This window comes from Sporomusa termitida, assembly GCF_007641255.1.
Classification (GTDB): Bacteria; Bacillota; Negativicutes; order Sporomusales; family Sporomusaceae; genus Sporomusa; species Sporomusa termitida.
Window position 1 is genome coordinate 4,313,602 of sequence record NZ_CP036259.1, and the last position, 57,671, is coordinate 4,371,272.

At 51.9% G+C, this 57,671-nt stretch carries 42 protein-coding genes and 1 pseudogene (2 of these 43 only partly in view); 11 read left to right on the forward strand and 32 right to left on the reverse strand.

The genetic code is table 11. From position 1 onward, the window contains the following. The 4 genes in view from SPTER_RS20090 to abc-f are tightly spaced (at most 26 nt apart) and all read right to left on the reverse strand, a layout consistent with a single transcriptional unit that may run on beyond the window. Nucleotides 1-246, reverse strand: partial view of an ornithine--oxo-acid transaminase gene (locus SPTER_RS20090; protein ID WP_342787104.1) — the 5' end (the start) only. Its footprint begins 966 nt before the window's first position; only the first 246 of its 1,212 coding nucleotides appear in the window; the start codon lies at nt 244-246; its stop codon lies beyond the left edge, outside the window. A gap of 20 nt (nt 247-266) precedes the next feature. After that, complete coding sequence (locus SPTER_RS20095; RefSeq protein ID WP_211367340.1) at nt 267-1,943, reverse strand: M20/M25/M40 family metallo-hydrolase; 1,677 nt, start codon at nt 1,941-1,943, stop codon at nt 267-269. 24 nt (nt 1,944-1,967) lie between these two features. Continuing rightward, complete coding sequence (locus SPTER_RS20100; protein WP_170233343.1) at nt 1,968-2,105, reverse strand: arginase family protein; 138 nt, start codon at nt 2,103-2,105, stop codon at nt 1,968-1,970. Nucleotides 2,106-2,131: 26 nt separating this feature from the next. After that, complete coding sequence (abc-f, locus tag SPTER_RS20105) at nt 2,132-3,610, reverse strand: ribosomal protection-like ABC-F family protein (protein ID WP_144352030.1); 1,479 nt, start codon at nt 3,608-3,610, stop codon at nt 2,132-2,134. A gap of 604 nt (nt 3,611-4,214) precedes the next feature. On the opposite strand from abc-f, the gene SPTER_RS20110 reads away from it, so the two are divergent. Beyond that, nucleotides 4,215-6,446, forward strand: a complete 2,232-nt coding sequence (locus tag SPTER_RS20110) for a TonB-dependent receptor (RefSeq protein ID WP_144352031.1) — start codon at nt 4,215-4,217, stop codon at nt 6,444-6,446. A gap of 75 nt (nt 6,447-6,521) precedes the next feature. On the opposite strand, the gene SPTER_RS20115 is transcribed toward SPTER_RS20110, so the two are convergent. From SPTER_RS20115 to SPTER_RS20180, 14 genes are all read right to left on the reverse strand, one after another. Continuing rightward, nucleotides 6,522-7,286 (reverse strand): serine hydrolase, encoded by a 765-nt coding sequence (locus SPTER_RS20115; protein WP_144352032.1) that lies wholly within the window; start codon nt 7,284-7,286, stop codon nt 6,522-6,524. A 456-nt stretch (nt 7,287-7,742) separates the two neighbouring features. Continuing rightward, nucleotides 7,743-8,897: a M20 family metallopeptidase gene (locus SPTER_RS20120; RefSeq protein WP_144352033.1), complete on the reverse strand. Its 1,155-nt coding sequence runs from the start codon at nt 8,895-8,897 to the stop codon at nt 7,743-7,745. Between the two features lie 2 nt (nt 8,898-8,899). Beyond that, the gene (locus SPTER_RS20125) at nt 8,900-9,619 is read right to left on the reverse strand and encodes an ABC transporter ATP-binding protein (RefSeq protein ID WP_144352034.1); all 720 of its coding nucleotides are present in this window, start codon (nt 9,617-9,619) and stop codon (nt 8,900-8,902) included. Then, nucleotides 9,613-10,389 carry an ABC transporter ATP-binding protein gene (locus tag SPTER_RS20130; RefSeq protein ID WP_144352035.1) on the reverse strand — a complete coding sequence of 259 codons (777 nt, stop codon included), beginning with the start codon at nt 10,387-10,389 and terminating at the stop codon, nt 9,613-9,615. Before SPTER_RS20130 ends, SPTER_RS20125 begins: the two co-directional genes overlap by 7 nt. Then, a complete protein-coding gene (locus SPTER_RS20135) occupies nt 10,328-11,545 on the reverse strand; it encodes a branched-chain amino acid ABC transporter permease (protein WP_144352036.1) in 1,218 nt (405 codons plus the stop codon). The genes SPTER_RS20130 and SPTER_RS20135 overlap by 62 nt, the downstream gene beginning before the upstream one ends. A 12-nt stretch (nt 11,546-11,557) precedes the next feature. Continuing rightward, nucleotides 11,558-12,481: a branched-chain amino acid ABC transporter permease gene (locus SPTER_RS20140; protein WP_170233344.1), complete on the reverse strand. Its 924-nt coding sequence runs from the start codon at nt 12,479-12,481 to the stop codon at nt 11,558-11,560. A 28-nt stretch (nt 12,482-12,509) separates the two neighbouring features. After that, nucleotides 12,510-13,676 carry a branched-chain amino acid ABC transporter substrate-binding protein gene (locus SPTER_RS20145; RefSeq protein WP_170233345.1) on the reverse strand — a complete coding sequence of 389 codons (1,167 nt, stop codon included), beginning with the start codon at nt 13,674-13,676 and terminating at the stop codon, nt 12,510-12,512. Between the two features lie 236 nt (nt 13,677-13,912). After that, complete coding sequence (locus SPTER_RS20150; protein WP_144352039.1) at nt 13,913-15,517, reverse strand: PucR family transcriptional regulator; 1,605 nt, start codon at nt 15,515-15,517, stop codon at nt 13,913-13,915. 235 nt (nt 15,518-15,752) lie between these two features. Then, a complete protein-coding gene (locus SPTER_RS20155; protein ID WP_144352040.1) occupies nt 15,753-16,184 on the reverse strand; it encodes an EamA family transporter in 432 nt (143 codons plus the stop codon). A gap of 276 nt (nt 16,185-16,460) precedes the next feature. Beyond that, nucleotides 16,461-17,408 (reverse strand): siderophore ABC transporter substrate-binding protein, encoded by a 948-nt coding sequence (locus SPTER_RS20160; RefSeq protein ID WP_144352041.1) that lies wholly within the window; start codon nt 17,406-17,408, stop codon nt 16,461-16,463. 57 nt (nt 17,409-17,465) lie between these two features. Continuing rightward, nucleotides 17,466-18,224 carry an iron ABC transporter ATP-binding protein gene (locus SPTER_RS20165; RefSeq protein WP_144352042.1) on the reverse strand — a complete coding sequence of 253 codons (759 nt, stop codon included), beginning with the start codon at nt 18,222-18,224 and terminating at the stop codon, nt 17,466-17,468. Next, a complete protein-coding gene (locus SPTER_RS20170; RefSeq protein WP_144352043.1) occupies nt 18,221-19,225 on the reverse strand; it encodes an iron chelate uptake ABC transporter family permease subunit in 1,005 nt (334 codons plus the stop codon). Before SPTER_RS20170 ends, SPTER_RS20165 begins: the two co-directional genes overlap by 4 nt. Then, nucleotides 19,215-20,177 (reverse strand): ABC transporter permease, encoded by a 963-nt coding sequence (locus SPTER_RS20175; protein ID WP_281289464.1) that lies wholly within the window; start codon nt 20,175-20,177, stop codon nt 19,215-19,217. The genes SPTER_RS20170 and SPTER_RS20175 overlap by 11 nt, the downstream gene beginning before the upstream one ends. Before the next feature lie 239 nt (nt 20,178-20,416). Beyond that, nucleotides 20,417-22,468 (reverse strand): TonB-dependent receptor domain-containing protein, encoded by a 2,052-nt coding sequence (locus SPTER_RS20180; protein ID WP_211367341.1) that lies wholly within the window; start codon nt 22,466-22,468, stop codon nt 20,417-20,419. A gap of 523 nt (nt 22,469-22,991) precedes the next feature. Between SPTER_RS20180 and SPTER_RS20185 the strand changes: the two genes are divergently transcribed. Then, on the forward strand, nt 22,992-23,891 hold the full coding sequence (locus SPTER_RS20185) for a LysR family transcriptional regulator (RefSeq protein WP_144352044.1): 900 nt from the start codon (nt 22,992-22,994) through the stop codon (nt 23,889-23,891). Nucleotides 23,892-24,267: 376 nt separating this feature from the next. On the opposite strand, the gene SPTER_RS20190 is transcribed toward SPTER_RS20185, so the two are convergent. After that, the gene (locus tag SPTER_RS20190; protein ID WP_144352045.1) at nt 24,268-25,107 is read right to left on the reverse strand and encodes an AraC family transcriptional regulator; all 840 of its coding nucleotides are present in this window, start codon (nt 25,105-25,107) and stop codon (nt 24,268-24,270) included. 567 nt (nt 25,108-25,674) lie between these two features. On the opposite strand from SPTER_RS20190, the gene SPTER_RS20195 reads away from it, so the two are divergent. The 7 genes from SPTER_RS20195 to SPTER_RS20225 all read left to right on the forward strand — a co-directional run bounded on the left by SPTER_RS20195 (nt 25,675) and on the right by SPTER_RS20225 (nt 34,479). Then, entirely contained in the window at nt 25,675-27,942 is a 2,268-nt protein-coding gene (locus SPTER_RS20195; protein WP_144352046.1) for a TonB-dependent receptor, read from the forward strand. 20 nt (nt 27,943-27,962) lie between these two features. Next, entirely contained in the window at nt 27,963-28,934 is a 972-nt protein-coding gene (locus SPTER_RS20200; RefSeq protein ID WP_144352047.1) for an ABC transporter substrate-binding protein, read from the forward strand. Between the two features lie 93 nt (nt 28,935-29,027). Continuing rightward, on the forward strand, nt 29,028-30,071 hold the full coding sequence (locus tag SPTER_RS20205) for a FecCD family ABC transporter permease (RefSeq protein WP_144352048.1): 1,044 nt from the start codon (nt 29,028-29,030) through the stop codon (nt 30,069-30,071). After that, nucleotides 30,068-31,108 carry a FecCD family ABC transporter permease gene (locus SPTER_RS20210; protein ID WP_246105373.1) on the forward strand — a complete coding sequence of 347 codons (1,041 nt, stop codon included), beginning with the start codon at nt 30,068-30,070 and terminating at the stop codon, nt 31,106-31,108. The genes SPTER_RS20205 and SPTER_RS20210 overlap by 4 nt, the downstream gene beginning before the upstream one ends. A 110-nt stretch (nt 31,109-31,218) precedes the next feature. Beyond that, the gene (locus SPTER_RS20215; RefSeq protein WP_144352049.1) at nt 31,219-31,974 is read left to right on the forward strand and encodes a nucleotide-binding protein; all 756 of its coding nucleotides are present in this window, start codon (nt 31,219-31,221) and stop codon (nt 31,972-31,974) included. Nucleotides 31,975-32,069: 95 nt separating this feature from the next. Further along, on the forward strand, nt 32,070-33,269 hold the full coding sequence (locus tag SPTER_RS20220) for a nitrogenase component 1 (protein ID WP_144352050.1): 1,200 nt from the start codon (nt 32,070-32,072) through the stop codon (nt 33,267-33,269). Beyond that, on the forward strand, nt 33,250-34,479 hold the full coding sequence (locus SPTER_RS20225) for a nitrogenase component 1 (protein ID WP_144352051.1): 1,230 nt from the start codon (nt 33,250-33,252) through the stop codon (nt 34,477-34,479). Before SPTER_RS20220 ends, SPTER_RS20225 begins: the two co-directional genes overlap by 20 nt. A 102-nt stretch (nt 34,480-34,581) precedes the next feature. Here SPTER_RS20225 and SPTER_RS20230 read toward each other — a convergent pair whose 3' ends face one another. From SPTER_RS20230 to SPTER_RS20285, 12 genes and pseudogenes are all read right to left on the reverse strand, one after another. Further along, on the reverse strand, nt 34,582-35,883 hold the full coding sequence (locus SPTER_RS20230) for a PHB depolymerase family esterase (RefSeq protein WP_144352052.1): 1,302 nt from the start codon (nt 35,881-35,883) through the stop codon (nt 34,582-34,584). A 457-nt stretch (nt 35,884-36,340) separates the two neighbouring features. After that, the gene (locus tag SPTER_RS20235; RefSeq protein ID WP_144352053.1) at nt 36,341-37,198 is read right to left on the reverse strand and encodes a thiamine pyrophosphate-dependent enzyme; all 858 of its coding nucleotides are present in this window, start codon (nt 37,196-37,198) and stop codon (nt 36,341-36,343) included. Next, entirely contained in the window at nt 37,195-38,940 is a 1,746-nt protein-coding gene (locus SPTER_RS20240) for a 2-oxoacid:acceptor oxidoreductase subunit alpha (RefSeq protein WP_144352054.1), read from the reverse strand. Before SPTER_RS20240 ends, SPTER_RS20235 begins: the two co-directional genes overlap by 4 nt. Before the next feature lie 254 nt (nt 38,941-39,194). Continuing rightward, complete coding sequence (locus tag SPTER_RS20245) at nt 39,195-39,533, reverse strand: SdpI family protein (RefSeq protein ID WP_170233346.1); 339 nt, start codon at nt 39,531-39,533, stop codon at nt 39,195-39,197. A 91-nt stretch (nt 39,534-39,624) separates the two neighbouring features. Beyond that, on the reverse strand, nt 39,625-41,133 hold the full coding sequence (hutW, locus tag SPTER_RS20250; RefSeq protein ID WP_211367342.1) for a heme anaerobic degradation radical SAM methyltransferase ChuW/HutW: 1,509 nt from the start codon (nt 41,131-41,133) through the stop codon (nt 39,625-39,627). Further along, nucleotides 41,130-41,654 carry a flavodoxin family protein gene (locus SPTER_RS20255; protein ID WP_144352056.1) on the reverse strand — a complete coding sequence of 175 codons (525 nt, stop codon included), beginning with the start codon at nt 41,652-41,654 and terminating at the stop codon, nt 41,130-41,132. Before SPTER_RS20255 ends, hutW begins: the two co-directional genes overlap by 4 nt. A gap of 40 nt (nt 41,655-41,694) precedes the next feature. Then, nucleotides 41,695-42,771, reverse strand: a complete 1,077-nt coding sequence (locus tag SPTER_RS20260) for an ABC transporter substrate-binding protein (RefSeq protein WP_144352057.1) — start codon at nt 42,769-42,771, stop codon at nt 41,695-41,697. Between the two features lie 217 nt (nt 42,772-42,988). Next, nucleotides 42,989-47,779: a TonB-dependent receptor plug domain-containing protein gene (locus tag SPTER_RS20265; RefSeq protein WP_211367344.1), complete on the reverse strand. Its 4,791-nt coding sequence runs from the start codon at nt 47,777-47,779 to the stop codon at nt 42,989-42,991. Nucleotides 47,780-47,866: 87 nt separating this feature from the next. Continuing rightward, complete coding sequence (locus SPTER_RS20270; protein ID WP_144352059.1) at nt 47,867-48,586, reverse strand: energy transducer TonB; 720 nt, start codon at nt 48,584-48,586, stop codon at nt 47,867-47,869. A gap of 4 nt (nt 48,587-48,590) precedes the next feature. Then, the gene (locus SPTER_RS20275; protein WP_144352060.1) at nt 48,591-49,001 is read right to left on the reverse strand and encodes an ExbD/TolR family protein; all 411 of its coding nucleotides are present in this window, start codon (nt 48,999-49,001) and stop codon (nt 48,591-48,593) included. After that, nucleotides 48,998-49,630 (reverse strand): MotA/TolQ/ExbB proton channel family protein, encoded by a 633-nt coding sequence (locus SPTER_RS20280; RefSeq protein WP_170233347.1) that lies wholly within the window; start codon nt 49,628-49,630, stop codon nt 48,998-49,000. Before SPTER_RS20280 ends, SPTER_RS20275 begins: the two co-directional genes overlap by 4 nt. A gap of 315 nt (nt 49,631-49,945) precedes the next feature. Next, a pseudogene (locus SPTER_RS20285) lies at nt 49,946-50,176 on the reverse strand (hypothetical protein); the annotation flags it as partial. 135 nt (nt 50,177-50,311) lie between these two features. Here SPTER_RS20285 and SPTER_RS20290 point away from each other — a divergent pair. Further along, nucleotides 50,312-52,042 (forward strand): IS1634 family transposase, encoded by a 1,731-nt coding sequence (locus SPTER_RS20290; protein WP_144350283.1) that lies wholly within the window; start codon nt 50,312-50,314, stop codon nt 52,040-52,042. A 206-nt stretch (nt 52,043-52,248) separates the two neighbouring features. On the opposite strand, the gene SPTER_RS20295 is transcribed toward SPTER_RS20290, so the two are convergent. Then, complete coding sequence (locus SPTER_RS20295; protein ID WP_246105374.1) at nt 52,249-57,033, reverse strand: TonB-dependent receptor plug domain-containing protein; 4,785 nt, start codon at nt 57,031-57,033, stop codon at nt 52,249-52,251. 523 nt (nt 57,034-57,556) lie between these two features. Here SPTER_RS20295 and SPTER_RS20300 point away from each other — a divergent pair. Next, nucleotides 57,557-57,671: the beginning of a YbaN family protein gene (locus tag SPTER_RS20300; RefSeq protein WP_144352062.1), read on the forward strand. Its footprint extends 245 nt past the window's final position; the window shows 115 of its 360 coding nt (coding positions 1-115); it begins with the start codon at nt 57,557-57,559; its stop codon lies off the right edge, out of view.

A 57,671-nucleotide genomic window follows, 5' to 3' on the forward strand; every position in this document is an offset into this window, starting at 1 on the left:
ATTATGAAAAGCCCGCGAAGTCAGCGTAACCTGATCAGCCTGCGCTTTAAGCGCCCGAATGACGGCGGGATGACGATGCCCCTGGTTCAATGCCGAATAAGAACTCAGCATATCAAGATACCGGTTTCCCTCCGGATCTTCCACCCACACGCCTTCCGCTTTGGTAATCACAATAGGTAAAGGATGATAGTTCTTCGCCCCCAGCTTTTCCGTACGGGCAATAATATTTTCCGATATCGTCATCATGACGCCACCTTTCTTCCGTTTTAACCAAACAGCAGCTTTTCCAGTGTCTTTTCCAAAATAAAGGGCATAGCGTCAAAAGAATAACTACACGACAACCGCTCCGAAAGCTTATGCGCATCCTTGCCATAGGGCCCGATATTGACAACCGGCATGCTGATTTTTTGAATAGCCGCCACCGGCAGCGAATAGCTGCGCTGCCAGGCAGGCATATTGTTTTGCAGGCCGTCCAGGCTGCCTTGCGCCCGCGGCAGACTGCAATAGCTCAAATCCGAAATATAGGGATAAAATTTTCTCATCACAATGTCATAGTTAAACTGATTTCTGGCCGTTTCTACAGCCTCGCCGACCGCCGCCAGCAGTTGCTGCTCCCGTTCTTCAGTCCCTTCCACATAAACATGCGGATAGTACGGCGGCGCAAAGTACACAATGATCTTCGAATTCTGATCCGAATAATTTTTGTGCACTGCCTGCACCACTGCTAAAGAAATCTCACGGTCGTCCCGCCCTAACGCCTGCAGCCCGGCAATTACCTTGCCGATAAGCGCGTCAATACTAGCCCCTTTTTCAGCTTTTACAGCCTGGTACAGTTCTTGAAAAGTCAGCACATTGGCCTGCCAAGGCAGTTCCTGAAACGGTATGCCGGCCAGTTCGCAATATTGCCGGTACTCTCTGGCAAGACGGTCAGCAACCTTTTGAAAGGCCTGCTGCGCTTTCTCTTTGTATTGAGCCAGGACTGCTTCCGGCTGGCTGCGATGGGTGGAATGGTTAAAATATACGGCAACTGCATTGACCGTCTGCACCGAGTATTCCGGTTTCAGGTCCCGGAGCTGCAGGCTGACCGGCGGTAAAGTGACTTCCCCGTCCGCGCTGTCGCACATCCCTGTACACATATCAATCTCATTGACCACGCCGGCGGCCAGTAAATTGGCGTCCAAACCGTTAAAGGCCTCCCCCACGTGTGTTTCCTCACCATAAATATAAAAACACGGCAGCAGCTTTCCTACCGTTCCAAGATAGACATATTTATGAGGATCATTGGGATAACGCCCGGTCATGTAGTCAGTATCTACCGCCGCCACGAATTCCCAGCGCTTGCTTTGGGCCAGACCGGCCAGGTCTTGTACCGCCGACAGCATGCCCGCCGAAGCGCCCTCTTCATCCGGCAGTCCCAGAAACACAAAGTTGCCGGTCAATTTTTCCGCCCGCTGCGCAAATAATTCGATCATCACCATCAGTGCCGCCACACCGGCCTTCATGTCAAAAATTCCCCGCCCGAACAGCCACTCCGCCGATTCAATATCCTCCCGGTTTTCTTTACTGAATTGAATCGATTTCATTTGCGCCTGCAAAAGCTCGGGCTGGCAGGCATACTCTTTCAACTCGCCGTAATCGTCAATCCCGGCGGTGTCCATATGCCCTAACCCCAAAACAGTGCGGACAGGCTGATGCGGCGGTGCTTTGCCGCCTTCTATGACGGCCAGCACACAGTGCCTGCCTAACGCATCACCACGTACCGGCAGCAAGCGCAATTGGCCGGGATGCTCTTTAAAATAGGGCAGCTCGCCCAGCTTGCGGTAGATTTCCCCGGCAATCGCAACTTCCCCCGCCGTCCCCACCGTACTGTTGATTCGGGTCAGTTCCAGCGTGATTGCTTTCATTCTGCTGCCCACCCAGGCTTGGTGCGCAATTTCTCCCATGCCGCAATTTCTCTCTTTCATCTTTTATGCCTGACAAGCCGCATAGTAATTAGCGACAATATAATCGAATACCAGCCTGGCCGCTACCGTGCTCGTCATATCATTGTAATCTGTCAGTGGATTGACTTCCACAATATCAATCATATCCACATACGGCGCCACTTTTTTGACAAAGGAAAAAAGCTTCCTTACAATTCAACAATCTTTGTTGCAATATTTTTGCAAAATTCAGTGTCATGCTCTACAAACAGAATTGTTGGCGCGTAGGCAAGCAGCAATTCTTCGATTTGCAGGCGGGAAACAACATCGATAAAATTAAGCGGTTCATCCCAGATATGCAAATGCGCTTTTTCACACAGGCTTTTTGCAATCAGTACCTTTTTCTTTTGTCCGCCACTAAAAGCAGCCATATCCTTGGCAAATTGTACTCTGGAAAAATCAAGTTTTCTTAAAATAGCCTTAAATAAGCTTTCCTCAATAGCATGCTCTCTGGCATAGTCGGTTAAACTGCCGCTAAGATAAGAAGTATCCTGCGAAACATAGGCTATTTTAAGCTGGCTTGCTTTGCGGAAAGTACCTGTATAGGTGATATCCTCGCCGCATATCAGTTTAATAAGACTCGACTTGCCTGATCCGTTTTTACCGCAGAGAGCCAGTCTGTCCCCCTGCTCAATGGTAAAACTTACGCTTTTACAAGCTGTCTTGTCACCATAGAACACAGCTACATTTTCAAGCTCGATAAATCGGTCGGCATGAAAACCAAGCTGGGAAATTTTTAACCGCTCAGAGCTCTCGATGTTTTTGAGCAGCTTGCCCTTATCCGCAACCGCCGCTTGTTGTCTTGCTTCAATGGCCTTAGAGCGTTTCATCATCTTTTCCGCCTTGTGGCCTATATAACCTCTATCGGGCCTTAAGCCTGAATTCCTTGTACCCATCTTTGTTTTCTCCACTTTATCCGACCAATCAGAGGTACGTTTGGCGGCAGAAGACAAGCGGGCAATATCCTGGCGGAGCTTTTCATTTTCCGCAAGCTCAAAACTGTCCTGCTGCTTTTTGTTTGCCCACCAGGACGAAAAAGTCCCTTTTTGAATTTCAATATTTGTTTTGTTAATGGCAAGGATATGGTCAACGCAGTTATCCAGAAAGGCTCGGTCATGAGATACCAAAATGAAGCCCCGTTTAGATTGGAGATAATCGCTGACAGCTTTTCTCGCCTCCCTGTCAAGGTGGTTCGTCGGCTCGTCAATCAGCAGGAAACTATTCTCTTTAAGAAACAAGGTTGCCAGCAGCACCTTTGTTTGCTCTCCGTTGGCAAGGGTAGCAAAAGGGCGGTATACAACGTCCTCTGCCACCTGCAGCAAGGATAGCTCGCGCATAACCTGCCAGGGAAGGCAGTCCGGATTGATATTCTCAATTACATCAATGGTGTTGTTTTCCGGGTTGGTCACCGGGAAGGGAAAGTATTCGAAGTTTACTTTGGCCGCAATCGTCCCGCTGTACTCATGCTTGCCAAGCAGCAGATTGAGAAATGTAGTTTTGCCTCGGCCATTTCGGCCGGTGAAGCCTAATTTCCAATCTGTATCAATTTGAAAGCTTACGTTTTCAAATATATTATCATAGCTGCCGTCATAGCCAAAGGTCAGTTTTGTAACGCTTATTAACGACATAATTAACTCCTCCTGTATAAAAAATATAGAGCTGCAAGAAAGTTAAATTCTTGCAGCTCATAAATACAGCAAAAGCCAAGCCCAGTCCTTGGACACGACGAGGTATTCTGTGAGTGAAAAGAATTAGTAACTTTCTTGCCTAAGCGCACCAAAATAAGCAGCATTTCTGCCCCTATAATTCGGTTAAGCCGTATACTAGCAAGAAAAATTACATCTCTTCAGCTCCAATCACATTAGTTATCAATACTATAGCATTCTGCTTTACAAAATTCAACAATCAAAACATTCCAACTGGGGATGTTTTGATTGTTTGCAGATAACTTGAACCCCAAAAATGTTTTCAGAAACAAACGCCCTGTGGCCGTGGTATACAGTTATTGTGCTGTCCGGTACCGGTATGTTTGTTCGCCAGAACACCAGATTATTCTTTTGCAGTTTGGGAAATAGTCCAGGCCTGTTTGGGAATATATCCATTTACTCCGGCGCCTGCTCTTGCTATTCTATTGGTTAAGCATTGAGATTAATCCTCAATTAGCCGCTTGCAATCATAACTAACCTACCACGCAAGGACGCAACCTAAGATGTGCGAAAGGAGTCGAACAGTATGAAGAAAAAAATGTCCCGTACCAGAAAGAGACTGCTCTATGCCCTGATTGGCAGCAGCCTCTTTTGGCATGCGCCGATAACTTATGCGGAAGAAACGCCGGAACCGGCTCCGGCGGCTGAACAAACCGCCCGACAGGCTTCGTCCGTTAACACAACGGCCGGACAACGTGAATTTACCCTGGAGGGAGTCGAAGTCACCGCCAGCCGTGAAACACTCCCGCCCGCCTACACCGGCGGCCAGGTGGCCCGTGGCGGCAACGTGGGCGTGCTGGGCAACAAGGATTTCATGGACACGCCCTTCAGCATCACCAGTTTTACCGCCCAGACCATGGAAGACCTGCAGGCCGCCACCCTGTACGACGTGCTCATCACTGATCCGTCCATCCGGTTCACCACCCCGAACGGACATATCAACGAAAACTATACCATCCGCGGCTTCGGCGTTGGTAATGACCATCTTTATTTTAACGGGCTGCAAGGGCTGGCACCGGACAGTCATGCCCCCGTTGAATTTCTGGAACGGGTGGAAGTGCTGAAAGGCCCCAGTTCTTTCCTCTACGGCGGCGCGTCCACCTCGGTGGGCGGCGCCATCAACCTGGTGCCCAAGCGCGCCGGTGAGGAGGACATCACCGCCTTTACCGCCGGCTATACCTCCTCGTCCCAGTTGGGCGGCCATATCGACATTGGGCGCCGCTTCGGCGAAAACAAAAAATGGGGCATTCGCTTCAACGGCGTTTATGGCGACGGCGACACCGAAACCGACGGCCAGTCCAAGGAACGGCTGCTGGGCGCCCTGGGCGTGGATTACCGCCACAACAGATGGCGCCTGTCCCTGGATGCTTACGGCTCGCAGGAAAAATATGACAACGGCTCGGCCTCCAGTTATGAATTATCGAACGGCTACGTACAAGCGCCGGACGGCTCGACCAATGCGTTTAAAGAAACCTGGGGCAGCTCCCGGAATAATGGTGTTCTGTTTAAAAGCGAATATGATGTGCGGAACAATGTAACGGCCTATGCCAGTATCGGGAAGAAAGCAAGCAGGGGAACCGGCTTTATCACCGGCAATCACGTCCGGAAATTCCAGTCTAACGGAGACGGCTCGCTCAATCTCTATAATCAGTACATGTGGTCCGACGTCATCACCTCCGACTTGGGCGTGCGCGGCAGCTACCGGACGGGTGCGGTCGACCATGAGCTTGTTGTCGGCTACAATTCCATGCACCAGGACTTCGGCAGAACCAATAACCCTTCAAGGCTTAACATTGCGACCAACATCTACAACCCGACATCGCTTACTTCCATTTTGGCGGAAATGGGGCCGTCGGTGAGGCCAAATAAAACCGAAGAAACCAACCTGTCCAGCCTGTTTATCGCCGACACGCTTTCCTTTAACGAGGAAAAGGTTCAGTTAACGCTGGGAGTACGGCGGCAAAACGTGAAAACAAAAAAATTCAACACTGCAAGTGTCTTAACATCGAAGTATGATAAGAGTACAACAACTCCGGCAATCGGGGTGGTTGTCAAGCCGTGGGACGCTCCCGTATCCCTGTATGCCAATTATATCGAAGGGCTGAGCCCGGGGTTGAGAGTAGGCGATACCTATCCTGCTGCCTTAAACTATGACGAAGTATTTGCACCATACAAAAGCGAACAATTCGAATTTGGCGTAAAATGGGACCGTGGTACATTTGCCAATACGCTGAGTTTTTATCAGATCGAAAAACCAACTTTGATTAGAATTACGCAAACTGGCGGCTATTCTATGAGCGATGAGGGGGAACAGCGCAGTCGCGGCATTGAATGGAGCGCTTTTGGCGCAATCAACGACAGAACGCGGCTGCTGGGCGGCATCGCCTATACGCGCGCCGAATACACCCGCGAGGTAAGTACGAAAGAAGGCAATACACCGTACGGCGTCCCCAAATATCAAGCCAACCTGGGCGTGGAATGGGATACTCCCTGGAATCCTGATTTAGCCTTAAGCGTCCGGGCAGTGTTTAGCAGTTCACAATATGCCAATTCCACAAATACGGTGGAAATACCAAGCTGGGTGCGTTTTGACATCGGCGCGCGGTACAAAACCGTGATAAATAAGGTCCCGGTCACCTACCGGCTCAGTGTCGAAAATCTGTTTGACAGGAATTACTGGAGCGGCTCCTTTGCCGACGGGTATGTCACGTTAGCCAACTCCCGCACCGTTAAGCTGTCGGCTGCCATGCAGCTATAATCAGTTCTTTCCCCGGGGCCTGATTTACAACCAAGCTAGCCTGTTATGTGACAAACTTATCAGGCTGGCTTGCTGCTATTTTCTCCGCAGGGCGTTATAAAGCTTTGCCGATTGGCTGGCAATAAAATTGCTGGCATAAGTATGATCCGCAGTCGCTGTGAAAAAGCTGATCAGGATCGGATCATGGCCATCCTGGATTACCCCCACATCGCAAAGTATTGCATCCAGCTCACCCACCTTATGAAAGACCGGGGTCTGCATGTAGCGCGGGATTTCGTCATTATAAATCGTATTAGCCAGTTCGTTTTTCAGCTGTTCGCTTTTGCTTTTATTCAGATATTTGCCTGTATATATTCTTTCGAACACTTTCCCCATTTCGTAGGGTGTGGTTATGCTATGATATTGATATTTCCGAAAGGCATCTTCATTATGTATTTTGGTCTTGCGCAGTCTAAGATTCTTGACAGTCTTAGCAAGGACATCCTTGTGGCTGCTATCCATTTCCTCTAACAATTCCTGAAATGAGTTATTGTCACTAACCGTCATCATCAGCTTTATTTGCCGGTCATATTGGCCGGCCTTAGCCGGTGCGGCCTGAGGATACAAGTACTTATAGGTCGCTAAGGCAACTACTAATTTGCTGGTGGAGGCCGTAGGAAATATGTCGTCCGCATTAAATTTGATCGTCCGGCCAGTGTTCAGATTCTTGGCAAAAACCCCGATCCGGCCCTTAAAATTTCTTAAATCATTTTGGATTTCCCGTTCAAGCGGGGAAGCTGCCAGTACAGGGGCCGTAAAAGCCGCCAGCAGAACCAGTAATAACGCAATTTTTTTCAGCATGAAACCACCTCGTAAGAATCCATTTTCTACCTAAATTAGTATAGAATAAAATTATGACGAAATTATGACAGCCATCCCCGCATGAAGAATGCAATGGCTATGTCTATCAGGTCGGTCCGCAGGAATGCCCATGCTACTAAACTGTGATACTTCAGAATTTCCTTTATACAAAATAAAAAACCGCTTGGGGTTGCCGGGGTTACGGGGACGCCGTCTCCTTGCCCAAACCGGGCATTGACCTTAGCTCCCCTTGTTTTATAAGTACTTTCAGCCTCTCAGCTTATACTTTCTGATCTTATAAGAAAAGACTTGGCTTGTGCCAAATCCTTTAGGACGATACCCCTTTAGGGTATCGTCGTTCTTATGTCCACAGAATTTATTTATAAATTCTGTGGATTAAATAAAGGGCTGACATTGTCAGCCCTTCTTGTTTTCTCGCTCTGTTACTACCTATATTTACCGGCCAAAATTGGTGTAAAAATTAATGGCCTCCAAATACTTCGTCACCGAGATGTATTCGTTGGGTTGATGCGCCTGGGCATCATCACCGGGTCCGTAAAAAATAACAGGCAGGTTGAGCCCTTGCAGCAAAGTGGAAGCATCTGTATAGAAGTTTACGCCCCGCAGGTTGACGGGGGTGCCTGAAATGCGCCTGGCACAGGCCAGAGCTTTGTCAATGATCGGATGACCTTCCGGGCAGGCAACCGGCTGACGGTAGTTTACTATTTTAAGTTCGGCCGCCAATTCCGGGTAGGCAGGCGTAAGCTCCTGAATGATGTCCTGCAGCATAGCCGTTACGTCGTTGGCCGTCTGCCCGGGAATGAGCCTAAAGTCAATACTGCAGGTGCAATTGTCGGAAATAACATTGGTCGCCACCCCGCCCTGGATTTTATTGACGCTAAAAGTGGGCAGACCCAGCCAGTCGTTCGGCTGAACGGGGAAGGAGCGTTGATATAAACTGGACACAATGGCATTCATATGAACAACGGCATTGATACCAAGATGCGGCATGGAGCCGTGAGCGGTGCGGCCTTTGGTAACGATCTCCAGCCAGACCGCCCCCTTATGGGCGACGATAACATCGCCGTTGGAAGGCTCGCCCACAACGGCAGCGCCAATACCGTTCATGCCGCCGCCATCGCAAAACGCCTGCGCACCGCAGCAATCAACCTCTTCGCCGGCCGTTGCCAGCAGAACCATATCCTGACCGGGAGTAATGTCATTTTGCTTAAGCCAGCTCAAAGCAAAAATCATGGCCGCCAGGCCGCCCTTCATATCGGACGCGCCCCGGCCGTAAATAAGATCGCCGGCCTGCTCGGCGGCGAAGGGCGGGTAATCCCAGGCCAGATCGCCGGGAGGAACGGTATCCAAATGCCCGGTATATAATAAGGCCGGTTGGCCGGAAGAACCGCTCAGCCTGGCAATAAGATTGGCCCGGCCATTTCCCAAATCAACGACCCGGCTGGCAACGCCCTTTTTCTCCAGCCACGCTGCCAGCCATATTGCCAGCTGGTATTCCTTGCCTGGCGGATTGGTCGTGTTGATGCGGAGTATTGACTTGAGCAGATCAACGGCTTCGCGGGCACTTTCCCCGCTAACTGCATTAAGCATGCTTATTCTCCTTTGCTGTGTTGTTTCAAATACACTTCAGCAATTTTTTGTTTGGCCTGTGGATCGGCCTCGGTACATTCCATAACAACCGTGCCTTTTTGCAACAGATAAGCCTGGTGTGCCATTTCCAGTGCCTTGAAACCGTTTTGTTCAATTAACAGGATGGTAATGCCTTCCTGATTAATCTGACCGATGGTTTTAAATATTTCATTGACCAGCAACGGCGCTAAGCCCAGTGACGGCTCATCCAGCAGCATTATTTTCGGATAGCTCATTAAGGCCCGGGCCATGGCCAGCATCTGCTGTTCGCCCCCGCTCATGGTGCCGGCATTCTGCCGCCGCCTTTCGGCTAACCGGGGAAACAGTGTCAGCACCCTTGCCAGGCCTTGCCGGACTTTCTGCTGATCTGTGATATTGCAGGCGCCGATGAGCAGGTTATCTTCCACCGTCATTTTCGGAAATACGCGGCGGCCTTCCGGCACCACGGCGATGCCGCGCTTGACGATTTCATCGGTAGGTAAAGAATTAAGCCGCTGGGTGAGGAAGGTTATCTCGCCGGCCAAAGGCTGGACCAAACCCAGGATGGTGCGGATTACAGTCGTTTTGCCGGCGCCGTTGCTGCCCAGGAGGCAGGTAATCGAACCCTGGGGAACAGCGAGCGACACATTTCTCAGTACCGGAATGGCGCCATACGCGGTCGAAATATTTGTCAGGTTCAGCATGCCGTCACCTCCTGACCAAGGTAAGCCCGCAGCACTTCCTCATTGCTGGCGACATCATCAAATAACCCGCAGGCAATACAACGGCCATAATTCAGCACCATGACCTGGTCCACCAGGCCTTTAATAAAGTCCATGTCATGTTCAACAACAATAATAGATAAGTGCGGCAGCGTATTTTTCACTTTCTTCAAATCCTGCATCAGGGTTTCGGTTTCGACCGCATCCATCCCGGCGGAAGGTTCATCAAGCAGCAGAATTTTTGGCTCCGACGCCAGCGCCCGGCAAATTTCTAACCGCCGGCGGTCGGCATAGGGTAAATCTTTCGCCAGTTTGTGAGCCTGGCTGGTCAGCAGGGTACCGAAGATGCTTAAAATCTCCATAGCCTGTTGCATAACCTTATCGCCGGAGCTGCCGCCGTTGGCAAAGACTGAACTGATCCCTGGCAGCTTGCGCACTTCGGCAATCCCCATCATAACATTTTCCACAACATTGAGATTCCAAAACAGCCGTCCATTCTGGAAGGTCCTGGCCAGCCCCAGTTTGAATACCTGATCAGGCCGCAAACCGTGACTGGGCGCGCCATTGACAGTGATACTGCCGCTGGTCGGCGCATAAATGCCTGACAGCAAATTGAACAATGTCGTTTTGCCCGAGCCATTGGGCCCAATGACCCCCAGTGTCTCCCCAACCCCCAAAGTCAGGTTTACATTATCTACCGCAACCAGGCCGCCGAAGCGAATTGTCAGGTCCTTGACATTCAGCAGTTCCATGTTCTCCCTCCTGATTCTGTGATTTTGGGTTGAAGATACGGTGTTTAAACGGCAATACGCCTTCCGGCATAAACCGCAGGCAGGCAACGATAACAATGCCATAAAACAGCAGGCGGAAGTCTTCAAAGGCTCTAAACTTTTCCGGGAAAACCGTGAGGAATATTGCCCCGAGAACAGCTCCCGGTATTGAATCCAGGCCGCCGAATATGATCATGCTTAATACCAGTGTGGACTGCTGAAAACCGAAGTTTTCCGGCGCAATAAAATTAATCATGCCGGCATATACGCCGCCGACAATGCCGCCGAAAAAAGCACCGGCCGCAAACGCCAGCAGCTTAAACAGCGTCAGGTTAAGCCCATAGCACTGAGCGGCCAGCTGATCTTCGCGCATCGCATTTAAGGACAGCCCGAAAAAAGAATGACTTAGTTTATAGATGGCCCAGACCGAAAGAGCAAGAATCGCTAAATTGAGGTAATAAAAGTTGGCCTGAAAGGGAAACTGAATAAAGCCCAGATTCAGAGGCGATCCGAGGTCATGTCCCAGGATCGACGGCGACGGAATATTGATTAACCCGTTGGTGCCGCCGGTCAGTCCCTCCATGTTTAATAGCAGCTCCTGAATGATCAGCCCGAAAGCAATGGTAACAAGCGCCAGATAGTGTCCCTTTACCCGGAGAGCAGGCAGCCCTAACAGGATGCCGAACAAACTGGCGATGAGACCGGCTAAGAGCAGCGCCGGCCAGAAAGACAGACCGGCTTTCAGCGTAAGGATGCCGACAACATAGGCGCCAATGGCAACAAAGGCGGCATAACCAAGACAAACCAGCCCGGCTCTGCCGGTCATAAAGTTCAAGCCCAGGGCCATTACCGCATACAGCAGCGCCAGGTTAATGACCTGCAGCCAATATGCATTTCCCGCCAGCAGAAAGGGGAAACTCAGGGCCAGACCAAAGGCAATGACGGTGGCTTGTCCCAGGTTATGCCGGAACTCTTCTTTCAGCTGATCCCAGGCGGCCCGCCGGCACCAAAGCAATCCGAAAAAAGCCAGGGCCGCCCCGCAAACATAAATAATAACAACAACCGGGTTTTCTATATTGACAAAGCCCAGAAAGAGCAAATAACCGATGATTTCTGTCAGCAGAATTTTTAGTGACATACACTGTTCCTCCTAAACCTTTTCATAAGCGCGTTCACCAAAAATTCCCGCCGGCCGGAACACTAAAAACAAAATGACGACCACAAAGCTGATGCTTTCCTGAAAGCGGGACCCGTCCGGAATCAGCGCAACCGCTAAAATTTCCATGAAGCCCAGCAGCAGCCCGCCGGCAACAGCTCCGTAAACATTGCCTAAACCGCCGACAACGGCGGCAGCAAAGCCTTTAATCCCGATAACAAAGCCCATGTTAAACTTAACGATGCCGTAGGCCATCCCGTTCATGAGTCCGGCGACCGCGCCGAGGGCTGAACCCAAAGCAAACGTAATGAGAAATATTTTGTTCACTTTTATGCCCATCATCATAGCGGCTTCCCGGTCCTGGGCAGTGGCTCTGATGTACCGGCCAAATGCTGTTTTTTCGATCAGCAGGTACAAGCCGGTAATGAGTCCGCCGGCCAGCAGGACGGTTAAAATCACGTCAGGCTTGATAAAAATGCCGCCCAGGGTCAAACCCGGCATATCGATTAACAGGGGGAACGGCTGGGGATTGCGGCCGTTGGGGAAGAACAGCATGATGGATTCCCGCATGACGATGGATGCTCCCAGCGTAATCAGCAATGTCATAATCTCCGGCGCATTGCGCAGCGGCTTTATAATCACTTTTTCCATGGCTATCCCCACTGCTGCGCCTGCTGCCAATACCGCCAGGAGAACCAGGGCAAAAAAGAGTATCGAACCGGACAGCAAGCCTGTTGCCAGCAAAACCTCACTGGCTACCAGGGCGCAGAAGGCTCCCAGCATAAATACTTCGCCATGGGCAAAGTTAACAACCTCAATGACGCCAAAAAACAAAGTAAAGCCAACCGCAATCAGCGCATACATAAAGCCCAGACTCAAGCCGTTTAACAGTTGTTGTATGATAAGTTCGCCCGACAAGAGCATCACTCCATTCCCCAGAGTTTACTTAATTCTTCTGGATCTGTTTATCTTTTACTTTCAGTGTCGAACGGTAATACGGGACCCATTTACCATCTTCGCTGATATAGGTCGTAATAATCTTGAGGCGGGTCTGCCCTTTTTCATCAAACGTGGTCTCGCCCAGGATGCCCTGGAAATTTGTTATACCCCGAATCGCCTCGACAAGCTTGGCCCGGTCAGGGCCAACCTGCTCAATGCCTTTAATGATGATGTTGGCCGCATCATAAGCAAAGGGGGCGTAGGCCTCGTGCGGTTCCGCATATTTGGCATCGGCATAAGCCTTGATGAAATCTTTGCCGCCCGGCAAATCCTCAAGCGGTTTGCCGATACCGTGAGCGAGCGTGCCGTCAGCGGCAGGTCCGGCAATCTTGTTAAAAGTATCGGAGAGAATCCCCGAATCGCTCATGAAAATAGCAGCCAGCTTCAATTCCGTCATTTGCCGCTTAATAAGAGCCGCTTCGGTGGCCACGCCGCCAAAGAATACCATGTCGGGATTTTTGCTTTTAATGGTAGTCAGAAGCGCGGAAAAATCCTGTTGCCCCACCGAAACGCCGTCAAAGGAAACCACTTCGCCGCCATTATTCTTGACTGAGGCAATAAATTGTTCGGCATTGGTTTTCCCGTAGTCGGTTTTATCATGGATGACGGCAAAGGTTTTCAGGCCCCAGTCTTTTGCAGCCACATTGCCGGCCACTTCATTCTGGATATCGGCGGCTGTTATCACCCGGGTTATCTCTTTAAAGCCGTCTTTGGTAATGTTGGGGTGAATGGCTGCGGCAATAACGGCAGACAAGCCGTTTTTGTGAAATACCGGCACGGTGGCCAAAGCCGCGCCGCTGTTAAAATGAGCCACAACGCCAACAATATTAGGGTCTGAGGTAAGCTTGTTCGCGGCGTTAACAGCAGTTGTCGGATCACCGGCATCATCCACTGCCACAAGCTCAAGTTTATAAGGCAGCTTGCCGGCAGCATTGGCCTGATTAATTGCCAATTCCACCGAGTTTTTCATACCCACACCAATAGCAGCGTTGCCGCCGGTCAGAGGACCGACAAAGCCAATCTTGGCAACTTTATTGGTGCTGCCGCCACAGCCGGAAAGCACACCTGCCAGCACAAACATGACAAGCGTCAGACTGATAACCCATTTTTTCATAAAAATTCCCTCTCCTTTAAAAAAATTACAACCATGCCCCCTGCCAGCTTCGCCGGCGCACACCTCCCGGATAAAAAATAAGTGCCGATACGGAAACAGTTCCGATCGACACTTCATTGTGCAGCACAAAAGTATGTGATTACATGGTATGCTTCTATTTTATAGCAAGCAGGAAAATAATCCATTGTCTCTATGGTATAAATAAATATTGAAATTAATGTCCCTTACAGACAAAATTACTCATCGGACATACGAAAGAGTTTAATCGCCAGTGACATAGCAAAGCGTTCCTCACTATCGTCAAGATTACTATTGAGAATGTCGGCAATCTTTTTATACCGGTATTTAATGGTATTATAATGAATGTACAATTTTTCCGCAGTTTTTCTTAAATTCCAGCCACAGTCATTAATACAAACCAGCGTCGGCAAGAATTGAGTGCCGTATTTCTTATCATACTGCTTCAGCTTACCAATGGATAAATCACAAAATTCTCTGGCTTCGTCCGTATTATATAAAGATGCCAGCAGTTTATACACACCAATGTTTTTGTAAAAAACCGTTTTATTTTGCTTATAGAGTAATCGGCCAATCTGAACTGCCGTTTTTGCCTCCTGATAACTCAAATGAACGTCCATTACGGATTTTTTATGATTACCAATACCGATCATGACAAAGAAGTGATGATTTTTTTCCACATTTGTTTCAATTTCCCGGCAAACAGCCGCTAACTGGCTGTGAAAAGCACTCATAGGCAAGGCCGGCGTCTCAATTAAAAAAACGATACTGTCACTCAGGCTGGCAAAAATCAGCGGCGCAAAGTTCTGTTTTATCAACAGCTTGCAGGTTGCAAAAATCTGTTCACGCGTCATTTCCAGCGACTCGATAGCCTGGCAGTGGCCGGCCTCGAGATAGCTTGCCTTAAAGCCGTGAATTTCAACCAGCACGGCCGTCAGGCCTTGGGCAAAATCCCAGCCGTACAAGCCGGCCCGGTTGGTCACTTCATCACGGTATTTAATTTTGTTCATAATCAGATCCTGGATAAATTCATTCTTATAGCGGTATTCAATCTCCAAATTCGATATTTTCTTCTGTACATTAAGTTTTAACACCGTGCTGGCATGTTCGACAGCAATGTCGTCACAGTCGTCGGTGTTGCTGCCTTGTTCTCGCCGGCAATAAAGCAGATACCCGAAAACCCTGTTGTCGATTCGTATGGGATAGCTCATATACTGCAGCAAAAGGTCTTCCAGGGCCGTGTTCAATATACTGTCCCGGAACTGGGGTGTTTTGGCGGCAATATAATTTTTTTTGAAGTAAAGGTCGAAATAAGCGACGTCCCGGTCGATGATTGTTCCCAGGGTATTGATAATTTGCTCGGTTTCGCCGCCGCTTAATACCAGGTTAGTGAAAGAACGGTGGATATTTTCCGAAAGCTGCAGCCGCCGGGCCTGGTCATTGACAATTTGGGACAAGACAGGATGGATGACATCGATAAAAGCGAGATTTACCGGCATATATACAATCGGAAAGGCCAGTTCTTCGGCTAACGCCAGGACCTCTGCCGGTAAAGTGTCAATAAACCTTGTTATCTTGACAAACAATGCCGCCGCCCGGGCCTGATTAATATTTTTAATTAAATCCAGAAATTTCAACGTATCGTCTTTCATAATATACCCGGTTGTCATGAGGATTTCCCCGCCCCTAATCCAATTGTGAATATCCGGAGCATCCATGACGGAAACTGAAGTCACCATTCGGTCCAGGCCGCTTTTCCCTGCCAAAACCTCAAAATTAGCAAATGCCGGCGTTGACAATAACGCTTTCACTGTAATGGCCATTTTTCCCCTTCTTTCCCTAAACCCGCCTTTATCCTGCCGCAGTTATGTTCCAGCATCAAGCCAGCACTGACAGCTTCAATAGTTGCGCCTTGTGCCAAGGCTACTGGGGAACACAGATCCCTCACACTACTTTATCTAAGACAATTACCCTAAATATAAAAAACTCCTGCCAAATCTGTAGAAAATTTGACAGAAGTTCTCTATTTCGCCGTTACATTGACTGCCTGGCCGCAGCTTAACTGATTGCCACAATCAGCGCGCCAATGGCAATAAGCCCGACACCGATAGAATTTAAAAAATTTATTTTTTCGCCGAGGAAGACGACAGCCAACACAGTGGCAATCACAACACTGAGCTTATCGATCGGAGCTACCTGGCAAACCTTGCCGAATTTTAAGGCCCAGAAATAAAACAGCCAGGACAGGGCACCGGCAAGCCCGCTCAAAGCAATATACAGCAGTCCTCTTTTATCGGCAATAATCGCGGGAATTTGTTGGATATTGCCCTGGGCAACGACAACCGCCAGCAAAAAGACAGCCATGATAACCGCCCGTACCGCCGTAGCGGCATTAGGGTCGGCTGACTGTAAGCCAAGCTTGCCAAAAATCCCGACTAAGGAAGCGCTAAATGCCGATAGCAGGCCAAATATCAGCCATAAATGGTCCATGATTTCCTCCTTACAATAAAAGTTCTAGTATAACCGGACAAATTAATTCTTGGCCATGGTATATAAGCCAGTTGCCGCTGGCCGCCGCTAATGATTCCCGACAGCCGGACAACAAATGCGCCTACTGCCGTTATGGCAGTAGGCGCAAGTAAGCACATTCTAGGTTGCGTGCTGCCACCCCGATATTTTCAACTGCGCCCCGCGCAGGCTTAGCCGGTTCCGCATCGCCCCTGGCGCGTGACAAAACCGCACTGGTGGAAGTGGCCATCAATACATTTACATGCCCAGCACCGCAGCAATTTCCTCTATCATCATGGCAGAAGATTGCAGCCCGTTGCCGGTCGCATACCAGGTAGTCGGGTCAAGAAAAATAATCTTGCCGTTCCTGGCCGCTTTGGTTGCCTGCACCAAGGCATTATCGAGGGTGCTGGCGGCTTTGTGCGATCCGCCGACAATAACGGTCCTGTCGACAACAAAGATCATATCCGGATTCTTTTCTTCAAAATACTCGAAACCGATCTTCGCCCCATGCAGGCCGACATTAAGCGCAGGGTCGACAGGTTTAAGGCCCAAAACGTTATGAATCAGCCCAAAACGGGAACCGGCCCCGAAGGCGCTGATATTGCCGTCATTGGTCAGGACAATCAGCGCCTTGCTGTCGGTCTTCTCGCCTACCGCCCTGACCTCTTTAATCCTGGCGCTGATTTTATCCAAAGCAGCCTGTGCTTCCGCCTTTTTGCCGAAAATCTCACCGAGCATCAGATTGTTCCGGGAGAGATCCTCCATATATTTGGCGCTGTCAATACTGCCCATAACAATTGTGGGCGCAATTTTTTTCATCTCATCATAAACCTTTTGCTGGCGGCCGCCCAGAATAATCAAATCCGGCCTGAAATCATTGATTTTTTCCAAATCCTTGGCAAAAAAATCCCCCGCATCGGCATAGGCATCGCCCTTATACTTGGCAAGGAAAGGCGGAATATTGGTCTTCGGCAAAGCGAGCGCCGGCGCCGCCCCCAGGGCATCAATCGTATCAAGCGCACTAAAATCGAACAGAACAACCCGCTGCGGGTTGAGGGGAACCTCCGACTCGCCCAGAATATGTGTTACTTTAATGGTAGGCACGGCAGGTGTCGCTTGCGGAGCGGAGACGGATGACCCGCAGCCGGCCAGCACCATGGCCAGCATAACCGCAGCCAGCAAAGAAGTTAATTGTTTTTTCATAAAAGCCTCCTTATAGTGTTTTATATTTTTCCATCCTTTAATAGATGGGAAAAATCATCAGGTATAATAGATGCAGATACTGTTGCCCCTTATCCGACTGATGTCGATATGCATATCATAAATTTCCGCCAGCACTTCGGAATTGATGATATGGGCGGTTGGCCCGCTTTTAACCAGCCGGCCGTTCTTAAGCGCCACAATATTATCTGCATAGCAGGAAACAAAATTGATGTCGTGAATGACGATAACAACTGTTTTATCCTTCTCGTCAACCAGTTTACGTAATATTTTCATGATTTTAACAGAGTGCTTCATATCCAGATTGTTGAGCGGTTCATCCAGAAAGATGTATTTGGTGTCCTGGGCAATCACCATGGCGATATAAGCCATTTGCCGCTGCCCACCGCTCAGTTCATCCAGAAAGCTGTCCTGAATAGACGCAATGCCCATATAATCAAGGGCCTGGTTGATTTTTACATAATCCTCATCGGTCAGCTTGCCCTGGGAATAAGGATACCGGCCAAAGCTTACCAGTTCCCGGATGGTCAGCCGCAAGCTCAGGTGATTGGACTGGCGCAGGATAGAAATTTGCCGGGCCAGCTGCTCATGGCTCCACTGCTGCATTTCAGTACCGTCAATATAAATTTTTCCCCCGTTCATTTTCAGCAGACGGCTGGCCATGGAGATTAAGGTGCTTTTCCCCGCCCCGTTACTGCCGATAAAAGCAGTGAGTTTTCCTTCTTCCAGCGTTACCGAAACCCGGTCGACCACAGTTTTGCTGCCATACTTTTTCAATGCGTTTTTAATCTCAATCATCGCTTGCTCTCCCTCAATAACAGAACGATAAAGCATGTCCCTCCGACAAAATTTAAGATGACACCAATCGTAGTTACTGTCTGTAATATTCGTTCTACAACAAACTGTCCCAAAGCCAGAGCAATCACGCCAATCAAAACAGCACCCAGAATCAGGTCCCGGTGCCGGAACGTTTTAAGCAGCTCTCTGGCTAAACTGACTAACAGAATTCCTAAAAAAGTAATGGGACCGACCAGCGCGGTAGATACCGACACCATTACGGCTATCAGCAGCAGGGTACGCCGCACCAGGCTGTTATAGTTGACACCCAGGCTAATCGCAGTGTCCCTACCAAGCCCCAATACGTCAAAACGCGGCCAATCGCGCCGGGAAAACACAAAGACAGCCGCAGTGATGACAGCAGAAATCAACAGCAACTCTTCATTGATGATTTTGAAGCTCGCAAACATGGCATCCTGTAAAACCAAAAACTCATTAGGGTCGATCAGCATTTGCAGAAAGGAGGCAATGCCGCTGAAAAAAATCCCCATGATGATCCCAATCAAAACCAAGACATACACATTGCGATTTTCGCCATCAAAAATAAACTGATAAAGAATGCCCGAGGCAAACATCATAGCGCCGGCGGACAGCAGGAAATGGAGCGTACCGTCCATCGTGGTAAGCTGATGGGCGCCAAACAAAAAGACTACCAGCGATTGAATGAACAGATACAGCGAATCAAGCCCCATAACGCTGGGCGTTAAAATGCGGTTTTCCGTGATGGTTTGAAATACCACCGATGAATAGCCGGTGCATATTGCGATCAGTACCATAGCGGCAATGGCCTTGACACGGCGGGGAAGATTAAAGGCAGCGTTCTCCGCACTTAATCCCTGAAGCAGGAACAGGCCCACCGCGGCGGCAGCAAGGAACGCCAGCAGCAGCAGGATCGTCTGCGCCCGTTTGTCCGCAGACACCCGCAACCTGCCGGCGGCTGTACAAAAAATGTTAAACCGCATGATTGCTCCTCCTTAAAATCATCCACAGGAAAATGGCGCTGCCGATAACGCTCACAATCATGCCAATCGGAATCTCATAGGGAAACAGCAACACTCTGCCCAAGATATCACAAATCAAGACAAAATTCGCGCCAATAAGCGCAGTATCCAGCAGGCTGTTTTTCAGATTATCCCCTTTGGCCATGCTGACGATATTCGGTACAATCAGGTCAAGAAACGGCAGGGCCCCAACGGTCACTGTGACAACAGAAATAATCATCGACACAATAACAAGACCGACGGCAACGACCTGTTCGTACTTAAGGCCGAGATTCCGGGAAAAATCCCCGCCCATGCCGGCAATAGTGAACTTGTCGGCAAAGAGATAGCCGATAATTAAAAAGGGAATGCCGACATACAGCAGCTCGTACCGCCCCATGATAATCAGGGAGAAATCCCCTTGCAGCCAGGAGGTCATATTCTGCACTAAATCATATTGATAGGCAAAATAGGTGGAAATCGCCGAGACCACGCTCCCCAGCATCAGCCCGATAAGGGGAATGAGAATGGCATTTTTCACCTTAATCCTGGCCAACAGACCGATAAATAAGAAGGAACCGGCCAAAGAAAAGGCAAACGCTACCGCCATCTTCGTAAAGTGGGTTTCGCTGCCAAAAAATAAAATGGCAACCAGGATTCCCAGACGGGTCCACTGGACAGTCCCTGCGGTGGTGGGGGAAACAAATTTGTTCTTGGTAACCGTCTGCATAATCAGTCCCGTAATGCCGAGACTGATCCCCACGACAATAATACTGATCAGCCTCGGCACCCGGCTGATCAGTATGACATATACATCCCTGCTGCTAAGCTGCAGCAAATCTATATTCTTAGCCCCGATCAGGATGGACAGGGCCGACAATAAGACCAGCAGCAAAACCATAAATGGCCTTGTCATATAAAAATGCTTGTTCATAGCTTTCCAATACCCTATCCCTTCTCACTTCCGGGTTAGCCGGAGCCAACACCTAAACAAATTTGCACCGGTTACGGCAAACAGCGACACAGCCGCATTGACCCACCTCCAAAATGCGCCTGAGCTGCAGGATAATTTTTTATTCTGCAGCATCAGGAGCCGGAATGACAAAGGCCAGCCGGCAAAACAGCAATGCAGGCTCGGAATCCTCATCTGCATTGCCAGGGAAGCTTGGACAATTAGAAATTGTAGTTCATGGATACCCAGTAGTTCCGCCCCGCCAGGTAGGTGCCGCCCGTTGATCTGCCGGCGGAAAAATAGTCATAATAAAACGTGCCGTTTACATAGCGGCCTTTGCTGAAATCTTTATCCAACAGGTTATTTACCGCAAAATTCAGTGTGGTATTCTCAGACAGCTTACGAGCTACGCCCAGGTCAAGCACGGTGTAGGCTTTATAGTACTCAAGCTCCTGTTGGGCAGCGGTGGTAAGCTTGGTGGTGTAACGGTTCATCTTGCTGCGATGTTCCGCTCTCAGCCAAGCGTTGGTTTTCTCGTCGGCCTGCCAGTTCAGACGGGCGTTGACCGCGTGTTTCGGGATACTGCTGAGCGGCGCGCCGTCATCGTTGCCGCCAATCTGTTCGGTCGTCGTGTAAGTATAGTTCAGGTTCAGCGCCAGGTCTGCAGCCAGCGGAATCTTGCTGCCGAGTTCAAGCCCATTGGCCTTGCCTTTGATCGTATTAATGAAGGTCTGGGCATTATCGCCAAGATCCAGGGAATCAATTTTATTTTTATAATCGGTGTGGAACAGTGTGGCATTTGCGCTGAAGCCGGTATGGTCCTGGTAGTAAAAACCCAGTTCCTTATTCACGCTTTGCTCCGGCTTGAGGTCGGGGTTGCCGTAAACAAGCGTCGGATTTTGATTACCTATCCCGCCGGTATAGCCGGTGACACCGTCCGTCGACTGTGCCAGGCTGGGCGCTTTAAAACCGGTGCTGACACCGCCTTTCAGCGTCCACTTGTCAGAGGCCTTCCAGACCAGGTAGCCCCGCGGACTGGTATGTCCGCCGTAAGTATCATAATGATCATAACGCGCGCCATAGGTCAGCGCCAGATCATCCTGCAGCTGCCATTCGTCTTCCGCAAAAAGTGAGGTACTTTTAATGCTAAGCTTGCCAAAGCCGTTATTGGTCAATACGCCATCTTCCAGTTGCGAATCCCAGTACCGGCCACCAACAGTCAGCGTATGAGCGTCGTTGACCGGCGCAACCAGTTTGGTATCAAAAATAAGGTTGTCGTTCTTTAGCTTGCGGTCAGCATAGCCTATTGTTTCAGTGGAGTTATAGGTCAGGGTTGTACGCCAGTCGCCATAGGCAACCTTATTATCACTGCCTATTGTCAGCTTGTCGCGTTCAAAGCGCATTGCCGCACTCGAACCGTCATAAGGCGCGGAAAAATCGCTGGTAGCCGTATCCACGTCCAGCCAAAGACTGTTGCTGTCATCCTGTTTCCATGTCACTTTGCCGCCCAGACTGTAGTTTCTTAATGGCGCAGGATTTGCATTCGCGCCTCTGCCGCTCATCTCATTGCCCTGTTCATTCTTACTAATCGAGCCTGCCCGCCGGAGAAAGTTACCACGCAAGGCCAGTCCCACTTTATCTTCGGTCAGAGGACCGCTCGAATAGAAAGAATAACGGGAGACGCTGCCCCGGTCCGAATCATCGAAGAAGGTGTAATCCAACGTCAGGTTATGATGCCATTCATCACTTACCTTTTTGGTAATGATATTCACTACACCGCCTAATGCATCGGAGCCGTACAAGGTCGACATCGGGCCGCGGATGACTTCAACACGTTCGATCGCCGCCAGGGGCGGCACGAAGGTGCCAACAGAACTATGAAAGCCGTTAGGCCCGATATCCTTTGTTCCAGACCCATTTTGCGGAATGCCGTCTACCATAATCAGCGTATGATCGCTGCTCATACCGCGGATGCTGATATTCGATACGCCCAGTCTGCCGGTGGAACCACGCACGTCAACGCCTTCCACATCGGATAGGATATCGGCGAGATTGGTATAGCCGCGCCGGTTGATTTCCTCTTTTGTAATGACAGTAATACTGGCCGGCGCATCGACAATACTCTGTTCGAAGCCGGCGGCAGTTACCACCACTTCATCGAACTGATAAATAAGCTCGTCCTCAGCGGCGTAAGCCGACAAACTCATTGCGACGCCAAGACCGAGAGCCAAAAGCCCGATCTTGCCTTTATTCCTTTTGTTACCAAATTCCAATACTTTCCCCTCCAGTAAAAATAAACCTTACCTTCAACAAATCTCCCACAAGACATGTGTGTTTTTACACTGTAAATACCCGGTCCGATTCTTCACTCCCACCGAACCCATTCCGTCCAGCCTCTTCCCGGCTTTCCGCCCTATGCCGTGGTTTCCATGTTGCCCCCGGCTTCTGGTTATGCGGCTGGCGACTCAGGCTCATATGAGAGCAGTTAAGCTTTAACCGGCTATTTCAGGTGTGCTGCGCTCCCACCCCCTTTTTTCTGCTGACCTAATTGCGAGCCGACTGACTCCCCTTTATAAAAAAATTAAGACATTCTGTATTTTAGATAAACAATGGAATCCGAAGGCGCTATTAGCCAATGCAGTTTTAATTACTCTGTTTGTCCTATACAAGCAATTTGATAATGATTATCAATATCAAATTACTTAATTAATTATAAAGCAAAGATTTGATAAATAATAGTACATATTTTATAATGGTATTATAATAAATTGCATATCAATCAAGAAGGAGAAGCGCATGGATTTATTGCAGTTGAAATATTTTCAGACAGTGGCCAAGCTTGAACATATGACAAAGGCGGCACAGGCCCTGCAAATTGCCCAGCCGGCGCTGAGTGTGACAATCGCCCGGCTGGAAGAAGATATAGGCGTTCCTTTATTCAACCGCACCGGGCGGAATATTGTGTTGAATGAATACGGACAGGTTTTTTTACAGCGGGTGACCCGCTCACTGAATGAACTTGAGGCCGGGCGCCAGGAGATTGCCGATCTGTCCGGCAGTGAATTGGGTTATGTATCTGTTGCGTCTACCTTTATGAGCAAAAGATTTTGCGGCCTTTTAGCTTCCTTTGCGCAACTTTATCCCAAAGTAAATTTTCATCTTACGCAGACAACAGATGAGAATGCCAAATTGAGGTTACTGGAAAACGAGGAGGTTGACTTTACCTTTGTTATTAAGAAACTCGAGCAGCCAGGCATAGTTTGCGTTCCCTTGGTGGGAAAAGACATTTTTCTGGCTGTGTCTCCCTTCCACCGTTTGGCAGATCGTTGTACCGTTTCTCTCCAGGAATTGTCCGGAGAACCTTTTGTTACCATAAAGGCAGATCATAGTATCCAGGAAGCTTGCCATGCCCTGTGCCGAAAAAAAGGGTTTAACCCGAATGTTGTCTGTACCTGTGATACCTCGCAGGGACTTATTAACTTAGTAGCTGCCGGGTTTGGCATTGCCTTTTTCCCGTCACCGAACAGGAAAAAACCCAATATACCGTTTGTTTTAATAAAAGTCGAGGATTTTGATTACAAAAGCTTTCTTTATCTTGCCTGGCGGGAAAAACGCTATTTTTCCAAAGCGGCAATTCATTTTCGCGAATATATCATTCAGCATATCACTGCCAAGAATAAGCCGGCCAAATTGTAAATTCCAGCACGCATTCCAACCTCCAACCCCCAGGGCGCGCTGCAGCCGGCATTTAGTTTCCTCGCCCGCGCCTGGGCGTACATAAAAGACGGCTCCCGGCTCTTGATGAAGTGCCGAGTTGCCGTCTTCGTTGTCTTGCCGACTCTCTGGCGTGACAGCCCTTTGCCTTTTCCGCACTGGTATTGCCGATACATTGACCGGGCAAAATTTTTCTTCCTATTTATCCCCTGGCTGGCGGCCCCTGGACAAAAGCGGTTCTTTATCAAATTAACAGAAAGCAAACAAAGCCGTCTGGAAACGAATGTTCCAGACGGCTTTTCAATTTTTTCGCTGCTCCGGCCCTGCTTTTACGCTCCGTAGCAGCAACCGCTGCCGGTTAAGGACGCCATAAGCTCATTAGGCGGCAGGTGGCCGGACGCAGTGTACTGGGGCAAAAGCCTGTACGCTTTTTAAATAACTTACTGAAATAATAGGGGTCGGAGTAACCTACACTGGCCGAAATATCCGCGATTGAGCAGGCTGTGGTGTACAATAGCTCCCGGGCGCGGCGCAGCCGGTGCTCAATCAAAAATTCCAGCGGCGCCATACCGGTATGCTTTTGAAACAAATAGGCGAACTGTTTGCTGTTTAAGCCATACTGGCTGGCCACTTTGGCCACTGTAAGCGGTTCCATGTAATGATTCTTCATATATTCCACGGCCTGCTCCACCAGTTCCCGGCCCCGTTCGCGGTGACGGCGGCCGGCACAGGTTAAGATTTCATCGAGAATGCGGAAAAACAGCGACTGGGCCTGCAACGCCGACAGATTGCCCGGCGTAATGCAGACGTTATACAGACGGTACAGCAAATCATTGATGCGCGTACTGTAGCCCGCATCTAGCTGATAATGGGAAAATGCCTGAGGAAACTGGTTTTGGGCACTGTCGTCAACCTGATAATGGACGACCATATAATTCCATTCAGCGCCGCCCACAACCTCTTTGTCCAGAGCGATATTCGGACCGCCGTGAAAAATTTTTCCCGGCTCCATCTCGTACGGCACACCGTCAAAAAACATTCTGGCCCGTCCCCTGAGGGGGAAAATCAAACCCGAGGCCGGCGGCGTGAAAACGCCGAAACACTTTTTTCCCGGCGGCACAACTACCTTGACCACATCAATGATTTCAAATTTGATTCGGGAAAAGTTTCCCGCCAGTTGATCGATATCCACGTGCATTTTCAGCCCTCCCCGCTCACCTTGGCGCTGCGCAATAAAGTCCAGGCTTTGCTGAAAGCCGCCGGCCTGGCGCGCTTATAAGTCAAATCATTGTTCATAGGCGATAAAACAACGTCGTATACTGCTTTTTATAAATATTAGTTGCCTAATAATGAATGATATTAATTATCATTTATTATAACTATAGTAATTTTAGTAGCCGCTGTCAAACCTTTCAGCAACTGTTCTGGCCTATTCAGGGAAAACCACCCGTACGCAGTCATCTTTTGGGGACAATTCCGGCTGTTTTGGCAATATCTCCATTTACTCAAACTTTTTACAGGGAATATCGCCATTTAATTAAACGTTTTCCTGGGAATATCTCCATTCACGGCAACTTTTTTTTTTGGTATTCTATAAGTACTGGTTTTTGATATTGATACTCATTATCACGATTCAAAAAAAGCATTATTATAAAAAGTATTGCTATTTTCTTTTTTCGCGTAGGGTTTTGCGGCTCACCTGACGGCCCTGTGGCTGAAGCAGCTAGGCAGACAACATATTTCCACCAGTAAAGGAGTTGACAGCATGAAGAAAAAATTGTCCCCGGCCAGAAAAAGCCTGCTTTACGCCCTGGTCGGCAGCAGCCTGTTCTGGCCCACGCCGGCCATTGCCGCTGCCGAAGATACGCCGGCAATGGTTCCCACGACCGGCCAGACCGATACCCAGGCGGCCGCTGCTGCTAAACCAACGGCCAAGCAGCGTGAATTTACTCTGGCAGGGATTGAAGTGACCGCCAGCCGGCAAACACTTTCACCGGCCTACGCCGGCGGGCAGGTGGCCCGCGGCGCCAATCTCGGCGTATTGGGCAACAGGGATTTTATGGACACGCCCTTTAACGTCACCAGCTACACCGCCCAGACCATCAAAGACCAGCAGGCCAACACGCTGTACGACGTGCTCATCAACGATTCGTCTGTCCGCTTCACCACTCCCACCGGCCAGGCCGCTGAATATTACAAAATCCGCGGCCTGGATATCGCGCATGATCATCTTTATTTTAACAACATGCAGGGTTTGGCGCCGCACTATCGGGTTCCCGTTGAATTTCTTGAACGGGTGGAAGTGCTCAAAGGGCCCGGTTCCCTGCTCTACGGCGGCGTGAACGCCTCGGTGGGCGGTGCGATCAACCTGGTGTCCAAACGCGCCGGCGCCGAGGACGTCACCAGCTTCACGACAAATTATACCACTTCGTCCCACTTGGGCGGACATCTCGACCTTGGCCGGCGCTTCGGCAAAAACAAGGAATGGGGCGTCCGTTTCAACGGCCTCTACGCAGATGGTGACACCGAAACTGACGGGCAGTCCCGGGAACGGCTGCTGGGCGCTCTGGGCGTGGATTACCGCCGCGACCGCTGGCGCCTGTCCCTGGATGCTTACGGCTCCCAGGATTATTATGAAAACGGCCTCATCTCCATGTATCAGTTGCAAAGCAATAATATTAAAGCGCCTCACGGTTCGACTAATCTGCTTAAAGGCACCTCGGGTGAGACCCGGAATAACGGGATTCTGTTTAAAGGCGAATATGACCTGCAGGACAACCTAACCACCTACTTCGGCTTCGGCCAAGCCGCCTCCAGGGCCACCGGCTTCATCAACGGCAATCATATTTTACTTGTTCAAGCCGACGGAACGGCCTATCCCCGCAATCTCTTTAAACAAAACTTTTGGAACGACGCCACTTCAGCCGAACTGGGACTGCGCGGCGCTTATCAGACCGGTTCGGTCAAGCATCAGTTAGTCTTGAGTTCCAGCGTTCTTGATAACGAGTATTCCAGCACGTTCAATCGTTATGTTACCACACCTTATATGAGCGATTACCCCATCAGTATTTATGATGACTCCTTCTCCTTCGCCGATTTATTTGACAGTGTTGCCTGGACAGGCCAGGGCGGGAAGACGGCTACGTCGGACCTGTCCAGTTATCTGCTGGCCGATACCCTTTCCTTCCAGGCGGAAAAAGTGCAGCTCACCCTAGGCGTACGCCGGCAAAGCGTCAAAACCAGGAATTTCAATGCAGTCACCGGCGTCCGGACCGCCGGGCATGACGCCGATAAAACGCTGCCGCTGGTCGGCTTTGTAATCAAGCCCTGGGGCAACTCGGTTGCACTCTATGGCAACTACATTGAAGCGCTTTCCCCCGGCGCCGAGGTCGGCGCCACCTTGGGCTATACGAATTCCGGTCAGCTAATGGCGCCCTATACCAGCAAACAAAAAGAAATCGGCGTCAAATGGGACAGAGGCAAATTCGCTAATACGCTGTCTTTGTTTCAAATCAGCCGGCCCAACACAATGGTTGTTACTAACAGCCTCAATGAAAAAACCCAGACCTATGACGGCGAACAGGAAAGCCGCGGCGTGGAATGGAACACCTTTGGCGAAATCGCCGAAAATGTACGCCTTTGGGGAGGCATCAGTTATCTGCGGGGGGAAATAACTAGTGCAACCGAAGCCGCAACGAAAGGCAACACCCCGTTTGGCATACCCAAATGGACGATGAACGCCGGCGTCGAGTGGGATACGCCGTGGACTAAGGACCTGACGCTGTCGCTGCGGGCCGTGTACACCGACTCCCAGTATATTAACAATGCCAACACCATCAAACTACCGAGCTGGGTGCGCTATGACCTCGGCGCGCGCTATAAAACCGAGATCAATAGCCTCCCGGTCACCTACCGGCTCAGTGTGGAAAACCTGTTTGACAAACAATATTGGGCAGGTGCTTTCAGCATGGAGGGCTTTGCCACATTAGGCGGTCCCCGTACCGTTAAGCTGTCGGCGACCATGCAGCTCTAAATGATCATTGGAGGAACAGCATGAAAAGACTACTGGGACTGATCGTCTCACTTGCGCTGTTGACAGGCCTGTTGGCCGGCTGTACCGGAATTCCTGCGCAAAACAGTGCAAACACGCCGGCGGCAACAAGCGGGAATAAGGCGATGCAAGCCGCGTGGCCGCGGACGATTACAGACGCCGCCGGCAATAAAGTTGTTTTAAAAGAGCCGCCGCAAAGAATAGCGATTCTTCATTCCTTGTATCTGGAATACTTCTTTGCCCTGGGAACACCGCCGGTTGCGTCTATGGGCGCCTCGAAGGGAAATGCCATGAAGGCGTTGGCGGAATGGGAGACGCTTAAACCCTATGCGGGAACAGCCGACATTATAGACTTAGGCAGTGCCCGCGAGTTGAACTTAGAGGCAATTTTAGCAGCAAACCCGGATGTCATCGTCACTTTTAAAGGGCAAGGTCATTTAGCTGAAATTTATGACCAGCTGGTGCAGATTGCGCCTGTCATTCAAGTTGATTTTAACGCTTCCTGGCAGGACCAGACCTCAGCCTGCGCTGAAATTGTCGGCAAAGAAGCCTTGGCCCGGGATTTCATTAAAGAAACTGAGACAATCATTGCTACCACCAAAGATAAGTTGAGCAAACACAACAACAAAACGATTGCCCTGTTCCGCACCGATGGAAAATCATTTATCTCCCGCGGCACTAAGGAATATTACGAAACTTTCGGCATTGCTAAGCCCCCGGGCTATCCGGATGATTATCAAACCTTATCCCTGGAGGCAGTCGCTGAGATGAATCCCGATTATATTGTTTTTCAGGATTCCACGCAAACTGCGCAGACCTTTGTGCAAGCGCAGGCAGCCTCCGCTGTATGGCAGTCATTAGCGGCAGTGAAAAATAGACAGATTATCTATTTTGACGATTCTCTCAATACCTTTGGGCCTCTGGCCATGCGGGCTGCGGCTGACAAACTGGCACAGATATTTTCGGAGGAATAGTTAAAAAACGGACACAGACTGTTTAAATAGCCTGTGCCTGTTTTTTCTCGTTAAAAACGCTTTATCATTGAGGAAAAGAGGCAAATATCCGGCATGAAACAGACAACCAAACCGGCACCGACGGCTCAAATAAATAAAAAAGGCCGCCCGTGGGCAGCGTGGCTCATTATCGTAGCGGGGTCGGGGCTGCTGGTCCTGCTCATGATGTTTTCCATCACCAGGGGCGCGGCGGCAATTCCGTTCTTCGCCGTAGGGGACGCCCTGGTTCGCTTTGATGCGAAGAATACCCAGCACTTAATTGTTCTTGACCTCCGCCTGCCCCGGGTTATTGCCAGCGCCTTAGTTGGCGCTGCCTTGGCCGTAGCCGGAGCCGTTATGCAGGGCACGACCCGGAATCCCCTGGCCGATTCCGGGCTGATGGGGCTGAACGCCGGTGCCGGTTTTGCCCTGTCCATCTGCTTTGCCTTCTTTCCGCGTCTGGGCTATATGCAGCTCATTCTGTTCTCCTTTCTGGGCGCGGCCTTAGGCGCGGCCCTGGTCGGCGGCATCGCTTCCCTGCGCCGCGGCGGCGCTACCCCCATGCGCCTGGTATTGGCAGGGGCCGCGGTCAGTGCCCTGCTGGCGGCGCTTAGTCAGGGTATCGCCCTGTACTTCGATGTTGCGCAGGACATAATGTTCTGGACAACCGGCGGCGTAGCCGCTGCCAGCTGGGAGCAAATCAGAATCATGGCGCCGTGGATACTTGGTGCACTCCTGGGGTCCATCGCCCTGGCCCGCTCCGTCTCCCTGCTGAGTCTTGGCCAGGATGTGGCCAAAGGCTTGGGGCTGAATACGGCGGTGGGCAATGGGCTGTGCTTCCTGATCGTGCTGATACTGGCGGGCGCTTCCGTTTCCGTTGTGGGCGCTGTGGGCTTTGTCGGCCTTATCATCCCGCATCTGGCGCGGTATTTTGTGGGCGTGGATTACCGCTGGGTTATCCCGTCCTCGGCGGTGTTGGGCGCACTGCTCCTGGTGCTGGCCGATTTGGGGGCCCGGACGCTCAATCCGCCTTTTGAAACCCCTATCGGCGCACTGATCGGGCTGATCGGCGTTCCTTGCTTTTTATATCTGGCCCGCCAGCAAAGGATGGGACTATGATGACAAACCAGCCGCAAACAAACCAAACCTACACAAGAAAAATTGCTGTGCGCCACACGGCCGTTATTGCCGGCTGCTCGGTGCTGCTCCTGCTTTCCTTTATCATCAGCATGAACACCGGCTACACGAACCTGGCGCCGCTGGATACGCTGCGCACTCTGTTCGGCGGCGGTACGGCCAGGGAAAACCTTATTCTGTTCGATTTCCGGCTGCCCCGTATTGTGGTTTCCATCCTGGTCGGGGCCGGACTGGCGCTGTCCGGCTGCATCATCCAGGGCGTCGCCAAAAATGCGCTGGCCGACCCCGGCCTGCTCGGCATTAACGCCGGCGCGGGCCTGATGGTCATCCTGTATGTGCTGTTCTTCGGGACGCAATCCTTTCTGTCGGTATTCACGCTGCCGTTTCTGGCCCTGTTTGGCGCCGGCGTAACGGCGGTGATCATCTATGCGCTGGCCTTCAAGAAAGAAGAAGGCGTAGCGCCCCTGCGCCTGATTTTAACCGGGGTGGCGGTGCAGGCCGGCATTTCGTCCCTGACCACCGTGCTGGTAGTCAAGCTGGCTGACACCCAGTTTGACTTTGTAGCAACCTGGCAGGCAGGCAGCATTTGGGCCAGCAACTGGAAATTCGTGCTGGCCCTGCTGCCTTGGCTGCTGCTCCTGATTCCCTATGTGTTGTTCAAGGCCCGCGTGCTGGATGTGCTGAATCTGGGGGACGATGTGGCCCACAGCCTGGGCGCGGCGGTGGAACGGGAACGGCGCCGGTTGCTTGCCGCTGCAGTCGCGCTGGCCGCCGCCTGCGTGGCGGTCAGCGGCAGCATCAGCTTTGTGGGCCTGATCGCACCCCATCTGGCGCGGCGGCTGGTAGGACCGCGACATCGGATATTGCTGCCCACCTGTGCGCTGACAGGAGCGGTACTGGTTTCGGCAGCAGATACTGCAGCCCGGATTATTCTGCAGCCGTCGGAAATTCCCACCGGCATCATGGTGGCGATTATTGGCGCGCCGTATTTCCTCTATCTTTTGATGAAAAGCCGCTAACGAAAGGATGATCCAAGCTGAACAGCATTGCCACAGAGAATTTGTCCGTCGCCTACGGGGATAACCTGATAGTGGCTGATCGAACGTTCCTACATGAAAGAAGGTGCCAGATGAAAAAGATTGCAATTTACGGCAAAGGCGGTATCGGCAAATCAACCACCGTAGCCAACGTAGCGGCAGCCATGGCGGCGCTGGGGCTGACCGTGCTGCAGATCGGCTGCGACCCTAAGGCCGATTCCAGCCGCACGCTGACCGGCGGCAAAAACATCCCCACAGTGCTGGAAACCCTGCGGAAAAAGGGCGACGCCGAGCTGGACGACCTGGTGTTCAAAAGCAGCACCGGCGTTTTGTGTGTGGAGTCAGGCGGCCCGGTTCCCGGCGTGGGCTGTGCCGGGCGCGGCATCATTACGGCTTTTGAAAAGCTGGCGGAGCTGGACGCCTACGAAATTTACAAACCGGACATCGTGCTGTACGACGTGCTGGGCGACGTGGTCTGCGGCGGCTTCGCCATGCCCATTCGGGGCGGCTATGCCGACGAGGTGTGCATTGTCACCTCCGGTGAGATGATGGCCCTCTATGCAGCGGCCAATATTGCCCACGCGGTCAGGAGTTTTGGCAAGCGCGGCTACGCCTCGCTGCGGGGCCTGATCCTGAACGCCAAGAACATTGAAAACGAAAATGAGCTGGTGGACAAGGCGGCGGCGGAGCTGCAAGCGCCGGTCATGTACCGCCTGCCCCGCGAGCCTTTTGTGCAGCAGGCCGAGGCGCAGGGGAAAACCGTGGTGGAGGCTTTCCCGGCTTGCGCGATGGCGGCGCATTACCGAGCACTTGCCAGGCTGCTGCTGGAAGGAGGCGAAACGTCATAAACAAGCTGAACCACTTAAAACGCCTGTCGGCGGTAAAATCCAACTCCGGCATCAAGTTCCTGACGCCCGCCGTTGCCCCCGGCAGCCATTGCCCGATGCGCATCGCGTCGGTAAATGTAGAAAAAATTAAGGATTTGTCTTCGCTGCTGGTGGGGATGCCGGAGTGCGCCACGCACTCGCGGCTGTTCAACCCCGAGCCGGAAGGCCGGCACGGCGAGCTGCATTGGCTGTATGTGCTGGACGCGCACGAGGTGGTATTCGGCTGCCGGGCCGGACTGATCGCGGCCCTCAGAAAAATGGACAAGGCCGGCGCCAAGGCCATTCTGCTGATTGTCACCTGCGTGCCGGAACTGATTGGCGAGGACATCCAGGCAATTGTCAATGAAGTTCAGCCTGAATTGTCCGCCCGCGTCACCTTCGTGCTGCTGGGCCAGTTCAAAAACATCAGCTATCCTCCCGGTTCGTGGAAAATGATGGCGGCGCTGGGCACGCTGATGGCGGCAAAAACAACAGAATCCAGCCGTGTCAACGTGCTGGGCCGCGCCCCGGCGGAAGAACATATCCCCCTGCCGTCCCTGCTGCCGGCGCTCACGCGGCGCGGCCTGGAGCTGCGCTACCTGGCGCCGGGCTCTTCCCTGCAGGCTTTCCAAAGCGCGCCGGACGCCGCCCTGAATTTGGTGGTTTCTCCCTTTATGCAGCCGCTGGCCGCCAGGATGGAGCGGGAATTTGGCGTGCCCGCTATCGCCCTGCACACGCTGTATGCGGTGGAAAGCATCGACAAGGCCTACACGGCCCTGGCCGCACGGTTCGGCTTGGCCTGGGGCGATACATTTGCAGAAGAACGGCAGCAGGCCCTGGCCTGGCAGAAGGCGGCGCAGGAAAGGCTCAAAGGGCTCCGGTATGTATTCTGTCCCCGAATTGACATCCCCCTGCCGCTGGCCGTCTATCTTACCGGGCTGGGCATGGAGCCGCTGCTTTTGCATTTGGAGGAATATTATCCTGAGGACAGGGACTATGCCCGGGAGCTTACCGCCATGGGCCATAATCCCTGGGTCTGCCGGATGGTGAATGCCCAAGCAGATTTGCCGGTTTTGGAAAAGCTGGCGCCGGATTTAAACTTTGGTTATTTGCCGGCTACCCACAAAACCATTCCCTGCGTACCGGATCTGTTTGATTTTTACGGACAAGTGGGCTATGGCCGGACGAGTCACCTGTTAAAAAGAATCGTAAGCATATTGGACAAAATGAACGCAGCCAAGAAAGGAGGGCCTGCCCATGGGTCTGCATCGCTTTAAGCCGCTGCCTTCGGGCCGCATGGGTATTCTGTGGACACTTGCCACCATCCGCGATGCCGCCCTGGTGGAATTTGGCTGTATGGGACACATGCTCTACAGCAGCGTAACGCTCAAACGCGCAGGCGTACATGACGCCTGCAAGCTCTACTCCACGCATATCGACGAAACGGATATCGCCCTTGGCAGTACTGAGAGGCTTAACCATACCATCGACAATGTGGTAAAGCGCGATCAGCCGCGCGTGATTTTCCTGTTGCCCTCGTCAATTCCCGCGGTGATCGGGACAGATCTTCCCGCTCTCTGTGAAGAATTGCAGCCGGAATATCCCGGCGTTCGCCTACTGCCGTTCGGGTACGGCGGCTTTAATGTCACGCAGCACCGCGGTGTACAGGCAGCGCTGCTGCTGCTGGCCACAACGCTGCCGGCGGCTGTGAAACGAACGCCGCAGCCAACCTTTAATATCATCGGCTCCTGTGCTGATCTGTTCCGCTTTCAGGCCGACGCGATCGAGCTGGTCCGTATATTGGAGGGTACATTCAACATCAAGCCATTGTGTGTGCTGACCTCGGCTACGTCCATTGCCGAAATTGAACATATGGGCGGCGCCCATATTAATCTTGTTATCCGGCGCGAGGGCGAACCTGCTGCCCAACACTTAGAACAGCGCTTCGGGACGCCCTATCTGCTGGGGCGGCCCTACGGCCTGGACGGAACCAGACGGTGGCTGGAGGAAATTGGCCAAATAGCCGGTCTGACGGCCGATTCCGCTTTTCTCCGGGCCCAGCGGGAAATCTCCCGGCAGCAGCTTGCGCCTGTCATGCCGTCCTTCCAGCACATTGTTAGAGCACATCCCGCTGAAGCTGCCTTGTCTTTGGGAGGACACGCGGATGTGGTCAAAGGCATTCTTGCTTTTGGCTGCGGCGAGCTTGCCCTGGCCAAAGGAACCTGCTGGTGCGACTGCCCCGAGATGGCCAGCGGGGACATCCCCTATTTTTCCGAGGACGAATGGACCCGGGCAGTACAAGAGCATAAAAAAGGCTATCTCATGGCCAGCGGCGAAGCGCTGGCCTGGGCGGGCCGCAATACGGAGCTGCAAATTTCCAACCCGGACATAAAATGGCGCCTCCATCCTTATGAACCGCCCTTGATGGGTTTCCGCGGCGCTGTACATCTGGCGAATCTGTGGATCAACGAGGATATTGAGGATTGAGAACAAGGGCCCTGGCAGACATTTCCAGACAGCGGCTGCCCCCAAACCGGTAACCAACAGGAAAGAGGGCTCTACCCATTTAAGCATGGGTAGAGCCATCTTTCACTTGTTATGGACATTTTCGCCTTTTGCCTGTGTGAACAGCCAATCCCTCAGGCCTTCGACAGCATAGGCGATTCTCCATATATTGATGTGATTGCCGTCGGCGTCATCCGCCTGACCTGCTGGCACTACCGTTCCTTTTTTCAGCACCGTATATTTAATATTGCGGCCTTCCCCAATCATCCTCCTCACCTCAGACGCCAATTCCTCCTCACCGGCTTGGCCGTTCCATATTGCTTTACTAACCTTCGCTCCTGCTGTCTCCATTCTCGCGATGCCGGCATTCATACCGGAAAAAGCTTTTTGATCCCCTTCGGCAACGATAATCCACATATTTTTTTTAGCCAGGACAGTCATTGCCCGCGGTTCCCATTGACCGGCTACGAGCAATGGCGCCGCAAAAAAGTCGGGATATTTTATCATCATGGCAATGGCCAGCATGGCTCCCCCCGCCTGGCCGGTAACATATAATCTGTTTTTATTCAGGTTATACTGGCTGACGATCGAGTTTATTAAATCTACTGTAATATCCAGATAGGCTGTTGCTTCTAACTTATCATTGACAATTTGGTCAGAATACTGGGGGACAAGGACAAAGCACTCCCGTTTGGCCTGTTCTGACGGGGTTGCCCAGATCACGCCGCCAAGGCCCTGGATCAGCGTTGTGTCGGTTACGTCGCTGGTTGCCCCTGCGTCATGAATAAAAGTTACCAAAGGGTAGGACTTATTCTCATTGTAGTTTTTAGGTATAAATAAATTGTACTTCAGCGTTTTTCCTGTTTTAGGATCCTCGTATTCAAGCTGCTTAAAATCGTCCACTACCAGATTGATTACTTTATTGTTTTCCAGCACATCAGGATAAGGCGTATAACTTTCGCCCGCAGCAGTTATAACATCGCCAGTCTGTTGGACAGAAACCTTGGGCTCCTTTCTTGTCTTGGTTCGTCCTTGTTGAATAAATGTCAGAGCATTTTTATCCGCTTCAGAAAGCTCGAGGATGACATACCTGCCGTTTTTGCCTTGCAGGGCCTTTGCGGCTGCATTATTGACATATGCTTTTGTTATACTCCTGCCCGCGACTGAGAAAGCGGCTGCGGTGAGCTTTGCATTATCAATCTCTTTGTCGTATTCTACTGCTGCGGCAATTAACTTTTGCCCGTCCCCAAACACTTCAGTGATTGCCGTTACCGATTTAATATGTGAACCATCCGGCGTCACTTGTTTTTTAGGTGAAAAGGCACACGCATTCAGTATCATAGTAAGCATTATTAATACCGCTAGCGTTGATAATGATCTTTTCATTTTATATTTTTCCCCTTTACTATTTCTGCCAGCGAAATAGGACTGTTTTTCCTTGCCTTATTTTAACACTAATTGTTACATAAAATACAAGCAAACACCGGGATTAAATGAGGTGCGTGCCTTATAAACCAGGTAAATAGGCCTTTGCCTGCTCCTGAAAAAACCTGTCAGCCAATTCGGCTGACAGGTTAGAATCCGTATTTTCCGCTAGTTGCGGTGACGGTTGTGATACTACCTTTAAGTCACAGCCCGTGTCCGGGCAACCTTGATAGAAAATGAGCAGAAATTGGGCGCGCTTACTTGCCGGTCACTGCAGATATCATGGCTTTTATATTCTCAATCTTCGAGTAATCCAGGCTGCTGCAACTAAGCAAGCAACCTGAATTTATCTGTTGGTAAAATCGTCATTGTTGAACTTAACACAGCATCAGCAATATGGACAGCACTCAACGCTTGTCTATGCCAGCTCCTCCATCAGGCTGCTGATATCGGCGCCGGCCAGCGGCTGCGCTGTCAGGGGACCGCCTTTGAGCTGCGGCAGCGAGTCGGCGAAGGTGGGCCTTTCCTCCCGCCAAAATACGCCGACAGGAATCTCGTCGCCCCATATCCCGGCCAGGGCCTTCGCCCGCTCACGGTCCGACGGATCATGATCGCCGCCAATGGTGCGGACCCGCTGCTGGTACCAGGCATAGGTATTGACAGCGTTAAAGGACACGCAGGGCTGCAGGATATCGACCACGGCAAAGCCCCGGTGGCGGATCGCCTGCGCCATCATATCGGTCAGCTGGTTCATATTGCCGGTGTAGGCGCGGGCGACAAAGCTGGCGCCCAGGCTGATCGCCATATCGACGATATTGACCGGCCGTTCAACATTGCCCAGTGGCGGCGGTGTGAACTTAGTAAACATACCCGGCTCGCTGGTCGGTGATGTTTGCCCCTTGGTCAGGCCGTACACCTGATTATTATGAATAAAATAACTGATATCAAGGTTGCGCCTGGCAGTATGGACAAAATGCCCCATCCCCAGGCCCATGCCGTCGCCGTCGCCGCCTTCGGCAATGACGGTCAGGCCGTGATTTGCCAGCTTGACGCCGGTAGCCACCGGCAGGGTGCGGCCGTGCAGGGTTTCGATACGGTAGCAGTTAATATACTGGCCGATTTTGCTGGAGCAGCCGATACCGTTAACCAGAACGGTCTGCTCAAGATCGAGTTCCAGCACGGCAAACGCTTTTTTCAGGGAATTAATAATGCCGAAGTTGCCGCAGCCGGGACACCAGGTGGGAACATAGTCGAGATTAGCATCATACGCACTCATGCCAGCACCTCCTTGATTTTCAGCAATATCTGCGACGGCGTAAAGGCCCGCGAATCATATTTCAGATAGCGGTTGGCGAGATGAATGCCGGTATGCATGCGTACCAGCCCGCCGAGCTGAGCCGTTTTATTGCCTTCCACCAGCAGCGTTTGCCGGCTGCGGCCGAGGATCGCCGCCACTGCCGCCGCCGGGAAGGGTGACAAATAGACGACCTGCAGGACGTTGACGCTGAGGCCGGCCGCTGTCGCCAGTTCCATCCCTGCCAGCGCCGCGCCTTTGGTTGAGCCCCAGACAACCAGCGTCAGCTCGGCCGTCTCCGGCCCGTACAGCCTGACAGCCTCAAGCTCGGCCAGAATATGGGGCTCTTTGTCAAACAGCTTGTCAAGAGCCTTAACGGTGACTTCCGGTTCACTGCCGGCATACTCGCGGTTGCCGGAACTATAAAAGCCGTCCTCGCCATGGGTGTAGCTGGTGGCAATATGGCGGCCGCCGCCGGTTCCCGGCAGTGCGCGGGCCGACACGCCGTCGGCAGTGAATTCATAGCGCTTATAGGGCTGATGTGCCGCCAGCCAGTCTGGGTCGGCCAGTTTGCCGCGTTCGATTGCCAGCCCCTCGGTCTTAAAGAAAGGATGGGTTGCCGCCGAATCGGCCAGATATTTATCGGTCAGGATAATGACCGGCAATTGATATTTCTCCGCCAGGTTAAAAGCCCGGAAGGTTTCAAAAAAACACTCTTCGATGTCGCCGGGAGCGACCACGATTCGCAAAAACTCACCCTGCGACGCGTTCAGGATAAACGCCAGGTCGGCCTGAGCAGTGCGTGTCGGCTGGCCGGTACTGGGACCGCCCCGCTGGGCGTTGACCATTACCAGCGGCACTTCGGCCAGCGCGGCAAAACCGAGCGCCTCCACCATCAACGAGAAGCCGCCGCCGCTGGTGGCGCCGATCGCCCGCGCACCGGCAAAGCCGGCGCCGATCAGCATATTGATGGCCGCGATTTCATCCTCTGCCTGCTTAAATACCAGCCCGAAAGCCGGGCCGTAGTCGGCAAGATAGGTCAGCACACTGGAGCCCGGCGTCATCGGATAGCCGGCGGCAAACTTGCAGCCGCCTTGCAATGCGCCCATGGCAATCGCATCATTGCCGTTGATCAGCATCCGCCTGGCCGGCGGCTCAGAAAATGGCAGGGGAAACACGGCTGCCGCCGTTTGCTGCGCTGCCAGCTCATAGGTCGCCCGCAGCAAAAGCCGGTTTTTCTCAAACACCTCCGGTTTAAATTCGCTGGCCAAAACCGCTTCGATCAGGTCAGCGGGAAAACCGCTGAGCGCGCAAAACGCCCCCAGCATCGCGCTATTGGACATAATTTTAGCTACATCGCCGCTGCCCTTTTGCAGCAGCGGCAGCTGGTAAACCCGCACGCCGCGGGCCAGCCGGCTACTGTCGACGGCGAGCGAGGCGTCGGCAATCAGCAGACCACCAGGCTGCACACGGCCGTAATTTTGTTCCATCCCGTCCTGCGACAGCACAGCCAGACAATCAATCATCTCTTCATGGGCCGGCAGCGGCGCAGCCGCCAGACGAACCAGGCAGGTGTTCAGGCCGCCTTTAATCAGCGACGGATATTCATTTACAACAAAAGCCCAAAGGTTATTACGCCCGGCCGCCTTAGCCACAGTCGAACCGGCACTCATGACCCCGTAGCCGGCTTCACCGGCAAACAGGCAGCTAAAATCGCTTCTCAAAAAATATCCCTCCTTATATTGCCAAATAACCAGATTTTGTTCCACCTATAATTTCGGCATATTCGGGAAAAATCCTGTTGCCAAAGCCGCGCCCGCATGCAGCAAGCCGCAGGCCCAAGGGCAGCCGTCTACAAACACCACGGCAAATGAGCGCACCAAGATTGCGAAGTTTTGCCTACGTCTAATGTGCCCCATATCGCAAAAAAGAGCCAGGTTTACAGAGTGCCCTGTACCTGGCTCGCATTGTCCCGGACCTATTTATCATATTTTTGGAATAAGCAACGTTCTGTCAAATAAATACTTAAAATTGTGCCGACGATAAAAACCAGAAAGTTTATTCCATAAATTGCCGGGTGGTTTTGCTGCGCATAGACAGTTAAGGTTCCGCCCACTCCTAATAATACATTTACTGCCCCGGCGATGCCCAGAAATTTACCAAAGGTACGGTTGGCGCAGACCCAGGCTTCTTCACTCGCCATTGCCCGGGCTGTCCGGTAACCCCAAAAAAAATTCCGCTTTATCCTTACATAATAAGCAAACAATCCTAAAACTATCCAGAGAAAACCGATTACAGTCAATACTACCGGCGGCACTTTTCTCCCCCTCCCTGGCATCCCGAGCTGTGGTTAAACGGTTCACTTTGGTATGTTGACACTCCGGCGGCCGGGAGCGTTAGCAAGCGCATTAACAGGAGGAATTACCGGACGCAATTTTTTTCCGGCCTGGTATCGGATTCAGCTCCATTGCCGGATGCCCCGGCGGCATAACCTTAGTCCCCGGCGGCCGCGCCTTTCGGTCCTGCGCTGCGACCCCCTGCACGGCGATGCTGTGTTCCTGCGTTACAATCGCCTGCACGCATTCCACCGTAGTCTGGGCAATATTTACCTGCCAGAACTGGCCGGCCACGGTCAAGCGGTAAACAACGCCGTCGTAATGCACAAGCCCCCTTTGTTCCCAAAGATCATAGAGCCATTTTAGCTCAGCCAGTCGTTCGTCGGCCTTGATCAGCGGCTGTAAATCCAGACAGCCCCGCTCCAGCTGGTCCAATATGCTGTTGATCACCGACTGCAGCGGCGCTTGCTCGATCAGGACCATGAAGGGCTTAAGCCCGCCCATGACCATGTTTTCATAAGGCTGCAGCGCCCGGTGCAGCATGGTCGAATAGCCGCCGGCATTACCGCCGGCGCCGCAGCCAAACGGGAATATGGCGCCCCCCCGTTTCGCCAGCGTATTGTAAAGGCTGCGTTCCCGGTTATTTCGCTGCCAGTGGCACATGCTAAGCCGCGAAAAATTCCGTTTCGCTACGAATTCCTGGGCAAAAGCAAACATCCGGGCCTGTTGGGCGGTACTGGCCGCCGGGGACATCGTCCCCGCCAGTATCCGCTGATCCAAATCACTGCCTTCAAATACGTTAAGCTGGTATAAGTCCATGCCGTCGACCGCCGAATCGGCCAGAATCCGCAAATCCTCCTCCCAGGCCTGCATGTCCTGATCAGGCAGGCCATAGATAAGATCGACGATGACGGAACATTGTTGATAAGCCTTTAACGCGGCCAGCCGCCGGAGTACGGTTTCCTGGTCGTCGACTCTTCCCAGCTGGCGGCGAATCTGCGTGTGAAACGACTGCACGCCCAGTGACACGCGGTTTACGCCGTTGTCCAGCCAGACATCCATCTTGGCCGGTATCAGGTCATGACAGCGTCCTTCCAGCGTCAATTCATAGTCGTTGGCCAGGGGCAGGCAGCGCCGAATGGCCTGCAGCAGCAGCCGGGCATTGTGCGGCGACAACGAGGTAGGCGTACCGCCGCCGATAAAAACGGCATGTATCGGACCCTCTTTCAGGTAGGGCTGATCAGCGTCAGCCTCCAGTTCCCGGACCAGACAATCAATATACCGGTCTTCCGCCGCCTGATTGGCTGCATTTTGAAAGAACCCGCAATACAGACATTTTGTCTGGCAAAAAGGAATATGAATATAGGCTGACCGTTCTGTTTTTTCGGCCGGCGGCCGTTCCATAACCTGCTGCCAGATCGCCTGTGCTTGACCGGCCGGCACGGGACAGCCCTGCAGACCCGCATGCACTACCCGTTTCTGGGAGAAAGCGCCTGTCAGCGGATCGGCTTTCTCATACCCCAGCTGGAGCGCTTTTTCTGCCGCCGAGAGTGTTTGCAACAAGTCTTGCAGTTTCATCATCCCAGGTTCTCCAGTCGTTTTACGGTCTCGGCCGCGAACGCTTTAGCGGCCGCCAGATCAGCTTCATCCGGATGTTTGCTCGCTTCCTTATGCAGTGCTTCCCGTTTTTCATCCACCGCATGCGGATGGCCGGCCGGAAACATTTTTTTCATTTGTTCGATCAATTCCGGATCGACTTTTCCCTGACAGATAAAACTATGTACCAGCGGCTGGCCGCCAGGACGCAGTGCCGCCGCATTGCTAAGGCTGTCGGCCGCATGCTGCGACTTGGGATCTGCCCCTAAGGTGGCAAACAGGGCCACGCGCGGATGCTCCAGTTGCCGCAGCAGCTGCTGCGCCTCGGGATCGGCCGACCCCCGGTCAACCCAGAACCCGGCAAACACGCAATCATAAGCATTTAAATCGACCGGCGCTTCCCCAACAGGCAAACAGGGGGTTGCCGCCGGCAGAACGCTGCCGATGGCCTCCGCTATTTTTTTGGTATTCCCGGTCCGTGATGAATACAAAACAATATATTGCATATAAAATCATTCCTTTCCTCTTGTGCTATAATCATCCATTCTATTTTCTATAAAGAAAACCTGCCAGGACGCTCAAAGCTTCCTCAATCTGCGCGCCGGGATTGACGGCAAACAGAGAATAAGGGAGCTGATATACGCGGTTTTGCCGCACAGCGTCCAGACTCTGCCACCGGGGATTTTGCAATACCTGCAGTCCTTTACTCGCCATCTCGCCAAACCGGTGGTCAATGAATAAAATGACATCAGGCTGAACGGCAGCAATTGCTTTAAAATCCAGCGGCGCATAGGCTAATTTTTTCTCCATAGGCGCCAGCAAATCAGACATATTCACCCCCCCCAGCCGTTTCACCATGTCACCGATAAAACTTGTGGAAAGCGCTGCATAGAGTCCGCCGTCGATCGCCCAGACAATAAGCACCCGGGGCGAAGGCCGCCCGCCGGCCTGTTCGATCAGCCGCCACCGCTGTTTTTCAATAGCAGTGATTTTTTTATCGGCAAGTCCCTCGTTGCCGTTTAGCTCTCCGTAAAAATGCAGCGCTTCCAGGACATCGGCATAACGGTCAAACGTCTGCAAAATCGTCGGGATACCTTTTCTTTCCAGCACAACTGCCAGCGACTGATGGGCCGGAAAAGCCATGCCGATTACCAAATCCGGTTTTATCGCCATAATGCGTTCTAAGTCGGGGTTGGGCGGCAGGCCTACTGTGGGAATTTTTCTGATTTCATCCTTCAGGATGGCCGGCGCCATGTCGCCGGTCCCCCTGCCGACCGGCCTGCCGCCGGTTGCCACGTACAGCCCCAGGTTGGATGAATTCAAAGTAATGACACGCTGCGGCCGGTCCGGAATGGCCACAAGCCGCCCGGCACTGTCGGTCACCATCCGCGCCCGGGCACAACCCAGCCTGACAAACCGGTTGCGCGGCAGGCTGCGTTCACTGATCCAGCCGTCGCCGTTGCGTTGCAAAACCTGAATAGCGGCGCATTTGGGGCATTTAATTTCGATTTTTTCCACTGCACCGCGAAACAGCATGCTATTGCAGAAAGCGCACCGGACAGGGCGCAATTCCGTCTGCGGCTCATGCCATGAATCCTGCACAATTCTATCATAGCCAAGCATCCAGTCCACACTCCTTTGTTTTGCTAAGAAAAAAAGAAAAACTCCGAGCGTAATATAAGTTACGCAACGGAGCTCCTAGCTCTCTTTTTGCACTCTGCGCTCACCTGATTAGATCATCAGGCAGTGCATTACTATTTTAAAATTGGTGCTTTTTTCTAATGTTTATTATACCAACAGTGAGAATCATTGTCAATGGTTATTTAGACGATCATCTTGCTTAGAACCTGCGCGTCAATTGCACTCGCGTATAATCTCCCAGTTTGAAATTTTCCGGTCCATACAGCGTATCCCGTTTTCCTGTCCCTTTCGCGTCAAAGGTATAGAACGCTTCTAACAGGAAGTCTTTGGCCGGTACATAGCCGGCTCCTACCGTAACGCTGCGGATACCGTCCAGATAGCGGTCAGGTACTCCTTCGGTGCCGTTGCCGCCAAAGAACGAGCCATGCTCAAAGTGCTTGTAATCGGCGAAGGCATTCCAGCTGCCCGGCTGCTCCGTATCGCTGCGGCCGATATCCACCCGGGCTACCCAGAACCGCGGCGTGCCGCCCGCTTGGCGCCCGGCCAGCGCAAAGTCCGACGTTCCCGCCGTATGGCTATAGAGCGTTTTTCCATTCATAAACCGGCCAAAATCCGTCAGGTTCCGTCCCCGGTCATAGGAGAAAGTGATTTGATCATTGAGCTTCCATTTTGCCCCCACGCCGACGACATTGGCCAGCTGATCAAAGGTATATACGTCATTCGTATCGCCATTGGCCACCGCTATGCCGTGCTGCTTATCATTGACCGAACGCAAATACCAGGCCTGAATGCCCAGATTATCGCCGAGCTGCTGTTTGGCCTGGACAAACGCGGCATTATGGATCGCCGGGATCCGGTCCTGCACTAAGACGGTTCCCGACACCCGAATCACTTTTCCCTCAAGCTGTTCCAGCAACTCCAGCGGCAGGGAGCTGCGGTCTTCCGGCCCCCAGGTCACCACATTCGCCATGTTAGAAATAATATTCCTAACCGTCACTCCTACATCGGCCCCCCCAGTAATTCGTCCCTCCGGGAACCCGCCTGTTGATGGTGAGTAGTTTACCCTGGTCCATAACTGCTTAAAAGTATTCTGGCTGTCCCATAAGGAAGTAATGGCCTTGGCCTTCGCTTCGTCTTTCGTAAGTACCGTAAAAGCACTTGCGTCGAATTCATCCACAGGAATAGCCCAGTCACGAACAGCCAGTTCCCGGAAGATTTCATCGCCGGTGTATTCGCCGTAGCCTAAGAAGGTAGTGGTAAAATTATAATAGCCTTCTGACAGAAAAACCGAATTATTTTGACCGATCCATTCTCTGGTTACCCCGCTTGCTTCCAAAGACGGTTCGATCTTGTCCCATGTCCCTGCCGCAGCCGCTTCCAAGGCTTCCTGATCAAAAAAGTCGGCATAAGAAACCCTCTCTGTCGTCCTAAATGAATTATTCCCAGAGGGATTTACCATGACAATATACTCGCCTAACTTTTCTCCTGTCCCCTCAGCCGTAACGGTAACTTTCTGCCAGGCAAACGTATTGATAGAAGGGTTCATCTGCATAGAGGTAATTGTGTCATAGGCAGCCGGGTCGTCTTGCTTGATGACTTCCAAATACTGATTGATAATCTGCTGCTGTTCCTCCAGGCTGGCTGCCTGAGCCAGCTTCTGGTACAGTCCCTGATAGCCGTCTACGCTGACCACCTTATCTTTGTAAGGGGCGCCCTCCTCGGGATAGTCGTTTGTGTCATATCCCAGCCATTCCGTTCTGGTGGGCGCCCGGAAAAAGACTTGATGGGTCGCATGGGTATAAGCCGAATCCGTGATCCCGGTGCTATGGCTGAAATCACCATAGCCGATCCGCACCTGGGTCTGCTTATTCGTCCACACGGCCCGGCCGCCGTCATATTCCTTGTCAAACCAGTAGCCCGTAACCCCCAGCGGTTCGGTCAGGCGGCCGGCCGTAAAGTCCCACTTCTTCACATTCTGCGTAATTTCCGCTTTTTCCAGCCGCTGCTCGTTCAGGCCTTTGGAGCCGGCTGCGTCATAGGCTGTATCCACGCCGCTCATGCCGGCCGCGCTGCCGAGGACGGTGACATTCGTTTTATCGCCGATACGGGCGTCAATACCGACCCGCAGGCGCTGCTCAAAACCGTGATCCGCTTTCTCAAAGATATTCTTGGCGGCGTCTCCCACACTGGCGCCCGCCGTTTCTCTCGCTTCCGGTTTATTCTTGCCGGTATTAGCGTTCCAGCGGGCCTGATAGTCGCCGATCAGTTCCACGCCTTCTTTTTTATCGGCGTCAAACGGTTTCTCGATAAACCAGTTCTCCGCTGCCTGCGTTGCTGCCGGTGCGTCGGTTGCGGCGCTGTCTGTTTGGCTGTCCGCTTCCTTCTTGCTGCCCGCAGCAGCGCCAAACTTCATATTCAGGCCAATTTTATAGACCCGTTCCTGGAAGGCCCGGTCATCATCGCGATGATTGAACAGGTTGTCGATGCCAAAGTAGGCCAGCGAATCTTTCGACAAGTCTTTTTGGATCAATAAATTCCAGAGGCCGAAGGTTTTCTTTTCATAGGTCTGTTTGCCCCCTTCGGCAAAATTATACTTCAGGTCGCCATTTTCGTCATACTCCAGGTAATTGCCGTTATTGGCCACGCTGTTGCTGTCGAGCATATTGATATAATAATTGCCCCAGAGGGAAGAGCGCCAGCCGCCTTTCAGGTTTTCATAGGTGATGCCGATATCGACCTTATGCTGCGGCTTGTCCAGCAGCTGCCGCGGCATATCGGGATCGCTTTTATTCAGGGCATAGAGATAGGTATAGCCCAGCTTCCCGGTCCAGTGCCTGCCGAACTTCTGCTGTACCTCTGCTTCGGCGCCGGTGATTTCCGCCTTGCCGATATTCTTGAAGCTGTAGATCATATCCGGCGGGGCCAGCCATTTCCAGCCTTCGGAATCGGTGGGCCCAAAATCCATTAAATAGCCGGTGAAATACGTTGACATATAATCATCAATACGATTGTGGAAGACATTGAAGCGAGCCGATGTATTCTTGTTTTCCCCCTCAATCCCGATATCGAAATTCACTGACTTTTCCGGTTTCAGATCAGGATTGCCGACCCAGTAATAACCCAGCTTCCCTTTAAAAATATCAACCGGCATGCCCGCATACATTTCCCAGTTGTAATAGAGCTCGCCCATGCCCGGTTCCGTATAGCCGGTGCCGATGTTGGCTTTAAAGCGGCGGTTGGCATTCCCGTTGATATTATGAGTCAGCCCCATGTTGAAGGTGGCGTTCGTGCCGAACAGGTTACTGTGGTCGACGCGGAAAATAGGGGCGAGGATCGTATCGGCGTCCACCTGCCAGGTATCCTGCAGGAAAAAGTGCTGCTTTTTGATTTCCGCCCGGCCTACCTGCTGGCGATTCTGCCGGCTGTTGTATTCTTCTTGAAACGTCTTCCCGTTATAAGTGGCGTCCCGATACCAATCGGCGTAATAATGGTTAATTGCGGAGGCATTGCTAAGAGTAAGCGATGGATTTTCTGCTTTCAGCTGTAGGGCAAACGCGTCCCGCCTGGCCACTACGTCCGCCGGGGCTCCTGTTGCGTAAGCTGTGTACTCGAGGAAATCCAGGTACGTAAAAGAGGGAACTATGTTTGCTCCATTTTCATCACGAGCGCCATACCATTCATAGTCCTGGTCATAGTACGGTACGCCGGCTTCATTTCGCACCAGCTCGTAATCATGCACGTTGGAGGCGGGCGCCCCGGTGCCGCCTTTGGTATAGAGATTCTTGTCATAATCCCAGGGGTCGATGTAGCGCGTATAGGTATCCGGCGCGCTTTTCAGCCGGCTCCCTACGCCGTTTTCCTTGATATAACCAAAACCATAAGTCAAAAGGTGCCTGTCATTGACCTGCGTATTGGCCGACGCTTTGAGGTTCCATTGCTTATGTTCGATATCATCGATATAGTTTAAGGTGTTCTTCCCTTCGTATTGCGAATTGCTGTACCTGGAGGACAGCGTGAGGTCGTCCTCATTCAGCTTCGCGTAGTCCAGGCCGATTTTCCAGTCCGTATTGCCGCCGTTATTCCCGCTGTAAGACAGCCGGTACGTATTCCGGTCCATCTCCCGTTTAAAATGCTGCTGCGGCTCCATGCCTGAGTCCGAATGCTTGACATACCGTTCGAGATCTTCATTCAGCCGGTCGATGTTGAATTCGAGCTTGTTCCGGTCATCGATCTCGTAGCTGCCGATCAAGCCGATATTCTTGATATCGCCATAGTAGCGCAGGGAGTTCCGTACATTCTCGCCGCCGGCCAGTCCGCCGAAATAGGTAGTCCCATAGACCGGCATGATCTCCCGCTTGCTGCCATATAAGCCTACCCGGAATTTTCCTACTTCGCCGGTATCGGCGCGCAGGAAGATATTCTGATAGGGAAATATATCCCCGTCGCCGCTGATCCGCCGTCCTTCGGCATTGACCTGCAAGCCCGGTTTAGACGCTGCCTTGCGGGTAATAATATTGACGACCCCGCCGATCGCGTCGGCGCCATACTTCGCTGATGCCGCGCCCCGGATGATTTCGATGCGCTCTACATTCTCCGCCCCTAACCGCATCACCTCATCACCGGCGCCGGAGTATTTGGCAAAGTCGCCCATGACGGGCTGGCCGTCCACTAAGATCAGCGTATGCCGCGGTTCGGCGCCCCGGATGGAAACGCCTACCCGGCCCATGGCGTCGACGGTCCGGGTTACGCCGGTTTCATCGAAGATAATGTCTTCGACGCTTTTGGCCTGTTTGCGCTCAATATCCTCCTTGGTAATGATGGTGGTGCTTTGGGATTCGTATTTGGCTTCCTCCCTGGCGGCGTCCGCCTCGACGACGATGTCCCGGGTTTTGGCGGTGTCCTCGGCCGCCAGCGCCCCGCTCCACAGGGCAAATATATTGGCCGTCAACAAGGCGGCGACCGCGCAGCGGGCCCTTCTTTTTTTACTCAAGGTGATTCCCCCTGGTTTCTTAAACTTTCTCTTGGTTCCGGCCCCATTCAGGCTGGCGGCCGGCGGGCATTGGCCTCATAATTTTGATTACTTTAACACAAAATGGACGGTGGTTGTAAAGCTTACCGGCGCTTTGAGCGCATTGGGATAGGGGCATACGGCGCGTATGGCCTGCAGGGCGGCCTGTTCCAGCAGGCGGGTGGCCGAACCGACGGTACTGGCGCTTACCAGATTGCCGTCCGCATCCAGTGTGACCGCTACCGTAACCGTTCCCTGCATATTGCGTTTTACCGCCATATAAGGGTACTGCTTGTTGGCGTCAACCGCGTTGGCGAAGCCGTTGAAATCAAAGGGGCCGCTGCCGGGGCCGGCGACGCCGCTGCTGCCGCTGCCCGCACCGTAACCGCTGCCTTCGCCATAACCGCGCCCGTCACCCGCCCCGTCGCCGTCGCCGGCCCCGCTGCCGGCCCCGCTGCTGCCGGCAATGCTGGTTTTGGCAGCGGCAGCCGGCGCCGCTACCGGGGCGGCGGCGGGTACGGCAATGCTTTCCGGCGCCAGGGCCGCCGGTTCCGGCGGCGTCTCCGGCTCCGGCTCCGGCTCCGGCTGGACTTCCGCAGGTTGCGGCGTGCCGCCGCCCGCCTGACCGCTGCCCTGCTGATAATCCACCATATCGAGATCAATGACATATTCCGCTTCCGGCCGGTGGATCATATTGCCGCTAAAGACCAGTCCGAAGCAAATGGCCACAGCCAGGTGAAAAAGCCCCGAATACAGGAACGCCCGCCGCCAGCTGCAATATTCTGTCATGAAATCACCTTGCTTTCTTTTCCGCGGCAATACCCAGTTTTTTTACGCCGGCCCCTTTAAGCATATCCATGACCGCTACCACCTGGCCGTGAGAGGTTGACTTATCGGCCTGCAGGATTACTGCCAACTGCGGATTGGCCGCTGCTTGCGCCTGCAGTTGCGCGGCTGCGCCCTCAAGCGACACAAATTGGCCGTCCAGGGCGATCCGGCCGGCTGCATCAACGCTGATAATCACCGGCAGCTGGGACGGCACCTCCGCCCGCGCCGCCTGGGGCAGCTGCACGGCCAGCGCCCGTTGGGTGGTCGTTTGCAAGCTGTTCATCATAAAAAAGACCAGCAGAAAGAAAATAATATCGATCATGGGAATAATCATAAATGACGGTGGGGAAATACCGCGGCCATTTCTGAATTTCATGCCGCTTCCCTCCGCTTGTGTTCTAACACGGAGAAGCACAGGTCCTCCGTGGCGGTCAGGACCGTATCGAATTGATGGGAAAAGAAAGTATGGATGACAAACGCCAGTATGGCCACGCACAGGCCAGCCGCCGTCGCCACCAGCGCTTCCCCGACCCCGCCGCTGATAGCCGCCGCGCCGCCGCCGGAGCCGTCCATGACGCTGAAGGAGCCGATCATGCCGATAACCGTGCCGAGCAAGCCGAGCAACGGGGCAACGGTAACGATAGCGCTCAGGTAGTCAAGATGCTTTTTCAGGCCGGTTACCTCTACCGCCATCCGTTCTTCAAACGCCGCCTTTACCGTCATTGTGCCAGCCTGGGGGTAGCGGGCCTGCAGCAGGCCGGCTTTTACCGTCCGGCTCATGACCGTATCGAAGGCATCGCAGACGGCGATGGCCCCGTCCCAGTCCCGGGCCGCCAGAGCATCGCGGATCTGCGCTCTCAGCCCGTCGCCGTCCCGCCGGTGGCGGCGGTAGTAATACGCCCGTTCGGCGGCGATCATCACCGCCAGCAACGAACAAATTAACAGGGGATACATGACAAAACCGCCTTTGTGAAATAAATGAACCAAATAGATAAATCCGTCCACTGTTTACACCTCTGCTCTATTAATTAGGAAACGCCCAACAGCAATTCGCTGCCAAAATTTAACAGCCGGCAAAAAGAAGAACTCCGCGCGTAATGTAGTTACGCAACGGAGCTCCCAGCTCTCTTTTTACACTCTGCGCTCAGCTGATTTAGATCAGCAGGCAGTGCATTACTATTTTAAATTAGTTCCTTTTTCTGATGTTTATTATACTAATAGTGAGAATCATTGTCAATAGTTATTTAAATTGACTTGTGCTAATGTCGCTATGGATAATCAGGGGTTGTACAAGACCAATGGACGGTGGTGCTGTCTTGCTTAGAACCTGCGCGTCAATTGCACTCGCGTATAATCGCCCAGTTTGAAATTCTCTGCTCCGTACAGCGTATCCCGTTTTCCCGTCCCTTTCGCATCAAAGGTATAGAACGCTTCCAGCAGGAAGTCTTTGGCCGGTACATAGCCGGCTCCCAGCGTAAAGCTGCGGATACCGTCCAGATACCGGTCCGGCACCCCTTCGGTGCCGTTGCCGCCAAAGAACGAACCATGCTCGGGTTTTTGACAGTTGAATAATACCAAAAACGCTGGAAGCCTTGATTTAGGCTTATTTTTTTGTCAAAATCCCCACTTATATATTGCGTGATATAGCGTGATGTGGTATAATATAAGTAGTTTGGGGGTCTGCTTATGCGATTGAAAGTATCACGTTCCAAAAATTCCGCCTCCCTTTATGTCACAAAAACAGTTTATGTTGATAAAAAAGAAAAGACCATTACCGTTGAAAAGCTTGGCACGGAAAAAGAACTCCGGGAAAAGCTCAATGGGCAGGATCCTTATGTGTGGGCAAAAGCGTATATTGATAAATTAACTAAAAAGGAAAAAGAAGCAGCTGGACATATCTTTATAAAGCGATCCCAGTCCAAGCTTATCCCTAAAGGGGACCAGGTATCCTTCAATGGTGGCTATCTTTTTCTCCAACAGTTGTACCATGACTTAAACCTTCATCATATTTGCCGCTCTATTTCTGAACGCTATAAATTTTCGTTTCCCCTTGATTCGATTCTCTCAAGGCTGGTTTATGGCAGAATTCTATTTCCTGCCTCTAAGCTCAATACCTGCCAGCTTTCCAAGACGCTTCTGGAACAGCCTGATTTTGAAATCCAGCATGTTTACCGTGCTCTTGAAGTCATTGCCAAAGAATCCGATTTTATTCAAGCTGAGCTTTACAAAAATAGCCTGGCTGTCTCAAAACGCAATGATACAATTCTTTACTACGACTGTACCAACTATTTTTTTGAAATTGAGCAGGAAAGTGGCGATAAACAGTATGGCCCTTCCAAAGAAAACAGGCCCAATCCGATTGTGGAAATGGGACTGTTTATGGATGGGGATGGCATTCCCCTTGCTTTTTGCATTCACAGCGGCAACACTAATGAACAACTTACCCTACAGCCGTTAGAAAAAAAGATTCTTACGGATTTCTCTCTGGCTAAATTTATTGTTTGTACGGATGCCGGACTCTCTTCCATCGATAATCGCAAATTCAATGACAAGAAAGACCGTGCCTTTATTACCACTCAGTCTGTGAGAAAGCTGAAAAAACATCTCAAGCAGTGGGCTTTAGCTACAGAGGGCTGGTCTCTGCCTCAGGTAAGGGGAGCGTTTGATATTTCCCAAATAGCTCAGTCCGAAGAGGCCAAAGAAAACTATCAGAACGCCACCTTCTACAAGGAGCGCTGGATAAAAGAAGACGGTTTAGAGCAGAAGCTCATCGTTACTTTCTCTTTCAAATACCAAAACTACCAGCGATGTATCCGAAGCCGGCAGATAGAACGCGCCTGTAAACTGCTTGAATCAAATCCTTCCTCATTAAAAAAACACCGCCAGACTGATTGTAAGCGTTTTATCTCAAGGACAAATGTGACAACTGAAGGTGAAATTGCCAAAAATGAATTCTACACTATCGATCAGGAAATCATCGCAAACGAAGAAGCTTATGATGGCTTCTATGCCGTCTGCACAAATCTCGAAGAGGATGCTCCTGCTATTACTAAGATCAATCACAAGCGTTGGGAAATAGAAGAATGTTTTCGCCTGTTAAAATCCGATTTCAGGGCAAGACCGGTATATCTTAGCCGGGATGACCGGATTAAAGCACATTTTACAACCTGTTTTTTAGCACTAACAATCTACAGATATCTGGAAAAAAGGGTAAAAGAAAATTTTACAAGCACCGAAATCATTAGCCAGCTACGGACCATGAATTTTTATTGCGTTCCTGGAGAAGGGTATGTTCCCACTTATACCAGAACCGATTTTACCGATGCTCTACATGAGACTTTTGGCTTCCGTACCGATTATGAGATTGTAGGTACAAAGCAAATGAAAAAAATTTTTAAGTCTACAAAAAAACAATAAAAGGTACGCATTTTTTTGCTTCTTAAAATAGTCTGAAACGCCTTATATACAAGGCGTTTCAGACTATTTTTATCTCCCAACTGTCAAAGATGGGATTATACTAATAGTGAGAATCATTGTCAATAGTTATTTAAATTGACTTGTGCTAATGTCGCTATGGATAATCAGGGGTTGTACAAGACCAATGGACGGTGGTGCTGTCTTGCTTAGAACCTGCGCGTCAATTGCACTCGCGTATAATCGCCCAGTTTGAAATTCTCTGCTCCGTACAGCGTATCCCGTTTTCCCGTCCCTTTCGCATCAAAGGTATAGAACGCTTCCAGCAGGAAGTCTTTGGCCGGTACATAGCCGGCTCCCAGCGTAAAGCTGCGGATACCGTCCAGATACCGGTCCGGCACCCCTTCGGTGCCGTTGCCGCCAAAGAACGAACCATGCTCAAAGTGCTTGTAATCGGCAAAGGCGTTCCAGCTGCCCGGCTTGTCCGTGTCGCTGCGGCCGATATCCACCCGGGCTACCCAGAACCGCGGCGTCCCGCCCGCTTCCCGGCCGGCCAGCGTAAAGTCCGACGTGCCCGCCGTATGGTTATAGAGCGTGTTGCCATTCATGAACCGGCCGAAATCCGTCAGGTTCCGTCCCGTGTCATAGGAGAAGGTGATTTGATCACTGAGCTTCCACTTGGCCCCCACGCCGACGACATTGGCCAGCTGGTCAAAGCTGAATACGTCATTGGCATCGCCATTGGCCACCGCGATGCTGTGCTGCTTGTCATTGACCGAGCGCAGATACCAGGCCTGAATGCCCAGATGATCGCTGAGCTGCTGTCTGGCCTGGACAAACGCGGCATTATGGATCGCCGGGATCCGGTCCTGGACCAGGACGGTGCCCAGTACCGGGAGCGCTTCGCCCAGCTGTTCCAGTAACTGCAGAGGCAGAGAACTGTCGTCCTCCGGCTGCCACACGTCCGCTCTTTGATATCCGGCCAGTTGATTTAAAATAAGATAACCCAATCTTCCTATGGAAGGGCCAGCGGCGACCCCATCGACAGCGACGCCACTGTTGGGAGAAGTTCGTTTCCACGAGTCTACCTGTTTCCAGGAATTCTCGGTATCCCAGAAGGACGTAACGGCCATGGCCTTTGCTTCTTCCTTCGTAAGGGTGATAAAATCGCTGGCACTGACTTGATCCATGGGGATCACACTTTCCGTGCCCATAGGCTGCAGCACCTGATCGCCCGTGTACTTGCCATAGCCCAGGAAGGTGCTTTCGAAAGTATACTTTCCTGCCGACAGCAGAAACGAGTTGTTGTTGGACACATTGACTGACGCTGTACCATTTGTCTCCAACCCTGCTTCGATTTTATTCCAGATATTTTCCGCAGTCTGTTCCAATACTTCCTGATTAAACAAGTCTGCATAGGGAATTTTCGTTGCTTCAGAAGTAGAAACACTCCCACTTACCGGGGCAATGTATTCGCCCACCAGTTCTCCCGCTTCATTGGTAACAGTAACTTTTTTCCAGGCAAAAGTGTTGACATCACTAAAAGTATAGCTCTTAGATGTAATGGAATCGTACGCTGCCGGATCATCCTGTTTGACGACCTCCAGGTATTGCGTGATAAGCTGCTGCTGCTCCTCCGGGCTGGACGTTTGGAGCAGTTTCTGGTACAGTCCCTGATAGCCGTCCACAGTAACGCTCTTATCAGTGAAAACACCGTCCCAGGTTTCCGGGAAGGAACCATTGTAGCCCAGCCATTCCGCCTTCGTCGGCGCCCGCAAGAAGACCTGCCGCGTCGCATGGGTATAAGCCGAATCGGTAATGCCGGTGCTATGGCTGAAATCGCCATAGCCGATCCGGACCTGCGTCTGCTTGTTCGTCCACACGGCCCGGCCCCCATCGTATTCCTGGCCGAACCAGTAGCCCGTAACCCCCAGCGGTTCCGTCAGCCGGCCGGCCGTGAAGTCCCATTTTTTCACATTCTGCGTGATTTCCGCTTTTTCCAGCCGCTGCTCGTTCAGGCCTTGGGAGCCGGCTAGATCATAAGCTGTATCCACACCGCTCATGCCGCCGGCACTGCCCAGAATGGTGACATTCGTGTTATCGCCAATGCGGGCGTCAATACCGACACGCAGACGCTGTTCAAAGCCATGTCCTGCTTTTTCCAGGATATTCTTGGCGGCATCGCCCACGCTGGAGACCGCCGTTACGCGCACTTCCGGTTTATCCTTACCGGCATAGGCATTCCAGCGGGCCTGATAGTCGCCGATCAGCTCTACGCCTTCTTGTTTATTTACGTCAAACGGCCGGTCGATAAACCAGTTCTCCGCTTCCTTCGTTGCTGCCGTTGTGTCTGTTGCCGCGCTGTCTGTTTGTTGGGCCGCTGCCTTCCTGCTGTCTTTGTCGGCGCCGAACCTCATATTCAGGCCAATTTTATAAACCCGTTCCTGGAAGGCCCGGTCGTCATCGCGATGATTAAACAAGTTGTCAATGCCGAAGTAGGCCATTGAGTCTTTGGACAAATCTTTTTGGACCAGGAAATTCCAGAGACCGAAGGTTTTCTTTTCATAGGTCTGGTTGCCGCCTTCGGCAAAGTTATATTTCACCTCACCGTTTTCGTCATAGGTCAGGTAATTGCCGTTATTGGCAATGCTGTTGCTGTCCAGCATATTGATATAATAATTGCCCCAGAGGGAGGAGCGCCAGCCGCCCTTCCGGTTTTCATAGGTGACGCCGATATCGACCTTGTGCTGCGGCTTGTCCAGCAGCTGCCGCGGCATATCGGGATCGCTTTTATTCAAGGCATGGAGATAGGTATAGCCCAGCTTCCCGGTCCAGTGCTCGTCAAACTTCTGTGACACCTCGGCTTCCGCGCCGGTGATTTCCGCCTTGCCGATATTCCTGAAGCTGTAGATCATATCCGGCGGCGTTACCCATTTCCAACCCGTTTCGCTAGGATAAAAATCCATCAAATAGCCGGTGAAGTAGGTTGTCATGTAATTATCGATGCGATTGTGGAATACATTGAGCCGGGCCGCCGTGTTCCGGTGTTCGCCTTCAATGCCGATATCGAAATTGAGGGATTTTTCCGGCTTGAGGTCCGGGTTGCCGAGAAAGTAATAGCCCAGCCTGCCTACGCCGAATCCGGCCGGCATGCCGGCATACATTTCCCAGTTGTAGTAGAGTTCGCCCATGCCCGGTTCGGTATAACCGGTGCCAAGGTTGGCCTTGAACCGCCGGTGGGCATTGCCGTTGATCTGATGCGTCAGCCCCATATTAAAGGTCGCGTTCGTGCCAAACAGGTCGCTGTGATCGACGCGCAGGATCGGTGCCAGGATCGTATCGTTATTGAGCTGCCATGTATCCTGAAGAAAAAAGTTCTCTTTCCTGATTTCGGCCTTCCCTACAGTCTGCCGGTTCGTTCTGGCGTTAAATTCCTCTTTAAACGTTTTCCCATTATAGGTTACAACGCCCGTATAATACCTTTGTACGGCTAAACTGGTAGAGCCTAAGGATGGGTTTTCCGCTTTAAGTTGCGCCTCAAACTTCAAGTAATTTTCTTTTACGTCATCCGGCATATTGCGTGTGTTATAACTGGAACCACCGTACTTTATAAAGTCTTCATAGGTATAGGCCGGAATAATGTTTTTTCCATTTTCATCGCGCAGGCCATACCATTCATAGTCCTGGTCATAGTAGGGCACGCCGGCATCATTGCGCGCCATCTCGTAATCATGCACTTCAGAGGAGGGCGCCCCCGTGCCGCCTTTGGTGTACAGGTTCTTGTCATAGTCCCAGGGGTCGATATAGCGCGTATAGGTGTCCGGCGCATTTTTCAGCCGGCTTCCTTCCCCCTTTTCCTTGGTATAGCCAAAGCCATAGGTCAGTAAATGCTCGTCATTGACCTGCGTATTGGCCGACAGCTTGATATCCAGCTGGTTATGGTTGATGTCATCGATGTAGTTTAACGTATTCTTGCCTTCATATTTCGATTCGCCAAAGGTAGAGGTCAGCGTAAGGTCGTCTTGATTCAGCTTCGCGTAGTTGACATCCACCTGCCAGTCCGTACTGCCGCCATTGTTCCCGCTATAAGCCAGCCGGTAGGTATTGCGGTCCATGGTCCGTTTGAACTGCTGCCGCGGCTCCATGCCGGAGTCCGAATGCTTGACATACCGCTCCAGATCCTCATTGATCCGGTCAAAATTGAATTCGAGCTTGTTCCGGTCATCGATCTCATAGCTGCCGATCAAGCCGATATTCTTGATATCGCCGTAGTACCGCAGGGAGTTCCGGAAATTCTCGCCATTGCCCAGTCCGCCGTAAGACGTTGTCCCATAGACCGGCATAACATCCCGCACACTTCCATATAAGCCCAAACGGAAATTTCCCACTGCGCCTGTATCGGCGCGCAGAAAGATATTCTGATACGGGAATAGATCCCCGTCGCCGCGGCTCCGCCGGCCTTCGGCATTAAACTGCAGCGAGGGTTCGGCCCCGGCTTTTTTCGTGATAATATTGACCACCCCGCCGATCGCGTCGGCGCCGTACTTCGCTGATGCCGCGCCCCGGATGATTTCGATGCGCTCCACATTCTCCGTCCCCAGCCGCATGACCTCGTCGGCCGCGCCCTGGTATTTGGCAAAGTCGCCCATGACGGGCTGGCCGTCCACTAAGATCAGCGTATGCCGCGGTTCGGCGCCCCGGATCGAAACGCCGACCCGTCCCATCGCGTCTACCGTTCGGGTTACGCCGGTTTCATCGAAGATGATGTCTTCGACGCTTTTGGCCTGTTTGCGCTCAATATCCTCCTTGGTGATGATGGTGGTGCTTTGGGATTCGTATTTGGCTTCCTCCCTGGCGGCGTCCGCCTCGACGACGATATCCCGTGTTTTGGCGGTGTCCTCGGCCGCCAGTGTCACGCCCCCGCTCCACAGGGCAAAAATATTGGCCGTCAACAAGGCGGCGACTGCGCAGCGGGCCCTGCTTTTTTTATTCAAGATGATTCCCCCCTGATTCCTTAAACTTTTCTCTTGGTTCCGGCCATTCAGGCTGCGGCCGGCGGGCGTTGAGCTCATAATTTAAATTACTTTAACCCAAAATGGACGGCGGTTGCACTGCCGGCGCCCGCGGAAAACCGCCTTTGTGAAATAAATGAAGCAAATAGATAAATCCGTCCACTGTCTACACCTCTGCTATTATTGAATTAGGAAACGCCAAACAGCAACCCACTACCCAAAATTTAACAGCCGGCAAAAAGAAAAACCCCGCGCGTAATATACTTACGCAACGGAGCTCCCAGCTCTCTTTTTACACTCTGCTCTCACCTGCTTTAATCGTCAGGCCGGCAGGGCATTACTATTTTTAATTAGTGCTTATTATACTCGCAGTGAGAATCATTGTCAATAGTTATTTAAATTGAGTATTGACAGGCTTGCTGCTAATCAGTTAGTATAATTAATGATAATAATTATCATTAAACAAACAATTCGCTTATAGTATTCCGCGACAGGGAGGAACCAAGTGAAAACTGTCTATGTTGGCTTAGGGCTGTTGTTTCTGGGTCTGGGCGTAATCGGAATCATGCTCCCTTTACTGCCTACGGTCCCGTTTTTGCTGCTGGCATCGATTTGCTTTG

Excerpts from the sequence above, each read along its gene's own strand:
- SPTER_RS20095 (WP_211367340.1), bottom strand. The coding sequence starts at position 1,943 with ATGGGAGAAATTGCGCACCAAGCCTGGGTGGGCAGCAGAATGAAAGCA.
- abc-f (WP_144352030.1), bottom strand. The coding sequence starts at position 3,610 with ATGTCGTTAATAAGCGTTACAAAACTGACCTTTGGCTATGACGGCAGC.
- SPTER_RS20110 (WP_144352031.1), top strand. The coding sequence starts at position 4,215 with ATGAAGAAAAAAATGTCCCGTACCAGAAAGAGACTGCTCTATGCCCTG.
- SPTER_RS20115 (WP_144352032.1), bottom strand. The coding sequence starts at position 7,286 with ATGCTGAAAAAAATTGCGTTATTACTGGTTCTGCTGGCGGCTTTTACG.
- SPTER_RS20120 (WP_144352033.1), bottom strand. The coding sequence starts at position 8,897 with ATGCTTAATGCAGTTAGCGGGGAAAGTGCCCGCGAAGCCGTTGATCTG.
- SPTER_RS20125 (WP_144352034.1), bottom strand. The coding sequence starts at position 9,619 with ATGCTGAACCTGACAAATATTTCGACCGCGTATGGCGCCATTCCGGTA.
- SPTER_RS20130 (WP_144352035.1), bottom strand. The coding sequence starts at position 10,389 with ATGGAACTGCTGAATGTCAAGGACCTGACAATTCGCTTCGGCGGCCTG.
- SPTER_RS20135 (WP_144352036.1), bottom strand. The coding sequence starts at position 11,545 with ATGTCACTAAAAATTCTGCTGACAGAAATCATCGGTTATTTGCTCTTT.
- SPTER_RS20145 (WP_170233345.1), bottom strand. The coding sequence starts at position 13,676 with ATGAAAAAATGGGTTATCAGTCTGACGCTTGTCATGTTTGTGCTGGCA.
- SPTER_RS20150 (WP_144352039.1), bottom strand. The coding sequence starts at position 15,517 with ATGGCCATTACAGTGAAAGCGTTATTGTCAACGCCGGCATTTGCTAAT.
- SPTER_RS20155 (WP_144352040.1), bottom strand. The coding sequence starts at position 16,184 with ATGGACCATTTATGGCTGATATTTGGCCTGCTATCGGCATTTAGCGCT.
- SPTER_RS20160 (WP_144352041.1), bottom strand. The coding sequence starts at position 17,408 with ATGAAAAAACAATTAACTTCTTTGCTGGCTGCGGTTATGCTGGCCATG.
- SPTER_RS20165 (WP_144352042.1), bottom strand. The coding sequence starts at position 18,224 with ATGATTGAGATTAAAAACGCATTGAAAAAGTATGGCAGCAAAACTGTG.
- SPTER_RS20170 (WP_144352043.1), bottom strand. The coding sequence starts at position 19,225 with ATGCGGTTTAACATTTTTTGTACAGCCGCCGGCAGGTTGCGGGTGTCT.
- SPTER_RS20175 (WP_281289464.1), bottom strand. The coding sequence starts at position 20,177 with ATGAACAAGCATTTTTATATGACAAGGCCATTTATGGTTTTGCTGCTG.
- SPTER_RS20185 (WP_144352044.1), top strand. The coding sequence starts at position 22,992 with ATGGATTTATTGCAGTTGAAATATTTTCAGACAGTGGCCAAGCTTGAA.
- SPTER_RS20190 (WP_144352045.1), bottom strand. The coding sequence starts at position 25,107 with ATGCACGTGGATATCGATCAACTGGCGGGAAACTTTTCCCGAATCAAA.
- SPTER_RS20195 (WP_144352046.1), top strand. The coding sequence starts at position 25,675 with ATGAAGAAAAAATTGTCCCCGGCCAGAAAAAGCCTGCTTTACGCCCTG.
- SPTER_RS20200 (WP_144352047.1), top strand. The coding sequence starts at position 27,963 with ATGAAAAGACTACTGGGACTGATCGTCTCACTTGCGCTGTTGACAGGC.
- SPTER_RS20205 (WP_144352048.1), top strand. The coding sequence starts at position 29,028 with ATGAAACAGACAACCAAACCGGCACCGACGGCTCAAATAAATAAAAAA.
- SPTER_RS20210 (WP_246105373.1), top strand. The coding sequence starts at position 30,068 with ATGATGACAAACCAGCCGCAAACAAACCAAACCTACACAAGAAAAATT.
- SPTER_RS20215 (WP_144352049.1), top strand. The coding sequence starts at position 31,219 with ATGAAAAAGATTGCAATTTACGGCAAAGGCGGTATCGGCAAATCAACC.
- SPTER_RS20220 (WP_144352050.1), top strand. The coding sequence starts at position 32,070 with ATGCGCATCGCGTCGGTAAATGTAGAAAAAATTAAGGATTTGTCTTCG.
- SPTER_RS20225 (WP_144352051.1), top strand. The coding sequence starts at position 33,250 with ATGGGTCTGCATCGCTTTAAGCCGCTGCCTTCGGGCCGCATGGGTATT.
- SPTER_RS20230 (WP_144352052.1), bottom strand. The coding sequence starts at position 35,883 with ATGAAAAGATCATTATCAACGCTAGCGGTATTAATAATGCTTACTATG.
- SPTER_RS20235 (WP_144352053.1), bottom strand. The coding sequence starts at position 37,198 with ATGAGTGCGTATGATGCTAATCTCGACTATGTTCCCACCTGGTGTCCC.
- hutW (WP_211367342.1), bottom strand. The coding sequence starts at position 41,133 with ATGATGAAACTGCAAGACTTGTTGCAAACACTCTCGGCGGCAGAAAAA.
- SPTER_RS20255 (WP_144352056.1), bottom strand. The coding sequence starts at position 41,654 with ATGCAATATATTGTTTTGTATTCATCACGGACCGGGAATACCAAAAAA.
- SPTER_RS20260 (WP_144352057.1), bottom strand. The coding sequence starts at position 42,771 with ATGCTTGGCTATGATAGAATTGTGCAGGATTCATGGCATGAGCCGCAG.
- SPTER_RS20270 (WP_144352059.1), bottom strand. The coding sequence starts at position 48,586 with ATGACAGAATATTGCAGCTGGCGGCGGGCGTTCCTGTATTCGGGGCTT.
- SPTER_RS20275 (WP_144352060.1), bottom strand. The coding sequence starts at position 49,001 with ATGAAATTCAGAAATGGCCGCGGTATTTCCCCACCGTCATTTATGATT.
- SPTER_RS20290 (WP_144350283.1), top strand. The coding sequence starts at position 50,312 with ATGCGATTGAAAGTATCACGTTCCAAAAATTCCGCCTCCCTTTATGTC.